The 57,671-nt window shown below is 62.0% G+C and carries 52 protein-coding genes and 2 pseudogenes (1 of these 54 cut by a window edge); 40 read left to right on the top strand and 14 right to left on the bottom strand.

Annotated elements, in window-relative coordinates:
* The 7 genes and pseudogenes from ribF to nusA all read right to left on the bottom strand — a co-directional run.
* Positions 1-794 carry the 5' portion of a riboflavin biosynthesis protein RibF gene (gene ribF, locus IPM16_07705; GenBank protein MBK9122996.1) on the bottom strand. 121 nt of this gene lie to the left of the window's left edge, so 794 of the gene's 915 nt are visible here — the first part of the coding sequence; its start codon is at positions 792-794; the stop codon falls past the left edge of the window.
* A 21-nt stretch (positions 795-815) separates the two neighbouring features.
* Positions 816-1,685 (bottom strand): tRNA pseudouridine(55) synthase TruB, encoded by an 870-nt coding sequence (gene truB, locus IPM16_07710; GenBank protein ID MBK9122997.1) that lies wholly within the window; start codon positions 1,683-1,685, stop codon positions 816-818.
* Positions 1,686-1,725: 40 nt separating this feature from the next.
* Positions 1,726-2,694: a bifunctional oligoribonuclease/PAP phosphatase NrnA gene (locus tag IPM16_07715; protein MBK9122998.1), complete on the bottom strand. Its 969-nt coding sequence runs from the start codon at positions 2,692-2,694 to the stop codon at positions 1,726-1,728.
* The gene (rbfA, locus tag IPM16_07720) at positions 2,687-3,109 is read right to left on the bottom strand and encodes a 30S ribosome-binding factor RbfA (protein MBK9122999.1); all 423 of its coding nucleotides are present in this window, start codon (positions 3,107-3,109) and stop codon (positions 2,687-2,689) included. The genes IPM16_07715 and rbfA overlap by 8 nt, the downstream gene beginning before the upstream one ends.
* Positions 3,110-3,111: 2 nt before the next feature.
* Positions 3,112-4,920: a translation initiation factor IF-2 gene (gene infB / locus IPM16_07725; GenBank protein MBK9123000.1), complete on the bottom strand. Its 1,809-nt coding sequence runs from the start codon at positions 4,918-4,920 to the stop codon at positions 3,112-3,114.
* Between the two features lie 100 nt (positions 4,921-5,020).
* Positions 5,021-5,260 (bottom strand): YlxR family protein, encoded by a 240-nt coding sequence (locus IPM16_07730; GenBank protein MBK9123001.1) that lies wholly within the window; start codon positions 5,258-5,260, stop codon positions 5,021-5,023.
* A gap of 872 nt (positions 5,261-6,132) precedes the next feature.
* Positions 6,133-7,230, bottom strand: a pseudogene (nusA, locus tag IPM16_07735) (transcription termination/antitermination protein NusA).
* Positions 7,231-7,483: 253 nt separating this feature from the next.
* Here nusA and IPM16_07740 point away from each other — a divergent pair.
* Entirely contained in the window at positions 7,484-8,881 is a 1,398-nt protein-coding gene (locus IPM16_07740; protein MBK9123002.1) for a M20/M25/M40 family metallo-hydrolase, read from the top strand.
* Here IPM16_07740 and IPM16_07745 read toward each other — a convergent pair.
* Both IPM16_07745 and IPM16_07750 read right to left on the bottom strand, forming a co-directional pair.
* Positions 8,850-9,584, bottom strand: a complete 735-nt coding sequence (locus IPM16_07745) for a histidine phosphatase family protein (GenBank protein MBK9123003.1) — start codon at positions 9,582-9,584, stop codon at positions 8,850-8,852. The genes IPM16_07740 and IPM16_07745 overlap by 32 nt on opposite strands.
* A gap of 6 nt (positions 9,585-9,590) precedes the next feature.
* Entirely contained in the window at positions 9,591-10,514 is a 924-nt protein-coding gene (locus IPM16_07750) for a tyrosine-protein phosphatase (GenBank protein MBK9123004.1), read from the bottom strand.
* Positions 10,515-10,618: 104 nt separating this feature from the next.
* On the opposite strand from IPM16_07750, the gene IPM16_07755 reads away from it, so the two are divergent.
* From IPM16_07755 to IPM16_07790, 8 genes are all read left to right on the top strand, one after another.
* On the top strand, positions 10,619-11,329 hold the full coding sequence (locus IPM16_07755; GenBank protein ID MBK9123005.1) for a nitroreductase family protein: 711 nt from the start codon (positions 10,619-10,621) through the stop codon (positions 11,327-11,329).
* A gap of 94 nt (positions 11,330-11,423) precedes the next feature.
* Positions 11,424-12,515 (top strand): DUF3179 domain-containing protein, encoded by a 1,092-nt coding sequence (locus tag IPM16_07760; GenBank protein ID MBK9123006.1) that lies wholly within the window; start codon positions 11,424-11,426, stop codon positions 12,513-12,515.
* A 77-nt stretch (positions 12,516-12,592) separates the two neighbouring features.
* Positions 12,593-13,306, top strand: coding sequence for a sulfite exporter TauE/SafE family protein (locus tag IPM16_07765; protein MBK9123007.1), 714 nt, complete (start codon positions 12,593-12,595; stop codon positions 13,304-13,306).
* Between the two features lie 17 nt (positions 13,307-13,323).
* Complete coding sequence (gene pgl / locus IPM16_07770; protein ID MBK9123008.1) at positions 13,324-14,064, top strand: 6-phosphogluconolactonase; 741 nt, start codon at positions 13,324-13,326, stop codon at positions 14,062-14,064.
* Positions 14,065-14,132: 68 nt separating this feature from the next.
* Positions 14,133-15,188: a VOC family protein gene (locus IPM16_07775; protein MBK9123009.1), complete on the top strand. Its 1,056-nt coding sequence runs from the start codon at positions 14,133-14,135 to the stop codon at positions 15,186-15,188.
* A 13-nt stretch (positions 15,189-15,201) separates the two neighbouring features.
* Complete coding sequence (locus IPM16_07780) at positions 15,202-15,858, top strand: dienelactone hydrolase family protein (protein ID MBK9123010.1); 657 nt, start codon at positions 15,202-15,204, stop codon at positions 15,856-15,858.
* 11 nt (positions 15,859-15,869) lie between these two features.
* A complete protein-coding gene (locus IPM16_07785; GenBank protein MBK9123011.1) occupies positions 15,870-16,205 on the top strand; it encodes a DUF5519 family protein in 336 nt (111 codons plus the stop codon).
* 96 nt (positions 16,206-16,301) lie between these two features.
* Positions 16,302-17,318 (top strand): GNAT family N-acetyltransferase, encoded by a 1,017-nt coding sequence (locus IPM16_07790; protein ID MBK9123012.1) that lies wholly within the window; start codon positions 16,302-16,304, stop codon positions 17,316-17,318.
* Positions 17,319-17,327: 9 nt separating this feature from the next.
* Here the strand turns inward: IPM16_07790 and IPM16_07795 are convergent.
* Positions 17,328-19,014, bottom strand: a pseudogene (locus tag IPM16_07795) (glycerol-3-phosphate dehydrogenase/oxidase).
* 187 nt (positions 19,015-19,201) lie between these two features.
* On the opposite strand from IPM16_07795, the gene gnd reads away from it, so the two are divergent.
* From gnd to IPM16_07835, 8 genes are all read left to right on the top strand, one after another.
* Positions 19,202-20,110, top strand: a complete 909-nt coding sequence (gene gnd, locus IPM16_07800) for a decarboxylating 6-phosphogluconate dehydrogenase (GenBank protein MBK9123013.1) — start codon at positions 19,202-19,204, stop codon at positions 20,108-20,110.
* 3 nt (positions 20,111-20,113) lie between these two features.
* Complete coding sequence (gene zwf / locus IPM16_07805; GenBank protein ID MBK9123014.1) at positions 20,114-21,568, top strand: glucose-6-phosphate dehydrogenase; 1,455 nt, start codon at positions 20,114-20,116, stop codon at positions 21,566-21,568.
* A gap of 94 nt (positions 21,569-21,662) precedes the next feature.
* Entirely contained in the window at positions 21,663-22,724 is a 1,062-nt protein-coding gene (locus IPM16_07810; protein ID MBK9123015.1) for an alpha/beta hydrolase, read from the top strand.
* Positions 22,725-22,828: 104 nt separating this feature from the next.
* Positions 22,829-24,154 (top strand): substrate-binding domain-containing protein, encoded by a 1,326-nt coding sequence (locus IPM16_07815; GenBank protein MBK9123016.1) that lies wholly within the window; start codon positions 22,829-22,831, stop codon positions 24,152-24,154.
* 64 nt (positions 24,155-24,218) lie between these two features.
* Complete coding sequence (locus IPM16_07820; GenBank protein ID MBK9123017.1) at positions 24,219-24,992, top strand: ABC transporter ATP-binding protein; 774 nt, start codon at positions 24,219-24,221, stop codon at positions 24,990-24,992.
* Positions 24,989-25,693 (top strand): ABC transporter ATP-binding protein, encoded by a 705-nt coding sequence (locus tag IPM16_07825; protein ID MBK9123018.1) that lies wholly within the window; start codon positions 24,989-24,991, stop codon positions 25,691-25,693. The genes IPM16_07820 and IPM16_07825 overlap by 4 nt, the downstream gene beginning before the upstream one ends.
* Positions 25,693-26,715 (top strand): branched-chain amino acid ABC transporter permease, encoded by a 1,023-nt coding sequence (locus IPM16_07830; GenBank protein ID MBK9123019.1) that lies wholly within the window; start codon positions 25,693-25,695, stop codon positions 26,713-26,715. The genes IPM16_07825 and IPM16_07830 overlap by 1 nt, the downstream gene beginning before the upstream one ends.
* Before the next feature lie 3 nt (positions 26,716-26,718).
* Positions 26,719-27,783 (top strand): branched-chain amino acid ABC transporter permease, encoded by a 1,065-nt coding sequence (locus IPM16_07835; protein MBK9123020.1) that lies wholly within the window; start codon positions 26,719-26,721, stop codon positions 27,781-27,783.
* Here IPM16_07835 and glpK read toward each other — a convergent pair.
* Positions 27,780-29,276 (bottom strand): glycerol kinase GlpK, encoded by a 1,497-nt coding sequence (glpK, locus tag IPM16_07840; GenBank protein ID MBK9123021.1) that lies wholly within the window; start codon positions 29,274-29,276, stop codon positions 27,780-27,782. The genes IPM16_07835 and glpK overlap by 4 nt on opposite strands.
* Before the next feature lie 135 nt (positions 29,277-29,411).
* On the opposite strand from glpK, the gene IPM16_07845 reads away from it, so the two are divergent.
* The 13 genes from IPM16_07845 (at position 29,412) to IPM16_07905 (ending at position 43,664) form a co-directional block, all read left to right on the top strand.
* On the top strand, positions 29,412-30,377 hold the full coding sequence (locus IPM16_07845; protein MBK9123022.1) for an MBL fold metallo-hydrolase: 966 nt from the start codon (positions 29,412-29,414) through the stop codon (positions 30,375-30,377).
* Between the two features lie 100 nt (positions 30,378-30,477).
* Entirely contained in the window at positions 30,478-31,290 is an 813-nt protein-coding gene (locus tag IPM16_07850; GenBank protein MBK9123023.1) for an ABC transporter ATP-binding protein, read from the top strand.
* The gene (locus IPM16_07855; protein ID MBK9123024.1) at positions 31,287-33,221 is read left to right on the top strand and encodes an AMP-binding protein; all 1,935 of its coding nucleotides are present in this window, start codon (positions 31,287-31,289) and stop codon (positions 33,219-33,221) included. The genes IPM16_07850 and IPM16_07855 overlap by 4 nt, the downstream gene beginning before the upstream one ends.
* Complete coding sequence (locus tag IPM16_07860; protein ID MBK9123025.1) at positions 33,221-34,162, top strand: branched-chain amino acid ABC transporter permease; 942 nt, start codon at positions 33,221-33,223, stop codon at positions 34,160-34,162. Before IPM16_07855 ends, IPM16_07860 begins: the two co-directional genes overlap by 1 nt.
* 4 nt (positions 34,163-34,166) lie before the next feature.
* Positions 34,167-35,255: a branched-chain amino acid ABC transporter permease gene (locus tag IPM16_07865; protein ID MBK9123026.1), complete on the top strand. Its 1,089-nt coding sequence runs from the start codon at positions 34,167-34,169 to the stop codon at positions 35,253-35,255.
* Positions 35,256-35,386: 131 nt separating this feature from the next.
* Positions 35,387-36,589, top strand: a complete 1,203-nt coding sequence (locus IPM16_07870; protein MBK9123027.1) for an ABC transporter substrate-binding protein — start codon at positions 35,387-35,389, stop codon at positions 36,587-36,589.
* 94 nt (positions 36,590-36,683) lie between these two features.
* Positions 36,684-37,478 carry an ABC transporter ATP-binding protein gene (locus tag IPM16_07875; protein MBK9123028.1) on the top strand — a complete coding sequence of 265 codons (795 nt, stop codon included), beginning with the start codon at positions 36,684-36,686 and terminating at the stop codon, positions 37,476-37,478.
* A 125-nt stretch (positions 37,479-37,603) separates the two neighbouring features.
* The gene (locus IPM16_07880; protein MBK9123029.1) at positions 37,604-38,107 is read left to right on the top strand and encodes a MarR family transcriptional regulator; all 504 of its coding nucleotides are present in this window, start codon (positions 37,604-37,606) and stop codon (positions 38,105-38,107) included.
* Between the two features lie 9 nt (positions 38,108-38,116).
* A complete protein-coding gene (locus IPM16_07885) occupies positions 38,117-39,091 on the top strand; it encodes an ATP-binding cassette domain-containing protein (GenBank protein ID MBK9123030.1) in 975 nt (324 codons plus the stop codon).
* Positions 39,092-39,124: 33 nt separating this feature from the next.
* Complete coding sequence (locus tag IPM16_07890; GenBank protein ID MBK9123031.1) at positions 39,125-39,961, top strand: ABC transporter permease; 837 nt, start codon at positions 39,125-39,127, stop codon at positions 39,959-39,961.
* Positions 39,962-40,118: 157 nt separating this feature from the next.
* Entirely contained in the window at positions 40,119-40,577 is a 459-nt protein-coding gene (locus tag IPM16_07895; GenBank protein ID MBK9123032.1) for a hypothetical protein, read from the top strand.
* A 122-nt stretch (positions 40,578-40,699) separates the two neighbouring features.
* Positions 40,700-41,728, top strand: a complete 1,029-nt coding sequence (locus IPM16_07900) for an amino acid ABC transporter substrate-binding protein (GenBank protein ID MBK9123033.1) — start codon at positions 40,700-40,702, stop codon at positions 41,726-41,728.
* Between the two features lie 82 nt (positions 41,729-41,810).
* A complete protein-coding gene (locus IPM16_07905) occupies positions 41,811-43,664 on the top strand; it encodes an ABC transporter permease subunit (protein MBK9123034.1) in 1,854 nt (617 codons plus the stop codon).
* Positions 43,665-44,325: 661 nt separating this feature from the next.
* Here IPM16_07905 and IPM16_07910 read toward each other — a convergent pair.
* Positions 44,326-44,964 carry a hypothetical protein gene (locus IPM16_07910; GenBank protein MBK9123035.1) on the bottom strand — a complete coding sequence of 213 codons (639 nt, stop codon included), beginning with the start codon at positions 44,962-44,964 and terminating at the stop codon, positions 44,326-44,328.
* Here IPM16_07910 and IPM16_07915 point away from each other — a divergent pair.
* A complete protein-coding gene (locus IPM16_07915; protein ID MBK9123036.1) occupies positions 44,963-45,724 on the top strand; it encodes an amino acid ABC transporter permease in 762 nt (253 codons plus the stop codon). The genes IPM16_07910 and IPM16_07915 overlap by 2 nt on opposite strands.
* 13 nt (positions 45,725-45,737) lie before the next feature.
* Positions 45,738-46,490 (top strand): amino acid ABC transporter ATP-binding protein, encoded by a 753-nt coding sequence (locus IPM16_07920; protein MBK9123037.1) that lies wholly within the window; start codon positions 45,738-45,740, stop codon positions 46,488-46,490.
* On the opposite strand, the gene IPM16_07925 is transcribed toward IPM16_07920, so the two are convergent.
* Positions 46,487-47,104 carry a TetR family transcriptional regulator gene (locus tag IPM16_07925; GenBank protein MBK9123038.1) on the bottom strand — a complete coding sequence of 206 codons (618 nt, stop codon included), beginning with the start codon at positions 47,102-47,104 and terminating at the stop codon, positions 46,487-46,489. The genes IPM16_07920 and IPM16_07925 overlap by 4 nt on opposite strands.
* A 341-nt stretch (positions 47,105-47,445) precedes the next feature.
* Between IPM16_07925 and IPM16_07930 the strand changes: the two genes are divergently transcribed.
* On the top strand, positions 47,446-48,918 hold the full coding sequence (locus IPM16_07930) for a transporter substrate-binding domain-containing protein (protein MBK9123039.1): 1,473 nt from the start codon (positions 47,446-47,448) through the stop codon (positions 48,916-48,918).
* Positions 48,919-48,979: 61 nt separating this feature from the next.
* Complete coding sequence (locus IPM16_07935) at positions 48,980-49,963, top strand: amino acid ABC transporter permease (GenBank protein ID MBK9123040.1); 984 nt, start codon at positions 48,980-48,982, stop codon at positions 49,961-49,963.
* Here IPM16_07935 and IPM16_07940 read toward each other — a convergent pair.
* Complete coding sequence (locus IPM16_07940; protein ID MBK9123041.1) at positions 49,960-51,561, bottom strand: M23 family metallopeptidase; 1,602 nt, start codon at positions 51,559-51,561, stop codon at positions 49,960-49,962. The genes IPM16_07935 and IPM16_07940 overlap by 4 nt on opposite strands.
* A 118-nt stretch (positions 51,562-51,679) precedes the next feature.
* Between IPM16_07940 and IPM16_07945 the strand changes: the two genes are divergently transcribed.
* From IPM16_07945 to IPM16_07970, 6 genes are all read left to right on the top strand, one after another.
* A complete protein-coding gene (locus IPM16_07945) occupies positions 51,680-52,882 on the top strand; it encodes an aminopeptidase P family protein (GenBank protein ID MBK9123042.1) in 1,203 nt (400 codons plus the stop codon).
* 71 nt (positions 52,883-52,953) lie between these two features.
* A complete protein-coding gene (locus IPM16_07950) occupies positions 52,954-54,153 on the top strand; it encodes an ABC transporter substrate-binding protein (protein ID MBK9123043.1) in 1,200 nt (399 codons plus the stop codon).
* 81 nt (positions 54,154-54,234) lie between these two features.
* Positions 54,235-55,140: a branched-chain amino acid ABC transporter permease gene (locus IPM16_07955; GenBank protein MBK9123044.1), complete on the top strand. Its 906-nt coding sequence runs from the start codon at positions 54,235-54,237 to the stop codon at positions 55,138-55,140.
* A 6-nt stretch (positions 55,141-55,146) separates the two neighbouring features.
* Positions 55,147-56,127, top strand: a complete 981-nt coding sequence (locus IPM16_07960; GenBank protein MBK9123045.1) for a branched-chain amino acid ABC transporter permease — start codon at positions 55,147-55,149, stop codon at positions 56,125-56,127.
* On the top strand, positions 56,093-56,881 hold the full coding sequence (locus IPM16_07965; GenBank protein MBK9123046.1) for an ABC transporter ATP-binding protein: 789 nt from the start codon (positions 56,093-56,095) through the stop codon (positions 56,879-56,881). Before IPM16_07960 ends, IPM16_07965 begins: the two co-directional genes overlap by 35 nt.
* Positions 56,868-57,572, top strand: a complete 705-nt coding sequence (locus IPM16_07970) for an ABC transporter ATP-binding protein (protein ID MBK9123047.1) — start codon at positions 56,868-56,870, stop codon at positions 57,570-57,572. The genes IPM16_07965 and IPM16_07970 overlap by 14 nt, the downstream gene beginning before the upstream one ends.
* Positions 57,573-57,671 lie beyond the last annotated feature (99 nt).

Consider the following 57,671-nt stretch of genomic DNA (forward strand, 5'->3'; position numbering starts at 1 on the left):
AGGTCGCCGTCGAAGTCGAGCAAATGCGCTTCGACACGCAGTTGGCTCCCCTCGAACGTGGGTCGTACGCCGAGGTTCGTCACGCACGGATGGGTAGACCCATCGAACGATGCATATCCGGCGTATACGCCAAAGGGAGGCAGGAGCTGCTCGTCCCAGATCGAGAGATTCGCGGTCGGGAATCCAATTGTCCGGCCACGCTGATCGCCTTGGACGACCTCGCCGCGGACAGCAAACGGCCGCCCCAACAGCTCGCCCGCCGCCTTGACGTCGCCCGACTCGAGCAGTTCGCGAATGCGCGTGCTGCTGATCGCTTCCTGATCCTCGCTCGTGACAAGTTCGAGCTCATGCACCGTATATCCGTACTGCTCGCCCAGCTCACGCAGAAAGCTCACCGTTCCTTCACGCTCGTAACCCAGCGCAAAGCGTTCACCGACCCACATCTCGCGCATCGGAATCTGGCGGCAGAGCAGGTCGACATAGTCGGCCGCACGTATGCGCCGGAATTCGTCGTCGAAGCGCTGTGTGATAACGACGTCGACGCCGAGCTTCTTGAGCTCCTCGGCGCGCATGTCCGGCGAAGTCAGGTAGTAGCGGCCAGTGATTCCACGGAGGATAGCGGCAGGATGCGGGAAGAACGTTAGCACGACGGTCACGTTGCCGCTGGCGCGGGCGCGGGCGACAAGCTCGCGGATCAGGTGTTGATGGCCGACGTGTACGCCATCGAATACGCCGATCGTGACCTGCGCAGGCTGTGAAAGACGGATCGCTTGCAGCGAGTCCACATGCGTCATGTGCGTTACCGTTTCAGGGGATTACCCGGCTTCAGCGTGCAAGAATACTTTGTGCGGATGCCACGCGCCACCCCGCGCAGCGAGGATCGCGGCAAGTTCGCCAGCGTAGACCGCCGCGGCTGTGGTGTCGTCTGGCGCCTCAGCGGGTATAGGCCGGCCGTGCGTTATGTGCGAGACGTCTTCTGACGTGAGCTCAATGCGTGGCATGTCATCAAGCGCTTTCAATGGCGCGATCAGATAAGGATTCCAGTCCAATTCGGCCGTGAGCGTCGCAAGGGGTATGGCGTCCTCCACCTTGAAGCGGCCGCTCGCGGTACGCTCTAGAGCCGACAGGTGCGCGCCCGTACCGAGCATCTCGCCCAAATCATGCGCAATACTCCGAATGTAGGTCCCGGCGCTGCATGTCACGTCAATCAGCACGGTTGCAGTACTAGCGGCGCTGTCGGCAGCGAAGCCAAGCACGTCGATACGGTCGATTCTCACGCGCCGCGGAGTTCGCTCGATAGACTGCCCGGCACGCGCGATGTCGTACAGCTTGCGCCCGCCGACCTTGATCGCGCTGTGCATGGGTGGAATCTGGTCGATATCGCCGGTCAGCCGGCTTGCCGCACGTTCGACATCCGCCTGCATGAGATGATCCGCTGGCGCGTGCGCGACGACACTGCCGTCCGAGTCGTACGTGTCTGTTTCGATTCCAAGAACAACGGCCGCGCGATAGCGCTTGGTGTGCGCCATCACGTACTCGCTTAAGCGCGTCGCCGCGCCCAAGCACACGACGAGGACGCCCGTCGCCATCGGATCGAGCGTGCCGGCGTGCCCAACCTTTACGTTCCCCCTACCCTGCTGCCGCAGCGCACGGCGAATTGTCGCAACGACATCGTGACTGGTCATACCGGGCGGTTTGGCGAGATTGAGGAACCCGAACACGGTTCTACCGGACGATCAACTTGCCGCCATGGACGGCGTCCTTCAGCAGTGCCAGCACGCGACCCACCGCGGCATCGAGCGGGCCGTCGATCGTGGCACCGGACGCCTGAACATGCCCGCCGCCGCCCAATTGGTACGCCACCCGTGAAACGTCAAAGCCCAGTTTGGACCGCAGGCTCAGTTCGACACGCCCGTCGTGCAGCTCTTTGAACGTCGCCGAAATCATCGCCTCGTCAACCTTCACCAAAAAACTCGACAGGCTGAGGTCGAGCGCCGGGTCGACACGGAGACGCCGGAACACGTCGAACGGAATTATGGTGTAGATCACGCCGTCGTCCAACGTCAATTGAGCCAGCGCCTCGCGCCACACCAGAAGGCTGTCGAAGCTGCGTGTGTCCAGCGTCAGCGCCGTGATCTCGGTCAATGAGGCGCCGCGCTTCATCAAGTCCTGAGCAATCTGCAGCGTCCGCGGACTGACGTTGCTCGTCCGGAATCCAATCGTGTCGGTTACGAGCCCGGTCAGCAGTGCCTTTGCGCTATCCGGCCCGATGGGCACGCCGGATGCAGTCAACACGTCATAGGCGACTTCGCTGGCTGAAACCGCCTCCGGCACGACGATCTGTACGTCGCCGAACTTCGTGTTGGTCGCATGGTGATCGAGGTTGATCTCGAGCTTGCTGTGCGCCCGCGCGTATCGCCCACAGTCTCCGGTACGCTCGATATCGCTGCTGTCCGCCGCGATCAGCACGTCCCATTCCCCTGCCGACAAGTTCGCCTGAACTTGCTCCCAACCGGGCAAGAAGCGGAGGTAGTCGGGAACGCCATGATCAACCGCGACGTCGACCTGTTTGCCGATGGAACGCAGCGCGTGCGCCAAGCCGAGCGACGTGCCAATGGCATCGCCATCCGGTTGAACATGTGTAACGATAACGATCGACTGTGAGCCTTGAAGTGCCTCAAGCACGCTAGTCAAGCGGCTCCTCCTCGTCGTAGTCGACCGCTGCGATGTCGTCCTCGTCGGGCGCGGTCAGGTCTTCCGGATCAGGCGGCGGAATGACGAGGTCGCGGAAGATTCGCTGGACCCGTTCGCTGCGTTCCAGCCCTTCGTCCCAAAGGAAGTGGAGTACCGGCGCGCTGCGCACTTGTAGGCGCTGAGCGACCTCTCGCCTGAGATAGCTGTTGGCGCGCTTCAGCCCGCTGAGGACCTCGGCGCGCCGCGACTCGTCGCCCAGCGCATTGACGTAGATCTTCGCATCCGACAGCTCGCTGTCGATCTTGACATCCGTCACGGTGACATCGTGCAGGCGTGGATCGGCCACTTCGCGCAGAAGCAGTAGGCTGAGGATCTCGCGAATCCGCCCTGCGACTCGATCCTGCTTGATGGACATGACTAGCTCACTCGCTCCATGATGAAGAACTCGATCATGTCGCCATCTTCGAAGTCATGGAAGTTGCTCAGGCCGATACCGCACTCGAAGCCGGACCGCACTTCGCGCACGTCCTCGTTGAAGCGCTTTAGCGAGCTGACCGACGCCTCTTCGTGGATCACCTTGCCGCCGCGCTTGACGCGGGCCTTGGCACTGCGCCGCGCCTCGCCTTCGCGGATGAAGCTGCCGGCAATCGCGCCGACCTTGCTGATCCGGAACACCTGCCGGACTTCCGCGACACCGATAGTCTTCGGCGCATAGACCGGATCCAGCATGCCCTTGAGCGCCAGTTCGATGTCCTCGAACAGCTTGTAGATCACTTCATAGTGGCGGATCTCGACATGGTGCGCTTCAGCCGTCCGGCGTGCCGCCGTATCGACGTCCACGTTGAAGCCGATCACAATGCCGCTGGACGCACTGGCAAGCATTACGTCGTTCTCGGTGATGTTGCCGACATCTGCGGCAAGGATACGCAGGCGCACGCCATCAGAACTCGCCTTGCCGATCTGATTCAACGAGTCCTCGATCGGCTGAAGCGAGCCCTGCACGTCGACCTTGATAATCAGGTTGAGATCTTTGGCGTCGCCAGCGGCGACCTGCGCAAACACTTGCTCTAGCGTCAAAGTCGCGCGAGCACCCCCCTGTGCAGCGAGGGAGGATGCGTCGTGCCGGTCACCGATGAGGTCACGCGCCACCTTCTCGTTCTTGGCGTGGTCGAACGTCGTGCCCGGAAGCGGCGGCTGATTCAGGCCGAGTACCTGTACCGGGGTAGACGGACCGGCCTCGTCGACCTGCGCGCCGTCCTCACCAAACATTGCCTTGATGCGCCCGTAGGCATCGCCTGCCGTAATGACGTCGCCGCGATGCAGTGTGCCGTTCAAAACCAACAAGGTCGCCAGCGTTCCACGGCTCTTGTCCACGCGGCTTTCGATCACGACGCCCGACGCCTCAGCTTTCGGATTGGCGACGATACGCGACTCGTCAGCAGTGAGCAGAATCGCTTCCAGTAGGTCCTCGATGCCCTCGCCCTTGAGCGATGCGACCGGGATCATCAGCGTCGAGCCGCCCCAGTCGTCGGGCTGCAGGCCAACGTCATCGAGCATCTGCTTCACACGCTCTACGTTGGCGTTGCGCTTGTCGACCTTCGTGATCGCAACAACGATTGGGACATTCGCCGCCCGGGCGTGGTTGAGCGCCTCGCGGGTGGTCGGCATCACGCCGTCGTCAGCCGCCACGACCAGAATGGCGATGTCTGCGCCCTGAGCGCCACGCGCACGCATCTGCGTGAATGCTTCATGGCCGGGCGTGTCGAGGAAGGTGATGACGCGCTCGCCGCGCTTTACCTGATAGGCGCCGATGTGCTGCGTGATCCCGCCTGCCTCGCCTTCGGCCACACGGGCTTTGCGGACGGCATCGAGAAGAGTCGTTTTGCCGTGATCAACGTGACCGAGGATCGTCACGACAGGGGGCCGGGTAATCAGGTCTTCAGCACGCTCATTCTGGATAAGCTTGCTGACCACCTGCGTGCTGTTCTCGACGCGCGTGCGTTCGGCTGCTTCCGCCTGAACCGCGCTCTCGGATGATGCCTCGAAACCGAGTTCTTCGATGACGATGGCTGCTGTGTCGAAGTCGATCTGCTGGTTGATCGTCGCCATCACACCGTTGGCGATCAGCCGCTTCATGACGTCGATCGGGCTGGCCTTGATGAGTTCGGCCAGCGCCCGGACAGTGATGTAGTCCGGAACGAGTATTGCCTGCTTTTCCTGTACCATATCTTCCTCCACGAGCGGACATGGCAGCAGGAAAACCCTGTTACCTATGCCCGCATTCGATCCTGATTTACGGCCCGCCCGCGCCGGCCAATCCGCGCGCTCATTGGGCGGGTGAATGACTGCGAATGACAGCACGTGCATCGTCGGTGAGAACCATGCGCAATGCTGTTCCTAGAACGTTAGACTCGGCCGCGCGCTGCCAGCAGACCGGGTTGTCGCACAAGTACGCGCCGCGACCGTTGCGCTTGCCGGTCGTGTCGACAGCGATCGAGCCGTCCGGCAGCCTGACAATCCGCGTCATTGTCCGCTTCGCGTCTTTAGTGCGGCAGATCGCACACATGCGTATGGGAGTTTGTCTGCGGATCGGTGCGCTCATATCCCCGTGTCCCCACGCCGGCCTTAACTTACGCGGCCCTATTCGAAATCGTCATCCCAGACCGCGCCGGTGCCACCGCGATGCTGGCGACGAACGACCATCTCGCCACGGTCCTCGTCGAAGTAGATCTGACGATGCTTCTTCTTGCCTTTCTTGCCCTTCTTGCCCTTCGGCGACAAGACATCTTCTTCGTCCTCGACTTCGACGACCGGCTCAGGCGAAAGACGCGTGTCCTTGCGCGCGCGGCGGCGATCGTCTGCGGGAAGCTCGTCCGGGAAGGCTACCACGGGCGATTGAGCCGGCGCCACGGCAGGAACTTCCGGTGCCAACTCCACCGCTTCCGGCGAGACTTCGGCTTCGGCCGGTTCTGCCGTCGCTGCAGCCGCCTCCGCCTCGGCGGCGGCCAATTGTTCCAGCGCCTCCGGATCCATCACCTTGTCCAGCGCCACCTGCAGCATCTCGACCGAGCCTTCAGGCTGGCCGGACAGCAGGCGGTTGATCCGCTTCTCGTCGATGAGGAAACGAAGGAGAATCTCGCCCACGTTTTCGAGCGGGGCCAGCGCGTCTAGCAACGGTTCCGGCAGTTCCAGCTTCTCGACCGGGATCTGGAACGCAGGCTGCGGCAGCGTGGCACGCAGTGCGTTGATCTCGGCAAGGCGAGCCTGCCGCGACTGAATGCGCAGGCCGAGCAGATGGGTCTCGACCGCCTCGGCGAAGCGCGCAAGCGTCGAGTATTCTTCCGGCTGAACCGTCAAGCCGGCCGTCTTCTTCTCCATGATTCGGCGCACTTCGGCCACCGTCGCCCCAAGCCGCTGGATGACCGGCTCGAGATCGGGGTTTTCGGCGTCGACCTGCTCCAACGCCTGCGCGACCGCTTCACTAACCGCCTTAATGTCGATGCGCCAATGCGTCAGCTTGGCGGCGAGGCGGGCGTTCTGGCCCTCGCGGCCAATCGCCTGCGAGAGATGATCGTCCGGAACCAGCACAACCGCCGTGCGGCCGCTGTCCGGGTCGTCGTCGAGGAACACGGCGCGGGCTTGCGCCGGGTTGAGCGCCTTCTTGATGAACTCTTCGTGATCGGGCGACCACTCGATGACGTCGATCTTCTCGCCGTGGAGTTCCTTCACGATATTCTGAATGCGGTTGCCCTTGATGCCGACGCACGCGCCGACCGGGTCGATGTTATCCATCAACGCGACGACCGCGACCTTCGACCGGCCACCGGCTTCGCGGGCGATATTCTTGATCTCGACCTGTCCGTTGTATATTTCCGGCACTTCGTATTCGAGCAGGCGCTTGAGCATGTTGCGATGCGCGCGGCTCACGACGATCTGCGGGCTGCGCGACGACTTCTTGACTTCGTTGACCAGAACGCGGATCTTGTCGCCCGGCCGGAACTTCTCGCCAGGGATCTGCTGCGCGCGCGGCATGACCGCTTCGGCACGGCTGTTCAGGCTCAACGTGATCGCTGCCGGCGTCACGCTCTGCACTGTCGCCGTCACGATTTCGCCGACCTTTTGGTCGTACTCCTGGAACAGGTTCTCGCGCTCTGCCTGGCGGATGCGCTGCAGGATGACCTGCTTGGCCGCCTGCGCGGCGATGCGCCCGAAATTCTTGGTGGTCTTTTCGACCCGTACCATGACGACATCGCCGATCTGCGCCTCGGGATCGAAGAAGCGTGCTTCCTCGAGCGTGACCTCGGTATGCGGCGAGAATACGTCGTCCACGACTTCCTTCTCGACGTAGATGGTCGGCCGGCCACGCTTGGGGTCGATCTCCGCCTCGATGCGCTGGGCCTTGCTGGCGTTGGTGTCCTTGCGATAGGCAGACACCAAGGCTTCGCAGAGCGCCTCACGCACGATGTCGGCTTGAAGCATGCGCGACTCGGCGATTTCCTGGAATGCCCGGTCGAACCGGACCTCATCCTCTCTCATGTGAGTTGTTGTACCCCCGTGACACCTGCGGCACAGAACGTCTGTGCGGACCTTACCTATGAAAAAAGTGGGGGTTGCCCACTTCCTCGGAACGCATACATTACTGCCCTGAATTTTAGTCCTGCGCGGGGCCAGTGTCAAGGCCGGCGGAACGCGGCCCCCGACCGCCATTGGCACTCGTTTATGCTGCAGCCGGCCCCGTGGTGCTACACTTCGAGAAGTGTCTCCGCACTCCCTACCCTCAGGAGCATCCATGTTTGCCGAAGCCCACATCGCCGCAGACCGCCGCTTGCAGGAGTTTATCGGCCGACTGAAGGCGCTCGCGTCGATCCCCAGCATCAGCACCGATCCGGCACACTGGCCGGATGTCGAGCGCGCCGCCGCATGGTTGTCAGACTGGATGCATGACATCGGCATGCAGAACGTTCGCACGTTTACCCGCGGCGAGTACCTGCCGCTCGTCTACGGCGACCATCTCGGCGCAGGGCCGGATGCCCCGACCGTACTGATCTACACCCACTACGACGTTCAACCCGCCGCCCGCGAAGATGGTTGGGACACCGAACCCTTCGAGCCGGAAATCATCGACGGCAAGCTGTATGCACGCGGTGCGGTCGACAGCAAGATTCACGTGATCGCCCAGCTCTCGGCCATCGCCTGCATGATCGGCGCGGGATCGCCGCCAGTGAACGTCAAAGTACTGTTCGAAGGCGAAGAGGAGTCAGGCTCGGAGCACATCTTCGCGTTCGTGGCGGAAAACCCGGACCTGCTCAAGGCCGACGTCACGGTGATCACTGACGGCAGCATGCCCGACCCGGATCAGCCGGTGCTGGTGTACGGATTGCGCGGCTTGGTCACCGGCGAGATTCGCGTCAAAGGCCCCCGGCGTGACCTGCACAGCGGCCACTACGGTGGGACCGTACACAATCCGGCGCAGGCACTTGCCGAGATCGTGGCACAGCTTCATACGCCTGACGGGAAAGTGACGGTACCGGGATTCTATGATGCCGTCGCGCCGCTATCGCCCGACGAGCGCGTGGCGTTGAGCGGTATCGCCGAGGCAATCGTCGACGAGTGGCACCAGAATGCGTCCGCGCCTCAGCCGTGGGGCGAAGAGGGTTTCGCAATTCACGAGCGCATCTCGGCCCGCCCGACGTTGGAGATCAACGGAATCTCCGGCGGCTACACTGGCAGCGGCTTTAAGACGGTGCTGCCGTCAACTGCCTTTGCACGCTTCTCATGCCGATTGGTTCCCAATCAAGATCCGAACACCATATTCGCAGCGGTGAAGGCACACGTTATGAGTCTCGTGCCGGCCAGCGTAACGGTTGAGGTCGTCGAATTGGAAGAGGGATCGCCCGGGTTTGTCGTCGATCGCCACTCGGCGCCGATGCAAGCGGTCCGGACAGCGTATCAGAGAGCGTGGTCGGCCGAGCCTTTGTGGAATCGCGACGGCGGCAGCGTGCCCGTCGTAACGGCCTTCCAGCGTCACCTCGATACCACCATCGTGTTGATGCCGTTCGGCCACAAGCTGGGCGGTGCGCACAGCCAGAACGAACACATCATGCTGCGCAGTTTCAAACGCGGCATTCACGCTATGCTGTACTTCTACGAGGCTCTTACGTCACTTGATGCGCCTGGAGATGCATGATGCGGTTGACGTAGCGGACCAGCATCATCCCCTCGCCGACGAAGTCGATGCGGGTCAGACCCGTGTTGTACATCCAGTGGTAAGCGTGCTCGGACGGCAGGTTGTCGAGCAGCGCGTGAATGAGCGCGTTGATGAAGTTTCCGTGCGACACCAGCAGGATATGCTCGTCACTGTTTGACTTGTCGCGTGCCTGCGACCGCAACGAGGACGCAACCCGCATCGCGCGGGCATAGCACCCGTACAGGTCCTCCTCGCCCCGGCTCGGGTCGTACCAGCCATTTTGGGTAACGGTATCTGACAAGTCGTAGCCGGGGAAATCCTGCTGCATCTGCTCACGCGTCATCCCCGGGAAGCTCTGGACTCCTTCCGGCGTGTGCAAATACAGGCCGCCGCTCTCGTGAATATCCGTCCAGACCGACGTCGTGACATCCAGCGCATCATGCAGATGCTTGGCAGTCTGCAGAGCACGGTGCATCGGACTAACGTAGATTCTCGTAATGTGTGTTCGACGCGGTGCGAGCCTACCGGAGTCATGCGTACCCATACGCACGATCTCCTCGATGTCCTGCGCGTTCTTGAACCACTCTGCGAGCAGACGCGCCTGCTCATGCCCGAGTTCGGTCAGCTCGGGGTCGTGATGGCGCTGTTGGTCGCCGTGGGCGTTATTGAGCGATTGGCCGTGACGGACGAGTGTAACTCGCATTGCCTGCTATTCCTCCAGTAGATTCGCGCGCAGCGCGGCGATGACCGACTCGTCGATCCCGCAGCGCGTCAAAGCATAGTCCTCAAACGAACCATAGCGCCGTCGCAATTCCGCGATCACGTCGCGCAAGACGGCAGGATCGGCGACGGCAAACGGGGTCATGTCGTCGGGGGTGATCGCCATCCACTTGAAGCGCACCACCGCCTCGCCCACATACTCGCGAAACCGATGATGATACTTGTTGCTCAAGCTGTAGTCGGCGACGATCACTTCGTCCGGCACGCCAAGCAGGCCGAACAACACCATCGCCGCGGCGCCAGTACGATCTTTGCCGGCCGAACAGTGAAACAGCAGCGGATAGTTCTCAGCGTCCGCCGCCAACCTCAAAAACGCGCCGATGACGCCGGCGTTGTACTCAAGAATCAGGTCGGTGTAAGTCTCGTACACGAGTTGTCGCATCTGTGCAGACCGGAACAGCAGGACGATCAGTCGCCGTCTCGCGCCGTGATCTGCCTTCAGCGGTATGAAGGCCGGTCTCGCGCCGAACCGTTCAGGAAGGTCGGGCGACCGTTCCGCCTCGCGTTCCGTCCGCAGGTCGCAAATGACTTTGAGACCAAGCTGTGCCACCAAGTGCACATCGCCCTCGGACAGCTCGCTGAGTGTGCCGCTGCGGTAGATCCGCCCCCACCGGACGCGCTTGCCATTTGCCGCAGGGTATCCGCCGATGTCGCGCAGATTTACTGCCGTTGCAATAGGTAGGAATCGGTCGTGAGATGCGCCGGTAGAGTCGAGCAGCCAGTCAGGGTTCTGTGGGAGTGTCAGTGCATCGGGGTTAATGCGGGCGTGGCGGCGGCGGATAGACCGGCGGTACAGCAGCCATACGGCGGCCAGTCCCATCGCCAGCACAAGAATCACAATAACGGCGGGCACGTGCTTTGTTCTCGCTTCGCAGTGTAGTATAGGCCAGAAGCAGCCATTATATCGCGGTCGCCGGCAGATGGGTTGCATCCGGGAGCGACCCGATCGAGGGACCGATGAACGACTCGCCGTACCGCCCCATGCCTCTCGACTACGAGCGCCTCAGCGAGGACGAGGCCCGTGAGCGCAGCAAGCATTACGTGCAGGCGATGCTCAAGCGCAGGACTGTGCGCGATTTCTCCACGCGGCCGGTGCCGCGTGACTTGATCGACAACGCAATCGTGGCCGCCAACAGCGCGCCGTCCGGTGCGAATCAACAGCCGTGGACGTTCGCCGTCATTACCGATCCCGCACTGAAGGCGAAGATTCGAGACGCGGCCGAGGCCGAAGAACGCGAAAACTACGGCCGGCGGATGAGTGACGAGTGGAAGGCGGCGTTGGCGCACATCGGCACCACGTGGGAGAAGCCACATCTGACCGACGCGCCTGTGCTGATCGTGGTTTTCGCGCAGAGCTACGGACGCGCTGTCGATCCGATCACCGGAGCCGAGTCCCAGATCAAGCACTACTACGTGGCAGAGTCGGTCGGAATCGCGGTCGGGATGCTGTTGTCGGCGCTGCACCTCGCCGGGCTGGCGACGCTCACCCACACGCCGAGTCCGATGGGCTTTCTCGCTGACCTCCTTCGTCGCCCCTCGAACGAGCGTGCCTACGTGCTCATACCCGTTGGCTACCCCGCCGAGGACGCCGTCGTGCCGACGCTCACAAAGAAGTCCCTCGCGGATGTCATGGTACGTTTCGATCCAAATGAACCCTCGGATGCGTAATTGGTTGCGACGATACATCACCGTCGAGGTCCTCATGGTTCGGCTTGTCGTAGGTCTCTTGTTGCTAATCCTGAATTCGTCGAGTCCTGCGGGAGTGAGAGCGCAGTCCGACTGCGACCCGCTCGTCGACGGACGTGCACGCTTTCCGATCAGCTACTGGGAATTGACCGATTTCTGCTTGACCTCGGTCGATCTCTCCGAGATCATTTCGGGCGGACCGCCGCCGGACGGCATTCCTCCGATCGACAACCCGCAGTTCGAGACGATCGAGCAAGCGTCGTCGTGGCTGGAGGACCGCAGCCCTGTCATTGCGCTCGAGGTAGACGGCGACGCCCGCGCCTATCCGCTTGCCATTCTAACGTGGCACGAAATCGTCAACGACGAGGTAGGCGGTGTGCCGGTCGCGGTGACGTTCTGCCCGCTGTGCAACGCCGGTCTTGTGTTCGAACGCACCGTGAGCGGCGAGGTGCTGCGGTTCGGCGTGAGTGGTCTGCTCCGTAACAGCGATATGATCATGTGGGACGACGCAACGCAGTCCTTTTGGCAGCAGTTGACCGGAGAGGGCATTGTCGGCGCGTTTACCGGAACGCGGCTGGCCGAACGCCCGAGCACGATGACCAGCTTCGGGGCGTTTGCGGCTCGCTATCCGGACGGCACGGTTCTCTCGCGCGAAACGGGCGTCTTCCGCGATTATGGGCGCAACCCGTACACGGGGTATGACTCGAGCACGGTACCGTTCCTGTACAGCGGTGACCTCGACGACCGTCTGCCGCCAATGGCGCGCGTGCTTGGCTTCCGGCTCGGCCAGTCTGCGGTGGCATACGATTTGGACACGCTGGCCGAGGTCTTCGTAATCAACGATGATGTCGAGGGCATTCCGGTGGCCGCGTTCTGGCAGCCCGGGGTCGCAAGCGCGCTCGACGCGACGGCCATCGACGACTCGCGCGATGTCGGTATGGCAGCCCTCTACGACCGGCAGGTCGGCGACACCGTACTGACGTTTACGGCCGGCGAAAACGGCGCTATCACGGACGAGCAGACCGGATCGACTTGGGACTTCTTCGGCACCGCGACCAGCGGCGAGCTGGCCGGCACGCAGCTCAACCAGCTGCTGGCCGCGCCGCACTTTTGGTTCGCGTGGTCGGCGTTTTTTCCTGAGACGACGCTGTATACTCTAGTCGAGTAGCGTCGGAATCGGCTCGGCCGGCCTGCCCGACGTCGGACGCGTGCCTGTCTTACCTCACCAATCGAAAGGCATCCCCCGTGCCGGACACGGTGGTCGTCGCGCTGATCATGATCCTCGCGGGGCTGATTCAAGGGCTGACCGGGTTCGGTTCGGCGCTCTTCTCAATGCCTATCCTCGTACAGATGCTCGGCATCGCCGTCGCCGCGCCGATGTTTGCGTTCGCGGTGTTCGCCTCCGAAGTCACGATGATCACACGCTATCGACATTCGTTTTCAGTGGGCCGCGTGTGGCGCTTGGTGGCGGCCTCTGTCCTCATGATTCCGGTGGGATCGGTATTCGGCCCTCGCCTGCCCGATGGCCTGATGCTGGCGATTCTCGGCGTCGTCGTTGCCGGATACGGCGCGTATTCGCTGCTTCGCCCAAGCATGCCGCATCTCGCAGACCCGCGCTGGGGCTATCTCTTCGGCGGCGCGGCGGGGTTGTTGAGCGGCGCATACAATACCGGCGGGCCGCCCTACGTCATCTACGGGACGACGCAAGGTTGGACTCCCAGCGAGTTCAAGGCCAGCATACAAGGCGCCTTCATCGTCAATACCCCGATCGTGATCTTCTCCCACCTGCTCAACGGACGCTATACGCCTCAGGTCTTCGAGGTGGCGATCGTGGCGACTGTAGCGATGTTGTGCGGGTTGTTGATCGGCATGTGGCTGGACCGATTCGTTAGCCCGCAGGGTTTTCGGCGCGCGGTGCAGATTGCGCTCGTCGTGTTGGGACTGTCGTTGATCTTTTGATGACCACAGGAGGCCGTATGCGTGTCGAAATCTTGGCTGAAAGCCGCGACGTCTCGGTTGCTGCGGCAGACGCATTCCTCGATGCAGCCCGCGACGCGCGTCGCGAGGGCCGGCCGCTGGCTTGGGTACTTTCCGGCGGAACGACGCCGCTCGGGGCGTACGCGTTGATCGCCGAACAGGCTGATGCGCTCGACTGGTCGGCAATCGACGTGTTCTTCGGCGACGAGCGCTGCGTGCCGCCCGATCATACGGATAGCAACTTTGGCGCGGCGAACGGTGTACTGCTGAAGAGAATTGCCGGCCTTGGCGCGCGCGTTCACCGCATTCGAGGCGAGATCAACCCGGTCGATGCCGCCGCAGAATACGATCGTCTGGTGCGCGATTTCGCGGCGACGCGCCAAAGCCCGGTGTTCGACCTCGTGTTTCTTGGCATGGGCGGCGACGGCCATACCGCCTCATTGTTCCCGGACTCGATTGCGATCCGTGAAAACGAGATGTGGGCGATACCGGCGCATTCCGCCGCGCTCGACTCATGGCGCGTAACGATGACGCCTGCCGCATTGTCGGAAGCTCGGCAAGTCGTCTTTCTCGTCACCGGAAGTGGCAAGGCCGACGCGCTCGTTCACACCCTCGAAGGCCCGCGCGACATCAACCGATTCCCGGCGCAGGCAATCGCGCCTCGAAACGGTAACGTGCGGTGGATCGTGGACAGCTACGCGGCAAGCAAGCTGCGCGGGACATATCAATCATTAACGTAAGCGGCTGACGCTGCGCAGCGTCGTTTACCGTATCCGGTACGATGCTTAGCACAGGGAACATCGCTGACATGACCGTGGTCGGCCTTCACCACATTACGCTCGTCGCGCGTGATATGCAGCGCACGATCGACTTCTACACGCAGATTCTCGGCCTGAACGTCGTCAAGCAGACCGTCAACTTTGACGATCCGTCAAGCTATCACATCTATTTCGGAGACAGCACCGGCCGGCCGGGAACGGTTGTCACGTATTTCGAGTGGCCGGAAGCGCCGAAAGGCGCGCATGGCATCGGCGGGACGCATCACTACGCGATGAGCGTTCAAGACCGGTCGGTGCTGCTCAAGTGGAAACGCCGCCTGACCGACCTCGGCATCGAGGTGCGCGGTCCATTCGACCGGACGTACTTCGAGTCGATCTATTTCGACGATCCCGATGGGGTCATCATCGAGCTGGCGACAGCGGGCCCGGGCTTTGGCGTGGACGAACCGCTGGACGCGCTGGGCCAGATCGAGCAGCGACCGCCGCTTGATGTCACGGCGCAGGGCCGCGACAACGAGACCATCGCCGCCGAGACGTGGCCTGAGCCGGTCGAAGGCATCGAACCCGATATGACCCTGTCATCCGGCATGCACCACATCACCGCCATCGGCGCCGACATTCACCGGACCCATGCGTTCTTCGGCGAACTGCTCGGCCTACGCCTCGTCAAGCAAACGATTAACTTCGACGATCCAAACAGCAAACACTGGTATTGGAGCACTGCCGCCGACGGTCAGCCGGGCACGCTCATCACGTACTTCGAGCGCGATCCGAAGAAGACCCGCATCGCGCGGCTCGGCGTTGGCCATACGCACCATTTCGCGCTCGCCGTGTCCGATGAGGACTCGCTGCTGGCGTGGCGGGCAAGGCTGGTCGACGCCGGATTGACCGTATCGCCCGTACGCGATCGCACATATTTCAAGAGCATCTACACGAAGGACCCCGACGGGCAAATCGTCGAGCTGGCGACGCTGGGCCCGGGGTTCATGGTCGATGAGCCGGCCGAATCGCTCGGCACTTCGCTGCTGCTCCCGCCGCACGTCGATCCCGCGGCTGTGGCGACTCCGGCGCTTCGAGTCCGCTAGACAAGGAGACACTATGCTTTCAGTGAACGACCCGCACGGCAGCATCGAAGTCCTGCACACCGGTGCACCGATCGAGTCCGCCAACCGTGCGCTGATCCTGATTCACGGGCGCGGTTCGACGGCCCGCGAAATCCTGACGCTCGCGCCTGAATTTGCGGTCGCGGACTTCGCTGTCCTCGCGCCGCAAGCCACTGGTAACGTGTGGTATCCGCAGCGGTTCATGCGCCCAGTCGAGGAGAACGAGCCATACTTGTCGTCGGCGCTCGCGGCGGTTGACCGCCTTGTGCAGCATCTCGGCGACAACGGCATACCGCCCGAACGCATCGCGATCGGCGGATTCTCACAGGGCGCGTGCTTGACGACCGAATACGCCGCCCGGCATCCGCGGCGGTACGGGGCAATACTGGCATTCAGCGGCGGGCTAATCGGTGACGCAAACAAACCGCTGCCGATCCACCATCCCGGCACGCCACTGGCCGGGACGCCCGTGTTCATCGGGTGCAGCGACGTGGACAGCCACATTCCAATCGAACGGGTCGATGAGACGGCCAGCATCCTGAGCACGATGGGCGGTGAGGTCGACAAGCGCATCTACCCGGGTATGGGTCACACGATCAATCAGGACGAGATCGAGGCTGCGGCGGCGCTCTTAAACGCGGTAGGGCGTTAGAAGGGCTGCGCATGAGCCTCGCGCAGCGCATTGCGGACGAGATGACGGTTCTTCCGGGTGTATCGGCCGAGCCGCACCGATTCGGCGGGGTCGAGTTCCGGGTCAACGGGCGCGAGATCGGGCATCTCCACGGCGACTCGTGGGCCGATATCCCCTTCCCCAAGCGGGTGCGCGACAAGCTGGTTGCCGAGGGTCGCGCCGAAGTCCATCACTTGCTGAAGGACACCGGCTGGATCAGTTTCTATGTTCGCAAACACGCCGATGGTGATCGTCTACTCGCCCTGCTGATGTTGAACTACCGCATCATCACGAATCGCCGGCAAGCTTTGGCGGAGTTCGGCGGATAGGGCTGAGCAAGCCTCTCATGACTGAACTTTCCTGACCCCTTGACAACTCCTGATTTCGAGCATAACGTGGGTGCTTGGCGACATGGAGGTACAGCAATGGAGAGCGAAACCGTGCAGACGGTCCAAAAGGACGTCAACCTGCGGCCAATGACCATGTCGGACTTTCCCGACGTTCATCGGCTAATCTGCGAGTTTGATCTGTCCTCAATCGGGCATGCCGGACTCTCGTTGGAGGATGTGCGCGATGACTGGTTGGGCCGGGCGCGCTTCGAGCTGGAGCGCGACGCGATCGTCGTCACCACGCAAGGCGGAGAGATCGTCGGGTTCACCGCCGTTTTTGAGTACCGTGACCCGCCAGTTCGCCCGTTCATGTGGGGAATCGTCGCGCCGCAGTACCGCGGACAGGGAATCGGCGCCCGCCTGATCGAATGGTCGATCGATCGGGCACGCAAGGCAGTTCCTCACGTCCCTGACGAGGCACGCGTGGTCCTTCAAGCGACGGCGTTTGGCGCGCACGATTTCACCAAGCACGCGCTCAAGCGGCATGGCTTCTACTATGCCGGATCGTTCTACGCGATGCGGATCACGTTCGATGCTGCTCCTGAGCCGGCGACCTTCCCCGAAGGCATCCGCCTGATCACGTATGCCGACCGGCCCGACCCGCGCATGTTCGCCTATGTCTACGGTCACAGCTTCGCCGACCATCGGGGTTGGCTCGTCAAGTGGACGATGGAACACCCGCTCCATCGCGTAAACGACATGCTGTCATGGCCGGACACCGACCCCAACTTGATCTTCTTCCTCATGGACGGCGATCTACCGGTTGGTCTGCTTACCGTTCATCCATCGGACGAGGACGACCCCGACTACGCCAACACACATTGGTTGGCGATCATGCCGGGCTACCGGCGCCAAGGGTTGGCGCGTCAGCTGTTGCAGCATGCTTTTGTGACCGCGCACGCGCTTGGCAAAAAGGGCCTGACGCTCAACGTCGACGCCAGCAGCCTCACCAACGCTGTGCGGCTTTACGAAAGCGCGGGAATGCACGCGAAATACCAGTGGGACGCCTATCACCTCGAACTGCGCCCCGGGATCGAGTACACCCGGCAGTAAAGCCTCTGCCTACACGGTCAGATCGTGCTTCTTCTTTAGGATCGCCGCTGCCCGCTCTATCTCGGCGGCGGTCCTGTCTTTGTCCCAACCGGTAACACCAGCGACGATGTGGCCGACCTCGACCAGTAGGTCGCGCGTGAATCCGCCGAGCCAGGCCATCACGGTACGACGAAGCACGAGGTCGTCAAGATGCGTGATCTGCTCGGTCGCGGCAATCCATTCGATCTCGCGCTTTGTGTAGCCGGGATGGAACCGCAGCGGCGCATCCTCGCCATCCGCCATAAAGCCGGCGATATCACGCGCTGTCGTGCCGTAACGCTCGAACAACGTCTGCAGACGCTCGCGGTCGATATGAGTCTCGGCTTCCAGATCGGTGATCCACGCCTTCTCGTCCGTCGGGTAATCGCGCCCGCCCCCGAAGGCGATGTGTGTCGTCGATGCCTTGCGCTCGCGTCCGAGCCGGCTCAGAACGCGGTCTGCGGTCTGTTCGCTGAACGCACGGTACGACGTCCATTTGCCGCCAACGAGAGACAACGTCGGGAACGAGACTGCGCCGTCCGGCTCGGTAACCTGAATGTGATGATCGCGGCTTACGTTGCCGGTGAACCCCTTGTCGGCGGTAGGCAGAGGACGCACACCGCTGAACTTGAACACGATGTGCTCTTCGCTGACCGTGATTCCCGGCAGGATACGGTTCACCAGTTCGAGCATGTACTGTGTCTCTTCGGGCGTACACACCGCCTTGTCCGGGTCGTCGATCCGAATATCGGTCGTGCCGACCATCACGCGGCCGTCGACAAACGGCAGGATCAGCACAATGCGGCCGTCTTTGTTCTCGAAGAAGAACTCGCCTCCGCTGCACGCCCGGTACAGCTCGGGATGATCGAGGATCAAGTGCGAGCCTTTCGTTCCGCCGATGAACTTCGACTCAATGCCCATCGATCGCATCGTGAAGTCGATCCACGGCCCCGCCGCATTGACGACGACCTTCGGCGTGAAGTCCAGCGTCTCCCCGGTCAGTTCATCGCGCAATTGCACGCTGTCCTTTGATGCGCCGACCGCCGACACGTAGTTCAGCGCGATCGCCTGATCGGACACGCGCTCTGCTTCCTGTACCAGTTCGAGACAGATCCGCTCCGGGTACGGCATGTACGCGTCGTAGTACTGCGCCACGTACTTGACGTCCTCACGCAGGCCAGGGTACGTCTTGAGCGCCTCGTCACGGCCGAGAATGCGGTGAGTTGGCATCACACGGTAACTGCGCGCGAACCAGTCGTAGAAGATCAGGCCGATCTTAATCACGACTGCACCACGCTCGGACGGCTTCTCGCGAAGTCGTAGAAACTTGAGCGGCGCGTTGAACAAACCACTGAACAGGTTGAAGATCGGAATGGAGGTCAGTAGCGGCTTGGAGTAGTGCGGGGCATTGCGCAGCATCAAGTTGCGTTCGGTCAGCGCTTCGCGCACGAGCCGGAACTCGCCGTTCTCAAGGTAGCGGATGCCGCCGTGCAACATGTGGCTCGATGCGGCGCTGGCACCGGAACCATAGTCCGCCTTGTCAACCAGGGACGACATCTACGCCTTGATGGGCGAGATCGCGAAACGTGCCGATGCCGTTGATTCCCGCGCCAATCACGAGCACCGAGGCTTTGGGGTTCGCCTTGAGCCGATCCCACTTCTGCGTTCGAGACAGCATTGTTTCGCCTCCTGTGCGACGTACCTCACTGTATGTATTCATTATACCGCCGCCTAAGCGGACGAGAGGACTACTTGGCCACATCGCGTGCGCGGTATCCTCTGTGGTGGAAGTGCTGCACCGTAAGCCCATACTTTCCTGCGCGTCAGAGTCTCGTTAGGCAAGTACATCACCGAGGATTGAACCCATGAAAATCGCAATGATCGGCCTTGGCAAAATGGGGGCCAACATGACGACTCGCCTGATTCGCGCGGGTCATTCGGTTGTCGCCTACGATCGCAACCACGAGGCAGTGACGCTTGCGGCGGCAGGCGGCGCTGTCCCGGCCGACGGACTGGACGAGGTGGTCCAGCAGCTTGATGCGCCGCGCGCAGTTTGGCTGATGGTCCCCGCCGGCGCGCCGACCCAATCCACGATCGACGATCTCGCCCAACGCCTGTCGCCGGGAGACACGATCATCGACGGGGGGAATTCCAACTACGCCGACTCGATGGCCGCGGCCGAGCGACTCAAGCCGCTCGGCATTCACTTTGTCGATGTCGGCACGTCGGGCGGGGTGTGGGGGCTCAAAGTCGGCTACAGCCTGATGATCGGCGGAGACGATGCGGCCGTCGCAGCGCTGACTCCGATCTTCAAAGCGCTTGCCCCGGCGCCCGACCGCGGCTGGGGCCACGTTGGGCCGGCCGGTGCCGGTCACTTCACCAAGATGATCCACAACGGCATCGAGTACGGCATGATGCAGGCGTTCGCCGAAGGCTTGTCGATCATGCGTGCCAAGAAGGAGTTCGGCCTCGACCTCGCCGAAATCACACGTATTTGGCAGGACGGCAGCGTGGTCCGGTCGTGGCTGCTTGACCTGATTCACGACGCGCTGACCGAAGATCAGGCGCTCGAGGACATAGCAGCCTATGTGCCCGACAGCGGTGAGGGGCGCTGGACGGTGTTCGAGGCGATCAATCTGAACATTTCAGCGCCGGTCATCACGACCGCCCTCGAGCGCCGTATCCGCAGCCGCGAGGATGGATACACCGATAAGCTGCTGTCGGTCATGCGTAACGCGTTCGGCGGTCACGCCGTCAAGAAGGCGGGAGACTAGCCGATGCAGCACAGCGAACAGATCACAGTCGTCATCTTCGGTGCCTCGGGCGACCTCACGCATCGCAAGCTGGTCCCGGCCCTGTACAACCAGCACGTCAAAGGTCGCCTGCCGGACAACGTGCATATCGTCGGCGTGTCGCGCTCACAGTTCTCGGATGAGGAATTTCGCGAGCGCATGAAAGATGGCGTGCAGCAGTTTTCGCCCGAGCACTTCGATTACGAGCGCTGGAACGCGTTCGCCCCGCGCATGCGCTACGTTGCGGCCGACGCCGGCCAATCGGACGGCATGCAGACGGTCAAGCAGGCGCTGGACGCGTGCGGATCGGACGTTGAACACCGGCTGTACTATTTGTCCGTCGCGCCGAAGTTGTACGCGCCGATCGTCAAGCATCTCGGCACGCACGGCATGGCAAACGAAGACGCGGGCTGGCGCCGCATCGTCGTGGAGAAGCCGTTCGGCGTCGACCTTGCATCCGCGCACGCGCTGAACGACACGATCCATGCGGTGTTCGGCGAAAGTCAGGTCTACCGGATTGACCACTACCTCGGCAAGGAGACCGCGCAGAACATCCTGTTCTTCCGATTCGCCAACTCGATCTTCGAGCCGGTGTGGAACCGCAACACGATCGACAACGTGCAGATCACCGTTGCCGAGCAGGTCGACGTCGGGCACCGCGCAGACTTCTACGACGGGGCTGGTGTGCTGCGAGACATGTTCCAGAACCATCTGATGCAGCTCCTGTCCCTCATCGCCATGGAACCGCCTACTTCGTTCGAGGCCAACGCCTTGCGCGACGAGAAGGTCAAGGTACTTAGGGCTGTCCGGCCGCCGGACCCATCGCACACCGTCCGCGGGCAGTACGCCGGCTACCGTGAGGCATCGGGCACCGCACCCGACAGCAAGACTCCCACCTATGCCGCGCTGGAGCTGTACATCGACAGTTGGCGCTGGCAGGGCGTCCCGTTCTACCTGCGGTCGGGAAAGGCCCTTGCGCGCAAGCAGTCCGAGATTGTGATTACATTTCGCCGGCCACCGCACCTGATGTTCGACGGCGTCGACCCGAATGCGATCACGCCCAACGTGCTCTCGATTCGGATTCAGCCGGACGAAGGGGTGCATCTCACGATTCAAGCGAAAGAGCCCGAGACGACACAGTCGATGCATCCGGTCGATCTCACCTTTCATTACCGCGATAGCTTCGAGACGTCGACCGTGCCGGACAGCTACGAACGACTGCTGATCGACGCTATCTCTGGCGACGCCGCGCTGTTCACGCGTGAAGACGAGATCGAAGCGGCGTGGCGTATCGTCGATCCGATCATCGCCGGATGGGAGAAGTCGGCCGACGCGCCGCCGCTGGCGTTCTACACCCCCGGCACGTGGGGGCCGGATGCGGCCGACGAACTGCTTGCCCGCACCGGCAGACAGTGGCATGTCGGGGATCTCGATCATTAGACAGCGGCGCACAACACGTTGCAATCGGTATACTGTGGGCCGGGCGCGAACTTGGCCCATATTTGTTGTGATTGGATACTGAAAGGGGCTGCCGATGATCGATATCCCTACCCTACCCGGCGTCACGGCCAAGCACGTCGAAACGGCCCGCCTATCGACCCGCGTACTGTTCTCCGGGCCGGACGACGGCACCCCGGTGCTGTTCATTCACGGCAACGCAAGCAATGCTACCTACTGGGAAGAAACGATGGTCGCGCTGCCCGCTGGTTTCCGGGGCATCGCGCCGGACCTGCGCGGATACGGCGGCGCGGACGGGGCCAAGTTGATCGACGCGACACGCGGCCCGGGCGACTGGGTGGACGACCTGATTGCGCTCATGGATCAGCTCGGAGTCAACCAGTTTCACATCGCGGGGCACAGCCTCGGCGGCGGCGTGTGTTGGGGCCTGCTGCGCGACCATGCCGACCGCCTGCTCTCGGTAACGTTGGCAGCGGCGAGTTCGCCGTATGGTTTCGGCGGCACGAGGGGCACGGACGGTCAGCCATGCTATGCCGACTTCGCCGGCTCGGGCGGCGGGGTCGTCAACGCTGGGTTCGTGCAGGCCATTGCAGACGGCGATAGGTCGGATACACCCAACTCACCGCGCGACGTGATGAACAAGTTCTATTGGAAACCGCCGTTCCGCGCCGCGCGCGAGGAGGATCTGCTATCCGGCTTGCTCAGCGAGCACACCGGGCCACAGCAGTACGCCGGGGATTTCGTGGCGTCGCCGAACTGGCCCAACGTCGCGCCGGGCGTGTTCGGGCCGATCAACGCGCTGTCGCCGAAATACACGGGCGATGTCAGCAAGATTTGGACGAACCCGGTCAAGCCGCCCGTGTTGTGGGTTTACGGCGCCGACGACCAGATCGTCAGCGACAATTCACTGTTCGACCTCGGAACGCTCGGAGCGTTCGGAGTCGTCCCGGGTTGGCCGGGCGCCTATGTGTTCCCGCCGCAGCCGATGATCAGCCAGATCAGCGCCGTGCTTGCCAAGTACGCATCCGAGAGCGGTGACGTCTCGATACTTCCACTCAAGGACTGCGGCCATACGCCGTACCTCGAATACCCGCAGGAGTTCAACGCGGCATTTCACGCGCTGCTCGCGCGCGCCTAACAGGTTTGCCGACGATCATTTGACCAATACGGTGAACAGGTTACAATCCGCGCTTAGCGAGCCGTAGTCGCCCGCTGTAGCAAGACACTCACTGGAGGGAACACATGCGTGCCAAAATAGTAGTCCTTGTTCTCCTCGCCGCGCTGCTGGCCTTCGGCAGCGTCGCGCAGGAAGCCGCGCCGCTCAAGATCGGCTTGTTGACCGACCTGTCCGGCGTGCTCGCCATTTACGGCGTCGAGCTTGACTATGGCCTCAAGCTGGGCCTGCTGTACGCCGCCGGCATCGACCCGGCCGAGTATGACAGCCTCGACGCCGCGCTGGCCGATCTGACGATCGCCGGAAGACCGGTAGAGATCCTCGTCCGCGACAACACAAGCAACCCGGACACCGCGAGCCAGCAGGCACGCGAGCTGATCGAAAACGAGGGCGTTGAAATTCTCGTTGGCGCCCCGTCCTCGGGCGTGACGCTTGGGTTGCAGCAAGTGGCCGTCGACTACGAGACGATCCTATTTGCCGCTCCCGGTGCATCGCCCACGATCACCGGTTCGAACTTCAACCCGAACACCTTCCGCGTGTGCCGCAACACGGCGCAGGATTCGCTGGCACTCGCATCGTACGCCACCGAGCTGGGCGAAAACTGGGTTATCCTCGCCGCCGACTATGACTTCGGTCGCGCCTCTGCCGCCGCCTACGAGGCGACTCTGGGTGCCTTCGGCGTCAACTTCGCCAGCGAGGTCATTTACGCCCCGCTTGAAACGACCGACTTCACCGCCTATCTCCAACAGGTGAGCGACAGCGGCGCCGAGGTTCTGCTCCCGATCTGGGCCGGTGATACGACAATCCCGCTTCTGCAGCAGATCGCCGAGTTCGGGATCTACGAGAACATGGCCGTCATTGGCGCGCTCAACAGCAATGATCTCGTCGCGCTTTCCGACCCGAGCACGATCGGTCAGGTCGCGCCGGGCGTTTACCACTACGCGTTCCCGCAGACCGAGGTCAATGACTGGTTGGTCGAGAAGCACGTCGCGGTCACTGAAACGATGGGCGCGGTCGACTACCCCGACCTGTTCACCGAGTGTGCGTTCGCGACCGGTCAGGCGCTGTATGCCGCGGTCGACGCTGCTGGCGGTGATACGCTGCCCGAATCGCTCATCCCGCAGCTCGAGGGTCTGGTATTCGAAGGCCCGAAGGGTACGTACTTCATCCGCCCGGGCGATCATCAGGTGCTGGTGCCGATGTACGTCGCGCAGTTGGATAACCTCGACAGCCCCGAGTACGCGTTCTGGACGCTGATCGCCGAGGTCGATGCGTTGGCAGCGAACCCGCCCTGCCAGCTGGAGGGCGACTACGCCGATCGCTGCGCGCTGAACGACACCTTCATCGAGGAAGTCGTCACGCCGGCAGTCGAAGCCATGAGAGCCGAAGAATAGCCGCAAAGAGTATCCGTCCGGGGGCAGCGCCAACGCCCCCGGACGCCATTCTTGGAACAGTGACATGACACCAATTCTTGAAACGCACTCGTTGACGAAGGCGTTCGGCGGCTTGGTCGCGGTTAGCGACGTATCAATTCAGGTCGAAGAAGGTACGACCCACGCCGTTATCGGTCCCAACGGCGCCGGCAAGACGACCCTGTTCAACTTGCTGTGCGGCAACTTTAGGCCCACAAGCGGGCGCGTGATCTATGATGGCCGGGACATCACAGACGTCCCGCTTCATCAGCGCGCTCATTTGGGCATCGGCCGGTCGTTTCAGATCATCAACTTATTCCCGAACCTGACCGTGCTTGAGAACGTGCGATTGGCCGCTCAGGCACTGGGAAGGGACAACTTCCGCATTTTTCAGCGCGCCTCGACCATCGTGCCGTACGTGACACGAGCGGCGGAAGCCCTCGAACTTGTCGGCCTGCAAGGACATGCCAGCATGCCGGCAAGCGTGCTCCCCCACGGCGGCAAGCGCAAGCTCGAACTCGCGATCCTTCTTGCGGCTGATCCGAAACTGCTGCTGCTGGACGAGCCCACGGCGGGCATGGCGTCCGAACAGGTGCCGGAACTGATGCAGATCATCAGCCGGGTTCGCAGTATGGGCGGGCGGACGATCGTCATCGTCGAGCACAACATGAACGTCGTGATGAACGCGTGCGACCGAATCACGGTGATGAACCTCGGTCAGGTGCTTGCCGAGGGGACGCCAGCGGAGATCGGCGCCAACAAGCAGGTTCAGGACGTGTATCTCGGCCAGCTGTACGACCTGCCCGGAGGGCACGCATGACCGACGTTCTCGCGCTTTCGGGCATCCACACGTTCATCAATCAGTTTCATATCCTCGAAGGCGTGGACTTCACCGTCCCTGCCGGAAGCATCACAGTACTGCTGGGGCGTAACGGCGCCGGCAAGACGACCACCCTGCGCACGATTATGGGCATGACCCCGCCGTCCGCTGGCGACGTGCTGTTCAACGGCACGAGCATCAAGTCGCGCGCGCCGCATGCGATCGCCCGACTCGGCGTCGGCTACGTGCCGGAACACCGCGCGATTTTCCGGGAGCTGACCGTTCTCGAAAACCTGCGCATTAGCGAGCGCGCCACCGGCGACCTCGAACGCACGTCCGACTTCATATTCCGACTGTTTCCGGACCTCAAGCGGCTTGTGACGCTGCGCGGCGGGAGCTTGTCCGGCGGGCAGCAGCAGATGCTGGCTGTCGCGCGCGCGCTCGTGGCCGACAATCGCCTGCTGTTGATCGACGAGCCGAGTGAAGGATTAGCGCCAGTCATTATTGAGCAGCTCATGGCCGCCATCCGCGAGCTGGCCGCGGACAAGACCGTGCTGCTGGTCGAGCAGAATTTCCGCGTGGCTTCACGTCTGGCCGATCGCTATGTCATCATCGACGATGGCCACAGCGTCCAGTCCGGCTTGATGCCTGACCTGATGCAAGATGAAGCCACGGTGCAGCGGTATCTGGGGGTGGCGTAATGCTCAAGTCGCTCGTTCCGACCGGCCGTGGGTCGGTCGCAACATCCGTCGCGCTGATTGGCGCGATACTGATCTTCGCGTTCATCGCCGCCAACTTCTCACCCGGAACATTTGCGATCACACTGCTTACCGGGCTGCTCCGTGCGATGCTCTTGTTCCTCGTCGCCGCGGGTCTGTCGCTGATTTTCGGCTTAATGGATATCCTGAACTTCGCGCAGGGCGGATACTTCATGCTCGGCGCATACATCACGTTCGACGTCGTGCATCCCGAGGCGGGCATCATGTCGTTCGGCAGTCTTATCGCCGATCCGACGATGCGCTTCGCGTTCGCAATCACGATTGCCACACTCATCGGTGCGGTCCTCGGCTACGTGCTTGAACGCGGGCTGCTGCGTCCGCTGTACAAGCGCGCGCTGTTCCAGCTTGTGCTGACGTTCGGCGTCTCGATCATCCTGCTGGAGGCGGTCAAGTTCCTGTGGGGTCCGTCGCCGTACAGCTGGACGGTCAGGTTGCCGATTCAAGAGTCGCAGTTCCGGATCTTTGACACGCCATTCAGTACCTACCGCCTGTTCGTCATCGCTATGGGCTTGATGCTGATGGCTGTCGTGATTGTGCTCTTGAGGCGCACACGCATCGGCATCATCATCCGGGCCGGCGTGCAGGATCCGGAAATGGTCAGCGCGCTGGGGATCAACGTGCGCGCGGTATTCACACTGGTGTTCACGCTCGGGTGCGCATTGGCTGCGTTCGGCGGCGGGGTAGCGGTACCGTTCCTTGGGGCGACGAACTCGCTCGGCGCGACGTTCTTGCTGGCGAGCATCGCGGTCATCGTGCTCGGGGGACTAGGCAGTTTCGAAGGCACGGCGGTCGGCAGTTTTGTAGTCGGATTGGGCTGGGCTGCGATGGAACAGTTCAGCGCACGCCCTGAGATCGGGACGGTGCTGGCGAGCATGTCGCCGATGCTGCTGCTGGCGCTGGTGCTGCTGCTGAGGCCCAAGGGCCTTTTCGGGGAGGATCGCTAGGCCATGGCGCAGAACCGTCTCACGCGCTTCCTCCGCAACGAGTGGATTTACATCGTCTTCTCCGTGCTGCTCGTTCTCTTTCCGCATATTGTGGGTGGGATCACCGGCAGCAGCCCGTTCGGCGTACAGCGTGGATCGCGCTTTATCATGTCGGGCGCGGCTGTGTATTGGATGTCGATCCTGATCGACATTTTCGCCCTCTCCGTGCTGGTGATGAGCTACAACCTGATGTTCGGGTTCACCGGAGTCATCAGCTTCGGACACGCGATGTTCTTCGGGTTGGGCGGTTACCTGCTCGGCATGGTGACGCAGATGACCGGTCTGCCGCCCGACCTCGCGTTCTTCGTCGGCGTCGCACTCGTGATCGTCGTGAGCGCCGTGCTGGGGCTGGGTATCGGATTTGCGACACTGAGGCTGCGCGGCGTCTACTTCGCGATCTTCACGCTAGCCGTGTCGGAAATGGTGCTGATCTACTTCGGGCGCTGGGCCGTGACCGGCGGCGAGGACGGGTTCGCGCTCTCCACAATTCCGGTATGGATCGACGCCGCGCAGAGCCGCATCAACCTGTACTACGTCAGCCTCATCTTGTTTGCCGGGACGTTCGTGTTCATCCGTCGGCTCGTCAACTCGCCTGCCGGCGCGGTGTTCAAAGCAATCCGCGAGAACGAAATGCGCGCGCAGGCGATCGGCTTCAACACGCTGCGGTTCAAGCTTTTGTCGATCACGATTGCCAGTGTGCTTGCGGGCTGTGCCGGCATCATTCACGCACTTCTGGCGAAGAAGATCGGCCCGGAAATGCTCAACGTGTCGCACACTGTAGACGCGTTGTTGATGACGATCATCGGCGGAGTTGGAACGTTCACCGGGCCAATCCTTGGCGCGTCGGGCCTGACGCTGGCCGACGTGCTGCTGCGCGAAGCGACGATCACGATAGGGTCGCTCACCATCGACATCGGCGACAGTTGGCTGCTGATCCTCGGCCTGATCTTCGTGCTGGTCGTGCTGATCTTCCCGTTCGGAATCGTCGGGACGTGGAACCGGCTTCGGATGCGCTTCGCACGCCGCTAGTCGACCCAATCGAACGTGCGGGTCACCGCCTTTTTCCACCCGGCGAACAAGCGGTCGCGCTCGAGGTCCGGCATAGCGGGATCCCACCGATGCGCGATCTGCCAGTTCTTGCGCAGTTCATCCAGCCCGCCCCAGAAGCCGACGGCCAGACCCGCCGCGTAAGCAGCGCCGAGCGCCGTCGTCTCCGCCACGACCGGCCGCACCACCGGCACGTCGAGGATATCGGCTTGGAACTGCATCAGCAGGTCGTTGTGGGTCATACCACCGTCGACCTTTAGGGTATGAAGCTGCACGCCGCTGTCGTTCAGCATGGCGTCCATGACCTCGCGCGTTTGGTAGGCGGTCGCCTCCAGCGCGGCACGCGCGATGTGATTCTTGTTGATGAAGCGCGTCATGCCCACGATCGCGCCGCGCGCGTCGCCCCGCCAATAGGGCGCGAACAGCCCGCTGAACGCCGGGACGAAGTAAATGCCGCCGTTGTCCGGGACCGCGCGGGCCAGCGCCTCCACGTCTGGCGACGACTGGATGATGCCGAGGTTGTCGCGCAACCACTGCACGAGCGATCCGGTCACGGCGATACTGCCCTCTAACGCGTACACCGCGGGCTGGTCGTCCAGCTTGTAGCCGACGGTCGTCAGCAGACCGTGCTGGCTGAGCACGATCCGTTCGCCGGTGTTGAGCAGCATGAAGCATCCCGTGCCGTAGGTGTTCTTGGCCTCGCCGACGTCATAACACGTCTGCCCGAACAGCGCCGCCTGCTGATCGCCGAGTATCGCCGTCAGGGGGATTTCGCCGCCACCCACGTTGACCGAGCCATAGGGCTCAGGCGTGCTGGATGCCCGGATCGTTGGCAGCATTTGGCGGGGAACACCGAGCTCGGCGAGGATCTCCGCATCCCAGTCGAGCGTTTCCAGGTTCATAAGCAGTGTACGGCTGGCGTTAGTCACGTCGGTGACGTGGGCTTTGCCGCCGGTCAAATTCCAGATCAACCACGTGTCGATTGTGCCGAACAGGGCATCGCCGCGTTCCGCCGCCTCGCGCAGCCCGGAGACGTTCTCCAGCAACCAGATCAGCTTGGTCCCGCTGAAGTAAGTGGACAGCGGCAGTCCTGTTTTCTCGCGGAAGCGGTCGGCGTCGCCGGCCGCGGCAAGTCTGCCGACGATCTTGTCCGTGCGCGTGTCCTGCCAGACCACGGCGTTGTAGAATGGCTTGCCAGTGTTGCGATCCCACACGATCGTGGTCTCGCGCTGATTGGTAATGCCGATCGCCGCGACATCTGTGGATTGCGCGCCGACGGCCTTGAGCGCACCGTCGATAACGGCGTGCGTCCGGTGGATTATTTCCGCCGGATCGTGCTCGACCCAACCAGCCTGCGGGAAGATCTGCTGATGCTCCAGTTGGTGTGAACCCGCGATGCGCCCGGACTTGTCAAACAGAATGAAACGCGTGCTTGTGGTCCCTTGATCGAGCGCGCCAACATATTTCGCTGCCATAATTCACCCGCCGGTTGTGAACAGATCTCATGGTTACTATATTGACTCACAATTGACCCGGCTGACGAGTGATCAGTCAGCACTCGCTGGCCAGACTGCACTGCCCTACGTCTATCGACAAGGACCCGTGACACCGTGAGACTTCCTCCAAGCCGCAGGCCGGTTGAGCTGATTGAACGCCGTTTCCCAAGCGCGAACATGGCGATCGTCCGCGGGCCGCGCCCAATACTGATCGACCCCGGCTTTGCGACTGATGTCGCCGAAGTCGAATCGCACCTCGAACGCCTAGATCTGCACCCACGTGACCTGCAGTGCATCGCCCTCACGCATTATCACTGTGATCACAATGGCGCCGTCGAATACTTCCAGCAGGAATACGGCGTGCCCATTGCCGCAGAACGCACCGAAGCCGCCGCGGCCGTCGACGGCACGCTGAAGCGCATGATCAGCAGTTGGTTCATTCAGCCCGCGCCGCGATATACCGTCGACCTCTACCTTGACGATGGCATGGTACTCGAGACCGGCGGCCCTGCTCTTCAGGTCGTCGCCACGCCGGGGCATACGGTGGGGCACATTAGTTTCCTGACCGACGAGGGCACGCTCGTCGCCGGCGACACGTTCCATGCCAACGACGTCGCGACAGTGACGCCTTTTCGTGAAGGCGCGACCAGCCTCCACAGGCTGATCGCAAGCATCCACCGTCTGCACACGCTCGACGCCCCGGTGCGGCGTGCGCTGTCCGGGCATGGGCCAGTCATCACAGCGCCGGACGAGGCGATGGAAGCGGCGCTCGAACGGCTCGACTCGTGGGCCGCCGAGCCTGAGCGCGCGGCGTGGCATGCCCTCAAGCGCCTCGGGACGTACAACCTGATGCTGACTGACGGCATGGCCGAACGCGATTTTGCCGCGTTTCTTCTGCGCGTCCCATGGTTCATTGACTACGCGAAACACGCCTTCGGAACGACGCCGCAGGACTTTGTCTCACCCTATCTAGCGGAGCTAACGCGTGCCCGGGCCATCGAAGTCGAGGACGGCTTCGTCCGGCCAACGACACCGTACCAAGCGCTTCCAGCAGGCTGGCTGGATGCGCATATCAGGTGACATTTGCGGAATCAGGTCGATAGCGGGTAATCTGAATACTCAAATACTTTGGCCGTGAATTCGTGCGGCGCTTACGATTTTGTACGTTGTTGACCGACAAATGACCTTATCCCGTTTCGCTCGTCCGTATGAAGACAATCCGTCGCCCCGGCACCGGCTGGTGGTCGACCATGTGAGCCTGAGTTTCGGGGGCGTCAAGGCGCTTAGCGACGTAAGCCTTCAGGTCGAACCCGGCACGATATTCGCCATCATTGGCCCCAACGGCGCCGGCAAGACATCGATGCTGAACTGCATCTGCGGCCTATACCGCCCGCAGCACGGTCACATCTGGTACGGTGACACCGACCTCGTCAAGACCGCGCCACACCGCCTCGCCCATCTGGGAATCGCGCGATCATTCCAGAACATCGAGCTGTTTAGCCACATGACCGTGCTCGACAACCTGATGCTGGGCCGCCACGTCCACATGAAGAAGAATCTATTGTCCGCCCTGCTGTACTGGGGCAGCGGGCAGGCTGAGGAAATCCGCCACCGCGAGTTTGTCGAGCATGTCATCGACCTGCTGCAAATTCAGGGAATCCGCAAGCAGCTCGTCGGCGCGCTGGCGTATGGTCTGCAGAAGCGTGTCGAACTGGGCCGCGCGCTGGCGACCAATCCCGGTATGCTGCTGCTTGACGAGCCGATGGCCGGGATGAACGTGGAGGAGAAGGAGGATATCGCACGGTACGTGCTCGACATCAACGAGGAGTGGGGCGTCACCATCATCCTGATCGAACATGACATGGGTGTCGTCATGGACGTCAGCGATACCGTTGCCGTACTCGACTTCGGGCGATGTATTGCGGTCGGCACGCCGGATCACGTCCGCTCCGATCCCGCAGTCATCAAGGCATACTTGGGCGAACAGGAATGACGGGCCACATCGAACCCGCTACCCTTCCGCAGCAGCTGCGCGCCAACGCGGCACAGATCGGCAGCGCCATGGCCCTGCGCGAGAAGCGCTTCGGCATCTGGCAGTCGATCACGTGGGCGGAGTACTTGACGCGCGTGCGCAACTTTGCGTTGGGGCTGCACCGGATGGGCTTTCAGCGCGGCGATCGCATCGCCATCCTCGGTGACAACCGGCCCGAGTGGGTGATCGCGGAAGTGGCCGCGCAAGCATTGGGCGGGGCAAGCGTCGGGATCTACCAGGACTCGGTCGTGAGCGAGGTGGCGTATATCGTCGACCTGTGCCAGACGCGCTTCATCGTCGTCGAGGATCAAGAACAGGTCGACAAGCTGCTTGATATCTGGGACGACCTCGAGACGGTCGAGTCGCTCATCTACTTCGACCCGCGCGGCTTGCGCCGCTACGACGGCGATTTCCTCGTCGCATTCCCCGATGTGGAGTCGACCGGGGCGGCCATGCATGCCGAACAGCCCACATGGTTCGACGAGCAGGTGAACCTCGGCAAGTCCGACGATGTCGCCATCGTCAGCACCACATCAGGCACGACGAACAAGCCGAAGCTGGCGAAAATCTCGCACGGCAACCTCCTCAGTATGGCGGATGGTCTGACGGCGGTCGACCACTTCAAGCCGCATCACGAATTCGTGAGTTTCTTGCCGCTGGCGTGGATCGGCGAGCAGATGATGTCGATGGCATGCGGCATGCGTGTCGGCTTTGCGCTCAACTTCCCGGAAGAACCGGAGACCGTGCCGCACGACTTGCGTGAGATCGGCCCGCACATCATGTTCGCGCCGCCGCGCATCTGGGAGAACATGCTCAGCACGGTGCAGGTCAAGATCGAAGACGCCGACCGGGTCAAGCGCACGATCTTCAACTGGGCGCTGACCGTCGGCAGGCGCGCGGCCGACCTCAAATTCGCCAACAAGCCGATGACGTTCTGGCAGCGGGCCGGGCTTGCGGCGGCGCGAGTTCTCGTGTTCCACAACCTGCTCGACCAGCTCGGACTGCGTCGGATCAAGTGGGCGTACACGGCAGGCGCTGCGCTCGGCCCCGACGTGTTCCGCTTTTTTCACGGCCTCGGCGTAAACCTCAAGCAGGGTTACGGGCAGACCGAAACGACCGGCATCTGTGTCATCCACCGTGACGACGACATCAAGTTCCAGACCGTCGGAACGGCGATGCCGGGGGCGGAGGTCGCGACCGACCCACACGGCGAGATTCTGGTGCGCGGCCCGATGTGTTTCTCCGGCTACTTCAATAATCCCGAGGCAACCACCTCGACCCTTACCGAAGACGGATGGGTACACACCGGCGACGCCGGTTACTTCGACGAAGACGGGCACCTGATCGTCATCGACCGCGCCAAGGACGTGATGACGCTGCACGACGGCACGCGCTTCTCGCCGCAGTTCATCGAGAACAAGCTGAAGTTCAGCCAGTACGTTCGTGAGGCGGTTGTCTTCGGCGGCGACAACTTCCCCTACGTGACGGCTATGATCAACATCGACTTCGGCAACGTCGGCAAGTGGGCTGAAAACCACAAGACCGCCTACACCACATATACCGATCTGTCGCAGAAACCGAACGTCTACGAGCTGATCCGGCGTGAGGTCGAACGCACCAATGTCGATCTCCCGGGTGCAGCGCGCATCCGGAAGTTCCTGCTGCTGCACAAGGAACTCGACGCCGACGACGCCGAACTCACCCGGACCCGCAAGGTGCGCAGAGGATATGTCGCGTCGCGTTATCAAGAGCTGATCGACGCGCTGTACGGCGACCACGACGAGGTGCGGATCACGTCGACCATCACGTATCAAGACGGGCGCACCCAGACTCTCGATGTCGCAATCCGCATCGAGGCGATGGAGCCGGTGCCGGGCGGAGTGGCGAGCTGATGGATCCGAACGAAGTCCTCAAGTTCCTTCGCCTCACGTATACAGGGTTGAGCGACGGTGCGCTGTTGGCCTTAATTGCGCTCGGCCTCGTTCTGGTATTCAAGTCCACCGATGTCATCAACTTCGCCCACGGCGAGTTCATGCTGTTGGGCGGGTTCGTCGGCTATCAGCTGCTGACGATCACGGCGGGATGGGGCATCGACCCGACGCTTGGGACGATCATCTCCGTGGCCGCGCTGGTGGTCGCCATGGTGATCGTCGGCACGCTGGTCGAACGACTGGTCCTGAGGCCGCTCATCGGAGAGCAGATCATCTCCGTCATCATGGTGACGATTGGACTCAGCAGCATCATCGACGCAATCGTGGGTCTGGCATGGGGCACCATTCCGCAGCCCCTGCCCTACTCGATCGTGCCGGAGGCGTTGGCCGGGCGCTGGCAGATCGAGATGGAGGGAGCGCGGCGTCCGTTGAATCTTCCGCAGGAGGCGATGCTGACGATCCTCGTCGTCGTTATCCTCGTCGTCTTGCTGATGCTTTTCTTCAAGCGCAGCAAGTACGGGATCGCCATGCGCGCCACCGCCGACGATCAGCAAGCGGCAATGAGCATGGGCATCAGCATCCGCGTAGTGTTCGGGCTGACGTGGTCGATGACGGCCGTCTTGGCAGGCCTTGCCGGTCTGCTCATCGGAGAACTGACCAACGCCGTCGGAGGCGATATTCCGGTTGTCGGCCTGCGCGCATTCCCCGTCATCATCCTCGGCGGGTTGGACAGCATTGCCGGCGCGATCGTAGGCGGGTTTAGCATCGCCATGCTGGAGACCTACGCCAGCGGCTACGTCCACCCGTCGCTGAAGAACGTCGTCCCGTACGTGGCATTGCTGATCATCCTGATGATCAAGCCGTACGGGTTGTTCGGACAAAAGCGGATCGAGCGAGTGTAGAGCGATGGCGACGCAGAGCGGGATCTACCACGAGACCTACGGCAGCGACATGCAGCTGCGCCCCACGACGATGCAGCGCGTTCGCCTCGCGCTGGTGGCGGCCCTGCTGGTGGTCATCCCGTTCGTGGTGGATTCGTCCACACAGCGGCTCGTCAACACCGTCGTCATTGCATCGATCGGCGCAATCGGGCTGAACGTCCTGGTCGGGTTCACCGGGCAGATCAGCCTCGGTCAAGGCGCGTTCCTCGCAATTGGCGCGTACGCGTGCGGACTGCTGCAAGTGTACTTCGCCGTGCCGTGGCCGATCGCTCTGCTCGCGGCGGCGTTCATCTCCGCGCTGCTGGGCGGCTTGATCGGCTTGCCCTCGCTGCGGCTCAAAGGGCTGTACCTTGCGGTGGCAACCCTCGCTGCACAGCAGATCGTCGAGTGGGTCATCATCAACTGGGACCCGATCGATGGCGAGATCAACGGGCGGGCGACGGACGCGCTGCGCATTCCCGGTAATGCGCTGTTCGGCAACGCCGACCTGCGGCTGAACAACAACGATACGCTGTTCTACGTGGTTGCCGCGGCAATCCTCGTCGTGGTCGCAATGGCGACGACGAACCTGTTTCGCACACACATCGGCCGCGCATTCGTCGCGATCCGCGATCAAGACATCGCGGCTGAGGTCATGGGTGTGAACCTGTATCGCTACAAGGTTCTAGCGTTCATGGTATCGTCGTTTATCGTCGGGATCGCCGGCGGCTTGCTCGCGCTGCAAAGCACCGCGATCAGCTTCGAACGGTTCACGCTGTCGGTCAGCATCGAGTATCTCGCCATGATCATCATCGGCGGGCTGGGCACGGTCAGCGGATCGATCTACGGCGCCGCATTCATCGTCGTGCTACCGGAACTGCTGCGCTCGGTCGGGCGCGCGCTGGCCGGAACCGATCCGGCCTCGCTGAGCGAGTTCAATCGCGTGCTGCCGTTCGTTCAGGAGGGTGTGTTCGGTGTCGTCATCGTCGTCACGCTCATCATCGAGCCGGAAGGCATTCAACGAATATGGCGGACGATCAAGGATTATTTCCGACTGTGGCCATTCAGTTACTAATTAGGGGGAGCCATCGCAGGATTGCATCGTAGACTCAAGTAACCGCTTCTCCGGCAGCGCGCGACACCGTGTGGCGCGCTGCGGGCGGCGCAGTTGCCGTTGACCATGTTAGCCAACTGGGAGGCTTAACCATGATGAAACGAGTGATCGTACTACTGGCCGTGTGCGCCATGCTGATCGTTGGATCGGCCGGGGCGCAGAGCGGGGAACCCATCAAGATCGGCGCGATCTTCGATCTGAGCGGAGCGACAGGTGACGTCGGTACGCCCTATGCGGATGGCGTGATCGCATACGTGACCGCCCTGAACGAAAGCGGTGGCATCAACGGCAGGCCGATCGAGTTGATCTCAGCGGACTATGCCTACAGCGTCGAAACGGCCGAACAGCTTTATGCGCAGTTTGTGGCAGAAGGCGTCGTCGTGTTCATGGGCTGGGGTACGGGCGACACGCTCGCGCTCGTCAGCCGCATCGCCGAGGACGAGATTCCGTTCATCTCCGCGTCGTATTCGGCATCGCTGAACGACCCGAACGGAACCGCACCCTACAACTTCCTCATCGCCACCACCTATGGCGACCAGCTTGAGATCATGATGATGCATATGCTGGATCAGTGGGAAGCTGACGGCAACAGCGCGTCCGACATGCGGATCGCCATCTTCCACAACGACAGCCCGTTCGGCACAGACCCGATCGAACAAGGCGAGACCTTTGCAAGCGGCGCAGGTGTCGGCGGCGTACTCGCCATTCCGATGCCGCGCGGTGCGACCGACTTCACCGCCGAGCTGCAGCAGGCCGACGACTTCGGCGTGACGCACATCATCGTTCAAAACGTGTCTAGCCCGGCCGCGCTGCTGGCGCAGAACGTCTTCGACTTCTTTGGCGGAACTGGCATGGTGCACTTTGGCTGCCTCAACTGGTGCGCCGATGAACTGTTTGTGAACCGTGCCGGCGCCGCCGCTGAGGGCGCGCTCGGCGCGATCCCGTTCACGCCGACGACTGTCGAGGTCGAAGGGCAGGAAGGGCCGCGTGAGTTCCTCGAAGCACGCGGACAGACGCTCGAGGAAGCCTCGCTGCACTTCTCGCAGGGATGGGCTGCCATGGACGTCATGGCCGAGGCGATCCGCCGCACGCTGGATGCCGGCCTCGACCTGACCGGCCCGAACATCCGCGCGACGCTTGAGACCTTCGAAGACTACGAGACGGGCGGCCTGCTTGCGCCGGTGTCTTTCAGCGCCGAAGACCACCGCGGTAATCGCGCGTTGAAGATTTATCAGGTCGAAAACGGTGTCTGGGTCGAATCGAGCGACTTGATCGACCTGCGCGCAATGGAGTAGTTTGTCTGCACCTGTGGGGGCGTCTCGCGACGCCCCCTATCGCATATCCCCTCCGGAGGCACATATGCCACGCGAACGCGCCGCGCATCATGCGCTGCTCTCGCTCAACAACGTCGAAGTGATCTATAACGACGTCATCCTCGTGCTGAAGGGCCTCTCGCTGCAGGTACACGAAGGGGAGATCGTCGCGCTGCTAGGCTCCAACGGCGCCGGCAAGTCGACCACGCTGAAGGCGGTGAGCGGGCTGCTCAAGCCTGAGAATGGTGCCGTCACCGACGGGACAATCGTGTTCGACAATCTGTTGATTCAGCACCGTGACGCGGCACAGATCGTGCGCGACGGGGTCTTTCAAGTCATGGAGGGGCGTCGGATCTTCGAGCACCTCAACGTCGAAGAGAACCTGCGCGCCGGTGCGTATACTGTGAGCGATCCGCAGCAGGTACGCGACCGCATCGAACTCGTTTTCAGCTACTTCCCGCGTTTGTTCGAACGCAGGTATCAGGTTGCCGGCTTCCTGTCCGGCGGCGAGCAACAGATGTTGGCGATTGGTCGCGCGCTCATGGCGAACCCGCGTGTCATCCTGCTCGATGAGCCATCGCTCGGCCTCGCGCCGCTGTTGGTGCGCGAGATCTTCGACATCATCAAGCGAATCAACGACGAGCAGGGCACGACGATCCTGCTGGTCGAACAGAACGCCAGCCTCGCCCTCTCGATTGCCCACTTTGCGTACATCATGGAGAACGGGCGCATCGTTCTTGACGGTACGCCAGACGATCTACGCAGCAACGCCGACGTGCGCGAGTTCTACCTCGGCCTGACCGAGGTCGGCCGGCGCAAGAGCTACCGCGATGTCAAGCACTACCGCCGCCGCAAGCGTTGGCTGTCTTAGCCACGTCCCGTCTCACGATTCACTTACCAGCTTTGAGTCAATCCTTCAGGCGCGCTTAGGCTTCGATTTACTTTTAAGGCCTAATGTTTAGGGCGTCTATTCTTTAGGAGTGCTAACGATCGTCCATGTCCGACATCCCCCACCCTCGCGAGATTGCACAGGCGGCACTGGAGATCATCCCATTCATCATGCGTGTGATGAGTGCGGAGATCCGCTCCGGCGGCCACGATCTTTCGGCGGGCAACATGGGCTTGCTCGGGCAGCTTAACGAGGCCCCGGCCACGCTAGGTCATCTTGCGACGGTTAACCGCGTCAGCGCGCCGACGATGTCGAACACCGTCACCGTGCTCGAAGAGCGCGGACTTGTGCGGCGCGTACGCGATACCGAAGACCGGCGCATCGTGCGGGTCGAGATCACCGATGCCGGGCGCAAACTCCTGAAGGATATTGACCGTTACACGGCCGAGCGCATTAGCGAGTTTCTGGAGCCCCTGACCGACGACGAACGCGTGACATTGCTCAGCGGGCTGCGCCTGCTCAGCCAAACGTTCGCCAAGGCGATGGGCAGCTACCGGCCAATGGAACGAATCGGGCATGGTTCGATATCGGAAGATCAGGACGAGGCGTAGAGGCAAGGTATGGATTCCATCAATCGTGAGATCGTTGCGGACAATCTGGTCAAGCGATACGGCGATTTCGCCGCAGTCGACGGCGTGTCATTCAAGGTCGAAAGCGGCGAAATCTTCGGATTTCTTGGCCCTAACGGCGCAGGCAAGTCGACCACTGTTCAAATGCTGACGACGCTCGGACTCCCGACGTCTGGGCGTGCCACAGTCGGCGGGTATGACATCGTGTCGCAAGCCGCAGATGTCCGCCGAATCGCCGGTGTCGCGCTGCAGGACATCGGGCTTGACCCGATCATGAAGTCGCTCGAACTGCTCACCATTCAGGGCCAGCTCTTCGGCGAGACGCGTCGAGATGCGCTGAAACGGGCCCACAAGCTGCTCGATATTGTCAAGCTGTCGGAGTACAAGGACCGGCGAGTTGGCAAGTACTCGGGCGGTATGCGGCGCCGCCTCGATCTAGCGCTGGCGCTGGTGCACCGGCCGGAGATTCTGTTCCTTGACGAACCCACCACCGGCCTCGACCCGGCCAGCCGACGCGACATTTGGGCGGAAGTCCGGCGCCTAAATCGCGAATACAACATGACCATCTTCCTCACGACCCAGTATCTGGAGGAAGCCGACGAACTGGCCGACCGCATCGCGATCATCAACCGCGGGCAAATCGTCAGCGAAGGTCAGCCGGCAGCGCTCAAGGCTGCGCTGGGCAAGGAATCGGTGAACGTGACCCTGCGCGATACCGTAAGCGCCGAGCGCGCCGCCGAGACGCTCAAGGATATGTTCGAGAAGACCCAGATCGATCGGCGCACCGTTCGCCTGTACCGTGCCAACGCCGCCGAAGTCGTCCCCGCCGTGGTCAACCGTTTGACCAGCGCCGACCTCGAAGCGGTTTCGCTCACGCTCACCCAGCCGACTCTCGACGACGTGTTCCTCGAAGTCACGGGACAGCGGTTCGAAGTCGAAGAAGAATCCGTTCCCGCCGAAGCCTAACACCACAGCCCGAATTCTAGAGGAGATCACCCCATGACTGCGATCACCCGCAGCACGACGACGCTTGCTGCAACCATGGATGGCCGTTCCCGCGTGATGCCGTTTGTCGGCCAAGTATTCATGCTGACGTGGCGCACGCTCGTCACCAACTTCCGAGTGCCGGCGGTCGTCCTGCCGCCAATCGTCATCAGCGCCTTCTTCCTGCTGGTGTACCAATCGACGCTGGGCGGGGCGTCGGGATTTATCCCCGGCCTGCGCGGGCAGAGCTACCTCGGCTTCATCCTTCCGCTGTCGGTCGTGAGCGCGGCTCTGAGCGGCGCAGGCGTGGCCGGGCAGAGCATCGTGCGCGACATCGACAACGGCTACTTCGATAAGTTGATGCTGACGCCGGTCAGCCGTGCAGCGCTGCTGCTTGGGCCGATGCTTGCCGGTGCTGTCATCCTCGCGCTGCAGACCAGCGTCGTCGTCGGGCTTGCAGTCCTGCTCGGCCTTGAGCCGGCGACTGGATTTGCCGGCATCCTCGGCGTGATCGGCTTCGCGCTGTTCCTCGGCACGGGCTTCGCCGGCTTCACTGTGGGAATCGCGCTGTTCAGCGGTAACGCGGCGGCGACACAGGGCGCGAGCTTCATCTTCTTCCCGCTGTCGTTCCTCGCGCCGACGTTCGTTCCGCTGGAGCTGCTCACGGGCTGGATCAAGACGGCCGCACAGTTCAACCCGATCACGTACATCCTCGACGCGATGCGAACGATCTTGAACACAGGATGGGACACCGATATCATACTGCGCGGCCTGTCAAGCTGCGCGGTGCTGGCAGTCGTGTTGTTCGCCTTCGCGACCTTCGCCCTGCGCGCGCGCACCAAGCGGCGCTAGTCTGCTCAATTCGTCGTGACTCGGCGGGCGGCCTATCGGTCGCCCGTTTCGATTCGCGGGCAGGTTCGCCGGAATCGCCCACCCCGGTTGCGCGTTTCTCGAAACCCTCATATCGTGAACCTATCGCGGGCTTCATTTACCTTGAGGGAGAATCTTCATGAAGCACATGCGCAGCATTTTCGCCTTGATGATGGTTATACTGGTCGCAGCGGCCTGTCAACAAGGCGGTTCGTCCGGCGGGGGTGGTGGTGGCGGAAGCACGAGCGGCTCGCCGACTGACGTGGCCAAGACGTTCTTTGAGGCGGCGTTTGCAGGCGACGCCGATGGCGCACGCGCGGCGCTCTGCGAGGCTCAGGCCGGGGAAGCAGAAGCGATTGCGCAGGCGTTTGGCGGTCTCGCTGCGGCAGTACCGGGCGTAGAGGTCACGTTCGACTTCTCCGAGCTGACCTATACCGCCAGCGACGTTACCGACACGACCGCCACGGTCGCAGTAGGCGGCGAAATATCGGTGACTGCCGCAGGTGTCGAGCAGGCGGTTCCCGTTGACGGCATTCCGCCGCTGCAGGTTGTCGTCGAAAACGGCGCGTGGAAGCTCTGCCCGACAAACGAGGGATAAAAGACGGCCGCTGTTTTGACAAGCTCAGCGTGACGCGATAGACTGCCCTGCATGGCTTGTGGGGCAGTCTTTTTGATTCCCTGCGTGCCAGTAGCGTTTTTGTTCGAGTGGAGGTTGTAACCATGCTAAGGAAAGCACTGGTCTTTACCCTTGCCGCCGCGGTGCTGATGCTCGCCATCGCACCTGTGGCCGCTCAGGCCGAGGTCGGCCCGATCACACAGCGCATCATTGATCGCGGATCGTTGATCTGCGCCGTGAACGCGATCGTCCCCGGTTTCGGTTCACAGAACGATGCCGGTGAGTTCAGCGGATTCGACATCGATGTCTGCCGGGCTGTCGCCGCTGCAATTCTCGGTGATGCCAACGCGGTAACGTACCGCGCCATCACCGCGGCTGAGCGCCCGACGGTGTTGGCCTCGGGCGAGGCAGACATGATCAGCCGTAACACGACGTGGACGCTGCAGCGCGACACCGAGTGGGGCGCCACGTTCGCACCGACCACCTATTACGATGGCGCGGGCTTCATGGTCAAGACGGCCTCGGGTGCTGCCACAATCGAAGACCTCGAAGGCGGCACGATCTGCACCAACGCCGGCACGACCACTGAGCTGCAGGTCACCGACGCGTTCACCGAACGCGGTCTGACCTTCAACCTGCAGACCTATCAGGACTTCGACGCCGTGATGGCCGCGTTCGACTCTGATGCTTGCGACGCCGTGTCGACCGACCAGTCCGGTCTGATTTCGCGCCGTGCGACCTCGGCCGACCCCGGCTCGTACACCATCCTTCCGATCGTTATCAGCAAGGAGCCACTCGGCCCGTTGAGCCCGCAGAGCGACGAGCAGTTCGCCGACATCATCCGTTGGACGGTCTGGGGCCTGATCACCGCTGAGGAACTCGGTGTGACCAGCGAGAACGTCAACGATATGCTGGCTTCCGACAACGTCGACATCCAGCGCCTGCTGGGCCAGAACAACAACAACGCTGGCGCGTATCTCGGTATCGCCAACGACTTCATGGTGACCGTGCTTAGCGCGGTCGGCAACTACGGCGAAATCTTTGATCGCCACCTCACCCCGCTGGGTGTGGAGCGCGGCGTCAACGCGCTGTGGACGAACGGTGGTCTGATCTACGCGCCGCCGTTCCGTTAAGACATAGGTGATGTGAACGCGGCGGGGACGAGGTCTGTTCCCCGCCGCGTCGTTTTAGAGGTGGTAACGAGAGCGGTTCAACATGGCCTATATCCAGAAATTGATCCCGCCCCGCTATCTTAGGCTAGCATTCGCGGTTTTCTTTCTCGCTGTTCTGTTGCTGCCTTATTGGTTCGAAGTCATCGCACCTTCCTCCGGCGAGCTGCAGGGCTATCGCATTACAGGTATCGGCGATGACGCTGTTTGGCTGTTGTACGTCGCCGCTGGCCATGCGCTGGTCGGCGCAGTGCTCGGGTTTGTCGGTGCTATAAGCGGCCCGAATGCGCGCCTCGTGCTGGTGTTTGCAGGCGTCTTGGCCGCCGCGTATTTCATATTACGGCTGCTGGTCCCTGCCTCCATCGCATTGGACCCTGCGGGTATCGATCCGGCTGTTGCGCTGCAACCTGCTGCGGGGTATTGGGCCGGGCTGATCGCTACGGCTGTACTCCTCGCGCAGTTTGTCCTGATTCGCGCCGACGGGCGCATCGATGACAAAAAGCTGCCCCTACCGCTTCGGATCGGCGCACGATTGCTCGGAGACGAGCGGCTGATTAAGGCGGCGCTCCAGCTCGCGTTTACAGCAATCGTGATTGTCGCCGCAATCGGGCTGGCTCGCAGCGTGGATTCATCGCTCCGCGAGAAGAATCTGGCGCCGAACTTCGACTTCTGGAGCACGCGTGCTGGCTTCAGCATCGGTGGCGCAGAAGGCTACTACTCGCCCGACGAATCCTACTGGCGGGCCTACGTCGTCGGTGTCGAAAACACGATCCGGGTCGTCATTCTGGGCCTGCCGCTTGCGACCATCGTCGGAATCTTCTTTGGCGTCTGCTTGCTAAGTACGAATTTCCTCGTGAAGACCATCGCGCGGGTCTACGTCGAGATTCTGCGCAATACGCCGCTGCTGGTACAACTGTTTGCGTGCTATTTCATCCTTGTGTTGACGCTGCCGGCAATCCGGTTTGCGATCGAGTTTCCGCAAGGCAACCCGCTCGTCGCCTTATCCAACCGTGGCTTGGTACTGCCAGCGTTCTACCCCACTGACCGCTTCATTCCATTTGCCGTGATCGCCGTCGTCGGGTTCGTGATGGCATACGTCGTACACCGCGAACTCGGCCAAATCTCCGAAAAGACCGGAAAACCGACGCCGAAGCTGTGGATTGCGCTGGGTATCGTCGCTGCGGCGGTCGTCATTGGATGGGGTGTTGCGACGTTTGCCCCTGCTCCCGAAACCGTAACAGTCGCAAGCGGCAGCGAAACGGTCGAAATGCCGGTTGGCGAGGCGATGTCGCAGAATCTGCTGACGAACGAACAGCTTCGCGAGGTGTCGCGGTCCCCGCTGGTGATGGAACAGCCACGGCGTCAGGGCTTGCGGTACGTCTCGGGCGTCAACTATTCCGGCGAGTACATCGCGCTCCTGCTTGGACTCGTCATCTACACGTCGGCGTTCGTCGCCGAGATCGTTCGGGCCGGCATTCAGGCGGTCGACAAGGGACAGGTCGAGGCAGCGCGCGCACTGGGCTTCGGCTATAGCAAGACGCTGCGGCTCATCATCTTGCCGCAAGCCCTCCGCGTAATCATTCCGCCGATGGGCAATCAGTATTTGAACCTCGCCAAGAACTCGAGCCTCGCGATCGCGATCTCGTATGCCGACCTGTTCCAAGTTAGCAACACCATCATCAACCAGTCCGGGCAAACGGTCTCCGTGTTCGTCATCATCATGGCGACGTACCTCACCATGAGTCTGCTCATCTCATACGTCATGAACACAGTCAACAGCCGGTTCCAGTTGGTCACGCGTTCGCCGCAATCAGGCGGCGGCCTATTCGCGATCTTCGCGCCGCACGGGGCAATAGGATCGCTTGTCCGCAAAGCCGTGCCGCAGCGGGGAGGCAGATGAGATGGCACTCGAAGACGCCTCTGGACGATCGGTCATCCACAACGAGGAACCCGCACGCCGGCACGCGCCGGTAAGCTCGACGGGCGCGCTCGGCTGGATACGACATAACCTGTTCCGCACACCCTTCGATGCGATCTTGACGGTCCTGTCCGGCCTGCTGATCTGGGCCGTGATCAGCAGTCTCGTCTCGTGGGCAGTCACCGACGCCAATTGGTTTGCCGTTACGCGCAACCTCAGCCTGTTCATGCTCGGCTCGCTGCAGGCTGACCCGGGCTCGGTCACCAACGTGCAGATCCTGACATTGATCCTTGCTGCAGCGGTCGGCATCAGCCTCGCCTCGTGGACTCGTCTCGGTTTGCGGGCGTGGATCGTGCTTGCGGTGGTCGCCGTCGTGATGATCGTCTTGCCCACGATCATATACTCGACGACCGAACGGGCAAGCGCGCTGTTCAGTTCGGGCGAAGTGGGCATCGTCTCTGGAAGCCTGACCGAAACCCCGCTGGACACTGTCGCGTTCATCGCGGCTGAAGGCGACGAGCTCATCCTACAAGTTGCGCCGATCGAAGGCGACAGTGGCTTGTCGTCAATCGCGGCCTTCGGAGACCGCGCCACGGACGCCCTGTACAACTCGGCGCGAAACCGTGTTTCCGCCCTCGCAGAACTAGAATCGATCGAAGCACGCCTCGACGATGATAGCTTGACCGATACCGAACGTGCCGCACTTGAAGCTGAGGCCGAAGCGCTGCGTGCGTCCACCGACCAGCCGGTAAGCGAGTCCTTCGCACTCAATACTGGCACGGTGATGGTCCGGATTCAAAGCGGCGACGGCGAAACCGTCCTCGTCGATGAGACGCTTTCGACGGGCGATGCGCCGATTACCGTTACCATCCCGGCGACCGGCTGGTACGTCCTTGAGAAGGCGAGCGATCCCGCCGACTCGGTCATGTTGGTGGAAGCGGTCGGTATTTACCCGCACACCGAACGTACGATCACGCGGGCACGGGTCGACGACAACGGCGATCCGGTCCTTAACGCAGCGGGCCAGCAGCAGCTCGTTTCGGTCGATCAGTTCCTGCGCATCACAGACGATCTGGTGGTCGAGCTTGATGCACCGCAGCGCGGCGGCACGGACATTCCCCGCAACGTCGTCATCGACAACCAGTATCGCGGCGACCGCCCGCTGAACGATTACCTGCGCTTGCATATCGCGCTGTTCCTCGAACGCGCCAAACCGCCTGCTGATTCCCGTTCTCATTGCAGCGGCAGTCGGGTTCTGGGTGGCACGTGCAGTGGACCGCATGGTTCCGACGACTCCGCCTGCACAGCCGTGGTCGCGTCGCCTTGCGATGTGGTCATGGTTCGTGATGCCAATCGTGATCTTCCTGCTGGTTGCGCCAACCGACCTCGGGCGCTGGGGCGGGCTGTTCCTCACGTTCATGCTGACTGTCGTCGGCATCGTCGCCTCGTTCCCAATTGGCGTCGCATTAGCGCTGGGTCGCCGCGCAGACGGGCTGCCTGCAATCAAGTACTTCTGCGTCACGTTCATCGAAGTGGTGCGCGGTGTTCCGCTGATTACCGTGTTGTTCCTCGCTTCGCTGGCGCTGCCGCTGGTCAACCCAACGCTGGCAACCGTGCCGCAGGCAGTGCGGGCGATGGTCGCGATCACGTTCTTCAGCGCCGCGTATCTGGCCGAGAACGTCCGCGGTGGCTTGCAGTCCGTGCCACCCGGGCAGGTCGAGGCGGCGAAAGCGCTCGGGATGAACCCGGTGCAAGTCACCATGCGAATCACGCTGCCGCAGGCGCTTCGGGCCGTGATTCCGGCCCTTGTTGGCCAGTTCATCTCCTTGTTCAAGGACACGTCGCTGGTCGCGATCGTTGGCTTGCTCGACTTGACTAAGAACGCCGACAACGTCGTCGCACAGCCGGAGTACATCGGCCTGCGTCAAGAGACGTACATCTTCATCGCGATCGTGTATTTCGTTTTCAGCTATGCAATGGGCTATGTCAGCCGCCGCCTCGAACGCAGTGGCAGTGGCGGTGCCCGCCAAACCAAACTGTGAGGAATGAGACTGTATGACCAAGACCACCGGTGAGCCCATCATCATCTGCAACACCGTAAACAAGTGGTTCGGCGAGTTTCACGTCCTGCGCGACGTCACAGTGAACATCGCCCAGCGCGAGGTGGTCGTCGTGATCGGGCCGTCAGGGTCTGGCAAGTCCACGTTCATTCGGTGTATTAACCGCCTTGAAGAACATCAAGAGGGCGACATCATCGTCGACGGCATCCCGCTTGGTAACGACGTGCGCAATATCGCCGCAATCCGGCGTGAAATCGGCATGGTGTTTCAGCAGTTCAACCTGTTCCCTCACCTGACGGTGATGCAGAACATCAGCCTCGCGCCGATGCAGGTGCGCCGTTTGCCGCGTGCGCAGGCGGAGAAGAAGGCACAAGAACTGCTTGAGCGCGTCGGCATCCCGGAACAGGCAAACAAGTACCCGGGTCAGCTTTCTGGCGGCCAGCAGCAGCGTGTGGCGATCGCGCGCGCGTTGGCGATGGAACCCAAGATCATGTTGTTCGACGAGCCGACGTCTGCCCTTGATCCGGAGATGATTAAGGAAGTGCTGGACGTTATGAAGGAGCTTGCGCTCTCGGGCATGACGATGATCGTCGTGACTCACGAGATGGGCTTTGCGCGTGAAGTGGCCGATCGCATCCTCTTCTTCGATCAGGGCCGCATCGTCGAAGAAGGCGACCCGCAGACCTTCTTTGACCTCAACGTCGACCACCACGAGCGCACGAAGGCGTTCCTATCGCAGATCCTCTAGCGAGCAGACTGCCGCGCCAGATCCTCGACATATAACGTGATGAGCCGCACGAGCTGCTGCCGTGCGGCTTCACGCTGCTCCGGATCGTGCAGCGCCATCTCCCCCATCACGCCCTTTGACGTGGCAAGGATCAACTCTGCGGCAAGATGGCGTGTCACTCGCGACAGGTTCGGTGCGACCGATGCAATAAAGGTTCCGATCGCCGCCGTCATGTGGGCGTGCATCTCGGCGACGGCGTTCTTGATTTCCGATGACACCCAGTCGCTCTTGAGCACGTGGTGGAAACCGGGGTGATTGGCCTCATATTCGAACAGCCAGCTTACGGCCTGCTCGGCCTGCTGCCCAATTGACAGCGACACGTTGTTGAACACATCGGCGTTCGACTCGCGCATGTCAGCAAGGTAGTCGGCCGCGAGCGCGTGCAGAATCGCGTCTTTGTTCGGGTAGAACTGGTAGATCGACCCGATCGAAGTTTCGGCACGTTCGGCGATCGCGGCGACGTTGATCGCGGCGTAGTCGAGCTCGCTGAGGAGTTGTGCGGTCGCCTGCAGGATTCGTTCGCGCCTGTTGACGGCGCGCTCTTGTACCGGTGTTCGACGGACGGACCGAGTCATCGTGTGCGTGTTCCAGCAGCGGCGGTAAACAGAGTTCCAACCATAGCACACTCTGCACCTGAAAATGAGATCACATTCACGTCCCCAAGAAGGCGAAACTTGCCAGTCTGCGGTGACGCTGAGTCGGAGTACGTGAGCCGCAATCGCAGTAGCTGCCGCGCACATTTCGTCCCCAACAGAATCCGCCAAGCTGTGGGCGTTGACCGAGGAGCTGATCGTCCGCGAGGCCAATCAATCCCTTGCCGCAGACTGAGGCGAACGCAATTTGACGCGTCATCAGCCGTCCGCTACACTCTGCGCCTGAATCGCGTCACGATTTCAGTGTGTGGAGGAAGTTGTCAATGAAGAAGTTCGCACTTCTACTGGCATTGCTTGCGTTGGCGTTGGTCGATGTCGCTGGGGCGCAAAGCAGTGACCTGCCGGACCTTGGCGGCGCCACAATCACGGTCGCCGTTGAAAACGCGTATCCGCCCTATAACTATCTCGACGAATCCGGCAATGCCATCGGCTGGGACTACGATGTCCTCAACTACATCTGCGGTCTGCTGAACTGCGTCCCCGAATACATCGAGACATCGTGGGACGGCATGATCGTGGCTGTGAGCAACGGCGAGTTCGATATGGCCGCCGACGGCATCACCATCACGGACGACCGCAAGGAGATCGTCGATTTCTCGACCGGCTATGTGGCAACCGATCAGGTGCTGCTTGCACGCGCCGATGAGGATCGTTACGACGGTGCAGAGGCGTTTGTCGCGAATACCGATTTCATCGTCGGTGTTCAGCCGGGAACCACCAACTACGAAGTCGCTCTCGACCTCGTTGGTGAAAGCCGCATCATTACCTACGACACGTTCGCGATCGCTGTGCAGGCACTGATCGCCGGCGACATCGACGCCGTCGTTATGGACGACGTCGCCGGTCAAGGCTACATCGGCGTCAACGCCGACGCGGTGAAGATCGTCGGTGAGCCGCTCGTCCCGACTGACGAACTTGGTTTCATCTTCCCGAAGGGCTCGGAACTGGTTGGGGCGATCAACGCGGCACTTGCCGCGATGAAGGCCGATCGCACGCTGGATTACTTCAACGCCAAGTGGATCACGCAGGAAGGACTGCCCGACCTCGGTGGACGTACGGTAACGGTAGCCGTGGAAAATGCCTACCCGCCGTACAACTACCTGGACGAGTCCGGCAACCCGATCGGCTGGGACTACGATGTCATCAACGACATCTGCAGCCGGCTCAACTGTGTGCCGGAGTTCATCGAGACGTCGTGGGACGGCATGATCGTCGCGGTTAGCAACGGTGAATTCGACATGGCTGCCGACGGTATCACCATCACTGAAGATCGCCGTGAGATCGTCGACTTCTCGGTTGGCTACGTCGCCACTGATCAGGTGCTGCTTGCTCGCGCCGACGAGGATCGTTACGACGGCGCAGAGTCGTTCATCGCAAACGAGGAGTTCATCGTTGGGGTCCAGCCCGGTACGACCAACTACGAGGTTGCGGTCGAGTTGGTCGGCGAGAGCCGGATCATCACCTACGATACCTTCGCAATCGCGGTACAGGCACTAATCGCTGGCGATATCGACGCGGTCGTCATGGATGACGTAGCTGGTCAGGGTTACATTGGCGTCAATGCCGATGCGGTGAAGATCGTGGGCGATCCGCTGGTCCCGACGGATGCGCTCGGTTTCATCTATCCGAAAGGTTCCGACCTGGTTGCGCCGTTCGACCTTGCATTCGCCGAAATGCGCATCGACGGGTCGCTCGCCGCGTACAACCAGAAGTGGATCATCGACGGCGGCGAGTAGTTCTTCCGGGTAACGCACTTGGGGGCGGCGCACGACGCCGCCCCTTTCGTTAGGAGATAATATGGATGTCCCGCTAGCGCGCGGCTCGCAGACAGACACTGAAGCAGCACGTACCGGTCGCTTGCCGTCACCTGGCACTGCCTTGCGCTGGCTGTACGTCAAGATGTTCAGCGTGCCGTGGTGGGGCGTCCTGCTGTTCTTCGTTGCGATATTCGTCTACTGGCGAATCCTCGAATACACAAAGCTGCTCGCCGTACCGACTTCCATGTATACCCCTGCGATCGAATCGCTCGGCGACCTGCTCGTCCCGGCCAACCCTATCTGGGCCAACATCTTCTCTCAGCTCGATGACGGTATCAGCCTGACGCTTCGCGTGGCGTTTTTCTCCTACCTCGGCGCCTTGATGGTGGGCCTGATCCTTGGCCTGATCCGTTCGAACCCGCCCAAGCCTGCGACCGGGCTTCTCGGAGTGCCGCTCAGCCTCGTACGCCTTCTCGTGTACCAGATCGCTACGATCTTCGTCGAAGTCATGCGCGGCCTGCCGCTGCTGACGACGCTCGTTATCTCGGTGTATGCGCTCATCCCGGCCGTGCGCGACTACCTAAACGACACGTTCAATTTGGGCATCCCATCGCGCGGAGGCTCCCCCGAACCCGCGATGATCGTCTTGGCGCTCGCGTACGGGGCGTTCATGAGCGAGACGTTTCGCGCCGGCATTCAGTCGATTGAACGCGGTCAGCTTGAAGCGTCGCGTGCGCTCGGCCTCAATTACATCAAGACGATGCGTTTTGTGGTCCTGCCTCAAGCAATCCGCCGAATCCTGCCTCCGCTTGGCAACGATTTCGTCTCGATGATCAAGGACTCGGCGCTTGTCAGCGCCATTGGACTGAACGACATCACGCAACGTGCCAAGACAACATCGGGGTCGAATTTCCGCTACATCGAGACGTACCTCACAGCAGCAGTGTTGTACCTCACGCTCACTATCGTATTGTCGTTGGGGGTCAAACTGCTCGAGCGCCGGCTGAAGTCGGCGACGCGCTAGAGGCCGAGAAAGCGCGCGTACAACGGCTGCCGAGCGGAACTGTCCGAGCGCACCATGCCGTATCCGTTGTGCATGGTGTCGGCCCACGCATACCACACGGCACACGCGACCATTCCCGGGTAATCGTCCTCGCAGATCTCGATGAATCCGTCCGCGAAGTCGGCCGCCGCGGTCGCGATGCTGTCATCGCCCTGCCGGTCGAGGATGCCCCACTCGGTGATCCAAAGCGGCCTGTTGGGCAGAACGCCGCTCCATTTCTCAATCGCATTGTTGATGCTGCCGAAGATGCTGAACGGTGAATCGGCTGGGCCCGTCCCGTACGGATGCACGCCGATCCCATCCGGTATCGCGTCGTTCGGAAGCAGCGCGATGACGGCCCGGGCATAGCTCACACCCAGTTCGGGACCGGTAACGTGGCCGCCAGTGACGATCTTGGCCTTGCCGTCGACCGCCCGAATAGCGCGTATTGTCTCGGTCAGCATCTTGGCGTAGACGCTGGCCGGGATCGGAACAGCCGCCTGGTTGGTCGGCGGCGAGTCCTGTTCGTTCCAAATCTGGTAGGCGTAGATCAGGTTGAGCGCCGCGAACTGCTGCGCGATCTGCCGCACGTAGAACACGAACGACGCGATCAGGTCGTCCCACTGGCCCGGCGACATTTGGTCCCACACATAGCCACGCGCTTCGCCGTAGGTTTGATGGTTGAAGATCAGGATGATCTTGTTCCCGCTGTTGGCGTACTGCTGTAGCACTGGCAAATAGCGGTTGAACGTCGCTGCGAGGTCGTTGTTGCCGTACGTGCCGTTGTCCGGGTTGTATGACAGGTTGTATAGGATGCGCACCCAGCCGAGGTAGCGCAGCGGCGTCGCGGAAGGCGTTCCCAACGGGTGATACCGGTCGAGGTTCATCCCGCGCATCGGGATTCCGGGTATGCCTTCTTTCGGGTCGTCAAGGCTAATCGCCTTGAGATACCACGCCGCCGCCCACACGATGTCCCCGGCGGAATACGGGTTGTAGACCTTGATCCACTTACCCTGCCGCCCGACCTTCTTGAGCACCTTGTAGTCGTGATCCGGCGTCTCAAGCTGGTCCCACTGGTTAACGAAACCGGCGACTTCGCTCTCGGTATTCGGCTCTCGGCGCAACCGCAATCGATTGTCGGTCGGGCGCAAGCGCAGGCGCGGGAGCGTCAGGTGATGCTTGGGATGCGCCACGTACTTGAGCGGAAACTGCGGGTACGGGTTGTCTTTTGGCGCCTGAATGACGACCTTGATATAGCCGCCCCTCGATTTCGCTATCAAGTCGCCCGCGCTGACCACCTGCCCCGCAGAGACGCGAATATCTTTCAGGTTTGCGTACAACACGCGGATCTTGTCGCCACCCAGACGGGTGACAATGGAGACGTACGGTCCGTAGTTCAGCTCGTCGTTGCTGAGGACGACCCGGTTGACCTCGCCCGACGCACCGGCAAACACGTCCGAATTGAGCGGCGCGTAGATATCGATTCCCTCGTGAGGGACGCTGCTGCTGCCCGGCTTGACGAATTTACGGAGGATGCGCGCAGGACGTGCCGATGTCGGGTATTCAACCGGAATGGTCATGAATCACATGGATGCGCAACGGCCGCTGGCTAGGATACACTCGATAAGTGTAGCGTAACGTGCGCCTTGCGCACAGCCGGTTACGCCTTTGTTACGGCGATTCTTGAGGAGCAACTTGATGTCAGTCCGCACGATTTCCCTAAAGATCAGCGATGCAGAGCACATCAAACGCTGCGACAGCCTTACGCAGAAGATTCAGGAAGCCGGGTTAACCGGCGTCGTGCTGTTCGACGGCGACTACATCAAGTATTACACCGGGTTCGCGTTCATCCCGACCGAGCGGCCGATGGCGCTGGTGCTGAACAGCAAGGGCCAGCGTGGCATGTTCGTACCACGGCTTGAACGTGAGCATGCGCAGGCCAACGCGCTGGTCGATGCGGTAGCCGATTATCCCGAGTATCCGAGCAAGGAACACCCGACGATCGCCCTCAATCGCCTCCTGCAGGAGCTGGGGGTCACGCAGAATTACGGCGCCGATACCGACGGATACCCGTGGATCTTCGGGTACCGGGGGCCGTCGCTCAGCGAAATGACCGGCAGCACGCCGAAACCAGTTCGCGCATGGGTCGAGGACCAGATGATGATCAAGTCCGCGGCGGAAATTAACCTGCTGCGCGAAAGCTGTGTGTGGGCCAACCTCGCCCACGTCCTGCTGCAGCGCTACACTCGCCCCGGCCTGACCGAAACGGATGTTGCCGACCGCGCAAGCGTCGAGGCGACCCGTATGATGGCAGACGCCATCGGCCCGATCTGGCGCGGACAGTCCAGCTACTATGGCGGCGCGATGGCCGGGTATCGCGGGCAGATCGGGCGTAACGCGGCGATCCCGCACGCGTTGGCGAACAACATCACGTTTCAGGTCGGCGACGTGCTCGTGACAGGCGCCAGCGCGCCGGTGTGGGGCTACGTCAGCGAGCTTGAACGCACAATGGTCATTGGTCCCGCCAGCGATGAGCAGAAAGTCATGTTCGACCACATGGTCGCGCTGCAAGACACGGCGCTGGAGGCGATCAAGCCCGGCGTGCCGTGCAGTGCCGTCGACGAAGCGGTGCGCGCCTACTACGACAAGCACGATCTGTGGCCATATTGGAAGCATCATGTGGGACACTGTATCGGCCTGCGTTACCACGAGGGGCCATTCCTCGACATCGGCGATCACACCGTCATTCAGCCCGGCATGGTGTTCACGGTCGAGCCCGGCCTGTACAAGGCGGGATTAGGCGGCTTCCGTCACTCGGACACGGTGGTGGTCACTGACGACGGCGTCGAGAGCTTGACCTACTATCCGCGCGACCTCGAAAGCCTGACCATACTGGCCTGACGCGTTGCAGGGGGTAGGAGCGCACGGTACACTCGACTGCAGCGCTTCTAGGAACTAGGGAGACCCGCGTCATGTCACTCTTGCGTCGTGTTCTCGTCGTACTCTTGATCGTCGCATTGAGCGCCCCGATCGCGCTCGTGGCACAGGATGAAGAAGAACCTCAGATGGGGTTGTGGGAGGCATGCGCCGACCCTGCGAATCTTCCTGAAGTCGTCACGATCGGCGCGATCTTCGGCCAAAGCGGCAATATCTCGGTCTACGGCATTCCGCAGTCGCAGGCAGTCGCGCTTGCCGTAGAACAGATCAACGAAGCAAACTACCTCGGTGAAGGCGTGACCCTCGAGGTCATCTACGAAGACTCTGCCGGCGCAAACGAGCAGGCCATCGCCGCGATGACCAAGTTGGTCGAGGAAGATGGCGTGGTTGCCGTGCTTGGCCCGACGCTGTCAAGCGAGGCGTTCAGCGCTGACCCGATCGCACAGGAAAACGGCGTGCCGGTCATGGGCGTCAGCAATACCGCCGGCGGCATCACCGACATGGGCGAGTTCGTCTTCCGTAACAGCTTGCCCGAAGCGTCGGTCATCCCCGGCACGATCGCGCAGGCTACCGAGGCGCTCGGGCTTGAGCAGGTCGCCGTGCTGTACGGCAACGATGACGACTTCACCATCAGCGGCTATGACGTGTTCGTCAGCGCGCTGGAAGAGAACGAGGTCGAAATCCTCGGCGAAGCCACGTTCGCCCGCGGCGACGTGGACTTCAACGCTCAGTTGACGCAGTTGGTCAGCCTCGAGCCGGATGCGCTGGTCGTGTCTGCGCTGGCGGCTGAAGCAACCCAAATCATCGTGCAGGCCCGCCAGCTCGGCTACGAGGGCCCGATTATCGGCGGCAACGGCTTCAACAGCCCGGCCGTTCTGACCAATGCCGGCGAGGCATCGGATGGTGTGATCGTCGGTGCGGCATGGAACATCGCCAGCCCCGAGGCGTTGAGCTCGCTGTTCTCGGAAGCGTACGAGGAAGCGTACGGCGCGCTGCCCGATCAGTTTGCAACACAGGCGTACACCGGCGCGTGGCTGATGGCGACGGCAATCCGCTGTGCAGACTCTGCCGAAAGCGCCGACGTTCGCGATGCGTTGGCAGGGATCACGGACTTCGCGAGCCCGCTCGGTATGTTCAGCTTTGACGAAGACCGCAATCCGGTTCACGACCCGGTGGTGCAGATCGCACAGGGCGGCGCGTTCGCAGTGCTAGGCGCCGAGATGGCGGAAGAATAACGGCAGCATAGGTTTTCGACGGCCCGTGCCTGATCCGCGCGATCCGGCACGGGCCGTATCGATGAATGCGAAATACAGCAAATGGATAGCTTCCTTCAGCAGGTCGTGAACGCCGTTTCATTAGGCGCGATCTACAGCCTGTTCGCCCTCGGCTACGCGCTGGTGTTCAGTATCCTTGGCGTGCTCAACCTCGCGCACAGCGCCGTCTTCATGACCGGCGCGTTCTTTGGCCTGCTGCTGGTCGACAAACTCGATCAACCGCTCTGGATCGCCGCGCCGCTCGCAATGATCGCCGCTGGCGCGGTCAGCGTCCTGCTGGAGTTCGTGGCGTTCCGGCCCTTGCGGCGGCGGGGCGCCGCGCGCATGTCACAGCTCATCAGCAGCATCGGCGCGGCCCTGCTGATCGTCAACCTTGCGCAGCTGGCGTTCAAGCCGCTGTGGGGTGGTACCGAAGCGTACTTCCCGCAGGGGCTTGTACCCGATCAGCCCATCGTCATCGAGGCGCTGTCGCTGCGCATCGTCCCGATCCGCATGATCATCCTCGTGATCGCGTTAGCGCTGGTGGTCGCGCTTCAGTATCTCGTGATGCGCACGCGCATCGGCCAGCAGATGCGGGCTGTCGCGTTTAATCAACGGACGGCGGCGCTACTGGGGGTCAACGTCGGGCGGGTCTACGTTCTAACGTTCTTCCTCGCCGGCCTCCTCGGCGGCGCGGCAGGCATGCTGTACGGGTTAGTTTTCCTCAACGTCACGCCGTTCATCGGCGATGACGTGGCGCTGGTCGGCCTGACCGCGATTGTGCTTGGCGGATTGGGCAGTATCAACGGTGCTCTGGTCGGCGGATTTCTCGTCGCCGCGATCCAAACGTTCAGCATTGCGATTGGCGGAAGCAGCTACAAGAACGCGGTTGTCTTCGGCCTGCTGTTCGTGCTCTTGCTGGCACGGCCGCAAGGGTTGTTCGGCCAATCGGAAAGCACACGGGCATAAGCCGTCATGGACGCGCTCATTCAAGCCCTTGTCGATATCCTCAGACCGCTCGGCATCACCGAGCCTGTGCTGCAGTTCATGCTGGTCAATGCCATCCTCGGCGTCAGCATCTACCTGACCTTGTATACCGGCATGTTTTCGCTCGCCAATGCCGGTTTCATGGCGATCGGCGCTTACGCAGGTGTCGCAGCCACGCAGTTTATTGAGCTGCCGCTGTGGCTCGGCCTGATCGTTGGCATGGCCGTCGCGGGTCTGATCAGCCTGCCGATCGGGCTGCCCGTGCTGCGGCTGAAAGACATCTACCTCGCCATCGCAACAATAGGCTTCGGCGAGGTCGTCATCATCCTGCTGCTCAACTTCGACGAGATCATCTCCTCAGTTGCCACGGCGCTACAAGGGGAGCGCGTGCGCATCCGGTTGTTGGAAGGCGCGCGCGGCATCAAGGGCATCCCCAAGAGCACCGAGACGTGGATGCTGTTTGCGTTTCTGGCCCTGTTGATGTTCTTGCTCTGGAGGCTGCACAAATCTCGGTTGGGCCGTGCCATGGCCGCCATTCGCGAGGACGAACGCGCCGCCGCCAACATGGGTATCAACGTCGTCTATGTCAAGAACGTCGTGTTCGTGATGAGCGCCGTTGTCGCTGCGTCGGCAGGCGTGTTCAGCGCGCACCTCACGCGCATCATCTCTCCCGGCGCATACGGTTTCGACAAGGCGGTCGATATCCTGAGCTTCGCGGTGCTGGGCGGGACATCGACGTGGGTCGGCCCGATCGTCGGCGGACTGGCGATGGGCGCGCTGCCCGAAGTTCTGCGCTTTCTGAACGAACTTCGCGGTGTGTTTATTGGTCTGATTCTGCTGGGAGTGATCCTGTTTCTGCCCGGCGGGTTAGTCAACCCGGCCGGCGTACGCCTCCTTTTCCGGCGTGCACGCCGAGCGCTGCGCCGCCGCGCAGATGCGGCCGAAAGGTCGTCTCATGCTGCACCTTGAGGCGGTTACGCGACAGTTCGGCGGCCTGAAGGCGCTGGGCAATGTGAATCTCGACGTGTCAAAAGGTCGCATCGTCGGGTTGATTGGCCCGAACGGCGCGGGAAAGACCACGCTGATCAACTGCATCAGCGGGCTAGATCATCCGACTTCGGGCGTCATCGAGTTCGAAGGCACGTCGATTCACAACGCCGAGCCGCATCACATTACCCGGCTGGGCATTGCCCGCACGTACCAGAACATCCGGCTCTTTGGCCGCATGACCGCGCTCGAAAACCTGCTCATCGGCCAACATTCACGCGGGCACGGCAGCCTTGCCGGCGCCGTGATGTTCAGCCGCGCGTTTCGCGCGGAGGAGCGCGAGATGCGCGAGCGAGCGCGTGAACTCTTGGACCGCTTTGGCTTGCTGCCCGAAGCAAACACACATGCCGCTTCCCTACCTTATGGCGATCAGCGGCGGCTTGAACTGGCGCGCGCGATCGCGACGCAGCCCAAGCTGCTGCAGCTCGACGAGCCGACCGCCGGTATGAACCCGGTCGAGACCCACGCCCTTGGCGAGGCCATACTGACGCTTCGCGACGCGGGTCTGTCCATCCTCGTCGTCGAACACGACATGGCGTTTATCCATCAGGTGTGCGATGAGATCTACGTCTTGAACTTCGGCCAGATCATCGCGCATGGCACGCCGGCGGAAATCAAGGCCAACCCGGCCGTGATCGAAGCCTACCTCGGGAGCAGTGACGATGGCGCTGCTTGAGGTCTCGGACTTGTGGGTCAGCTACGGCATGATCGCCGCACTGCGCGGCGTGTCGTTCAAGCTCGAGGAGGGCCAGGTCGTCACATTGATCGGCGCGAACGGCGCGGGCAAGTCAACGACGCTCAACGCCCTCTCGGGACTGCTGCGCCCTTCGACCGGAAGCATCCGGTTCGAAGGCTCCGAACTGATCGGTCAACGGCCGGACCGGATCGCCGCGATGGGCATGGTGCAGGTCCCTGAGGGGCGCCAGGTGATCGCCAACATGTCGGTCGCGGAGAACCTGACCGCCGGCGCACATGTGCGGCGCGATGGGCGCGCGGACGAGGAGTTGGCCGCGATCTATGCACGTTTTCCGCGCCTCAACGAGCGTCGAACGCAGAAGGCCGGGCTGCTCAGCGGCGGCGAACAGCAGATGCTGGCGGTCGGTCGCGCACTGATGATGCAGCCTACCCTCCTGATGATGGACGAACCGAGCATGGGCCTCGCGCCACTGCTTGTGAAAGACGTGTTCCGCATCATCGCCGAGATCAAGGATCGAGGCATATCAATTCTCTTGGTGGAGCAGAACGCACGCCAGGCGCTGGCAATCGCCGATTACGCCTATGTGCTGGAACGCGGCAAGGTCGTCGCCGAAGGCACAGCCGCCCAACTCAGCAATGACCCCGCGATTCTGGCCGCCTATCTGGGCTGACACGTGCACACTCGCCGCGAATCACACGGGGCGCGACCGCTTTGGCCGTGCCCCGTTGTTGCCCTGCCCTGCCGAGCGCTCTTCGGCGCAAAGTGCGCC

The organism is Candidatus Flexicrinis affinis (genome assembly GCA_016716525.1).
Classification (GTDB): Bacteria; Chloroflexota; Anaerolineae; order Aggregatilineales; family Phototrophicaceae; genus Flexicrinis; species Flexicrinis affinis.

Bases quoted from the DNA above. Each gene is read 5' to 3' on its own strand.
- truB (MBK9122997.1), bottom strand. From the start codon at position 1,685: ATGACCAGTCACGATGTCGTTGCGACAATTCGCCGTGCGCTGCGGCAG.
- rbfA (MBK9122999.1), bottom strand. From the start codon at position 3,109: ATGTCCATCAAGCAGGATCGAGTCGCAGGGCGGATTCGCGAGATCCTC.
- infB (MBK9123000.1), bottom strand. From the start codon at position 4,920: ATGGTACAGGAAAAGCAGGCAATACTCGTTCCGGACTACATCACTGTC.
- IPM16_07730 (MBK9123001.1), bottom strand. From the start codon at position 5,260: ATGTGTGCGATCTGCCGCACTAAAGACGCGAAGCGGACAATGACGCGG.
- IPM16_07740 (MBK9123002.1), top strand. From the start codon at position 7,484: ATGTTTGCCGAAGCCCACATCGCCGCAGACCGCCGCTTGCAGGAGTTT.
- IPM16_07745 (MBK9123003.1), bottom strand. From the start codon at position 9,584: ATGCGAGTTACACTCGTCCGTCACGGCCAATCGCTCAATAACGCCCAC.
- IPM16_07755 (MBK9123005.1), top strand. From the start codon at position 10,619: ATGAACGACTCGCCGTACCGCCCCATGCCTCTCGACTACGAGCGCCTC.
- pgl (MBK9123008.1), top strand. From the start codon at position 13,324: ATGCGTGTCGAAATCTTGGCTGAAAGCCGCGACGTCTCGGTTGCTGCG.
- IPM16_07775 (MBK9123009.1), top strand. From the start codon at position 14,133: ATGACCGTGGTCGGCCTTCACCACATTACGCTCGTCGCGCGTGATATG.
- IPM16_07780 (MBK9123010.1), top strand. From the start codon at position 15,202: ATGCTTTCAGTGAACGACCCGCACGGCAGCATCGAAGTCCTGCACACC.
- IPM16_07785 (MBK9123011.1), top strand. From the start codon at position 15,870: ATGAGCCTCGCGCAGCGCATTGCGGACGAGATGACGGTTCTTCCGGGT.
- IPM16_07790 (MBK9123012.1), top strand. From the start codon at position 16,302: ATGGAGAGCGAAACCGTGCAGACGGTCCAAAAGGACGTCAACCTGCGG.
- gnd (MBK9123013.1), top strand. From the start codon at position 19,202: ATGAAAATCGCAATGATCGGCCTTGGCAAAATGGGGGCCAACATGACG.
- zwf (MBK9123014.1), top strand. From the start codon at position 20,114: ATGCAGCACAGCGAACAGATCACAGTCGTCATCTTCGGTGCCTCGGGC.
- IPM16_07810 (MBK9123015.1), top strand. From the start codon at position 21,663: ATGATCGATATCCCTACCCTACCCGGCGTCACGGCCAAGCACGTCGAA.
- IPM16_07815 (MBK9123016.1), top strand. From the start codon at position 22,829: ATGCGTGCCAAAATAGTAGTCCTTGTTCTCCTCGCCGCGCTGCTGGCC.
- IPM16_07820 (MBK9123017.1), top strand. From the start codon at position 24,219: ATGACACCAATTCTTGAAACGCACTCGTTGACGAAGGCGTTCGGCGGC.
- IPM16_07825 (MBK9123018.1), top strand. From the start codon at position 24,989: ATGACCGACGTTCTCGCGCTTTCGGGCATCCACACGTTCATCAATCAG.
- IPM16_07830 (MBK9123019.1), top strand. From the start codon at position 25,693: ATGCTCAAGTCGCTCGTTCCGACCGGCCGTGGGTCGGTCGCAACATCC.
- IPM16_07835 (MBK9123020.1), top strand. From the start codon at position 26,719: ATGGCGCAGAACCGTCTCACGCGCTTCCTCCGCAACGAGTGGATTTAC.
- glpK (MBK9123021.1), bottom strand. From the start codon at position 29,276: ATGGCAGCGAAATATGTTGGCGCGCTCGATCAAGGGACCACAAGCACG.
- IPM16_07850 (MBK9123023.1), top strand. From the start codon at position 30,478: ATGACCTTATCCCGTTTCGCTCGTCCGTATGAAGACAATCCGTCGCCC.
- IPM16_07855 (MBK9123024.1), top strand. From the start codon at position 31,287: ATGACGGGCCACATCGAACCCGCTACCCTTCCGCAGCAGCTGCGCGCC.
- IPM16_07860 (MBK9123025.1), top strand. From the start codon at position 33,221: ATGGATCCGAACGAAGTCCTCAAGTTCCTTCGCCTCACGTATACAGGG.
- IPM16_07865 (MBK9123026.1), top strand. From the start codon at position 34,167: ATGGCGACGCAGAGCGGGATCTACCACGAGACCTACGGCAGCGACATG.
- IPM16_07870 (MBK9123027.1), top strand. From the start codon at position 35,387: ATGATGAAACGAGTGATCGTACTACTGGCCGTGTGCGCCATGCTGATC.
- IPM16_07880 (MBK9123029.1), top strand. From the start codon at position 37,604: ATGTCCGACATCCCCCACCCTCGCGAGATTGCACAGGCGGCACTGGAG.
- IPM16_07885 (MBK9123030.1), top strand. From the start codon at position 38,117: ATGGATTCCATCAATCGTGAGATCGTTGCGGACAATCTGGTCAAGCGA.
- IPM16_07890 (MBK9123031.1), top strand. From the start codon at position 39,125: ATGACTGCGATCACCCGCAGCACGACGACGCTTGCTGCAACCATGGAT.
- IPM16_07895 (MBK9123032.1), top strand. From the start codon at position 40,119: ATGAAGCACATGCGCAGCATTTTCGCCTTGATGATGGTTATACTGGTC.
- IPM16_07900 (MBK9123033.1), top strand. From the start codon at position 40,700: ATGCTAAGGAAAGCACTGGTCTTTACCCTTGCCGCCGCGGTGCTGATG.
- IPM16_07905 (MBK9123034.1), top strand. From the start codon at position 41,811: ATGGCCTATATCCAGAAATTGATCCCGCCCCGCTATCTTAGGCTAGCA.
- IPM16_07915 (MBK9123036.1), top strand. From the start codon at position 44,963: ATGGTTCCGACGACTCCGCCTGCACAGCCGTGGTCGCGTCGCCTTGCG.
- IPM16_07910 (MBK9123035.1), bottom strand. From the start codon at position 44,964: ATGCGGTCCACTGCACGTGCCACCCAGAACCCGACTGCCGCTGCAATG.
- IPM16_07920 (MBK9123037.1), top strand. From the start codon at position 45,738: ATGACCAAGACCACCGGTGAGCCCATCATCATCTGCAACACCGTAAAC.
- IPM16_07925 (MBK9123038.1), bottom strand. From the start codon at position 47,104: ATGACTCGGTCCGTCCGTCGAACACCGGTACAAGAGCGCGCCGTCAAC.
- IPM16_07930 (MBK9123039.1), top strand. From the start codon at position 47,446: ATGAAGAAGTTCGCACTTCTACTGGCATTGCTTGCGTTGGCGTTGGTC.
- IPM16_07935 (MBK9123040.1), top strand. From the start codon at position 48,980: ATGGATGTCCCGCTAGCGCGCGGCTCGCAGACAGACACTGAAGCAGCA.
- IPM16_07940 (MBK9123041.1), bottom strand. From the start codon at position 51,561: ATGACCATTCCGGTTGAATACCCGACATCGGCACGTCCTGCGCGCATC.
- IPM16_07945 (MBK9123042.1), top strand. From the start codon at position 51,680: ATGTCAGTCCGCACGATTTCCCTAAAGATCAGCGATGCAGAGCACATC.
- IPM16_07950 (MBK9123043.1), top strand. From the start codon at position 52,954: ATGTCACTCTTGCGTCGTGTTCTCGTCGTACTCTTGATCGTCGCATTG.
- IPM16_07955 (MBK9123044.1), top strand. From the start codon at position 54,235: ATGGATAGCTTCCTTCAGCAGGTCGTGAACGCCGTTTCATTAGGCGCG.
- IPM16_07960 (MBK9123045.1), top strand. From the start codon at position 55,147: ATGGACGCGCTCATTCAAGCCCTTGTCGATATCCTCAGACCGCTCGGC.
- IPM16_07965 (MBK9123046.1), top strand. From the start codon at position 56,093: ATGCGGCCGAAAGGTCGTCTCATGCTGCACCTTGAGGCGGTTACGCGA.
- IPM16_07970 (MBK9123047.1), top strand. From the start codon at position 56,868: ATGGCGCTGCTTGAGGTCTCGGACTTGTGGGTCAGCTACGGCATGATC.